The organism is Gilliamella sp. Choc4-2, from assembly GCF_001690355.1.
GTDB lineage: Bacteria > Pseudomonadota > Gammaproteobacteria > Enterobacterales > Orbaceae > Gilliamella > Gilliamella apicola_A.
This window is the reverse complement of the sequence record NZ_LZHG01000060.1, coordinates 115,343-173,013: the sequence shown is the minus strand read 5'-3', so window position 1 is coordinate 173,013 and position 57,671 is coordinate 115,343. Positions and strand designations below refer to the sequence as shown.

Sequence of the window (57,671 nt, the reverse complement as noted above, 5' to 3'; positions counted from 1 at the left end):
GTATTCCTTGTTTGTTAAAAAAGCAAAAGTGATTGCTGACTATTTTGAACAACGCGAATCAGGCAAGGCAATTCGTGAAATTATGGCACTTGCTGACGAAGCTAACCGATATATTGACGAAAAGGCACCTTGGGTGGTTGCTAAACAAGAAGGGCAAGATCAAGTATTGCAAGATATTTGTTCAATGGGAATTCACTTATTCCGCATCTTAATGACTTATTTAAAACCAATTGTGCCTTCATTGGCTGAACGTACAGAGGCATTTTTAAATAGCAAATTAGAATGGAGCGAAATTGATAATGCTTTAACAAGTCATAAAATTAATCAGTTTAAAGCTTTATTTAATCGTATTGATATGGATAAAATTACAACCATGATTGAAGAAACAAAACAACAAACTGCATTAGCACAACCTGTAAACCCTAAAGTTGCTGAACCTATCGCTGAGACGATTAATTTTGATGATTTTGCTAAAGTCGATATGCGCGTTGCTTTAATTAAACATGCTTGTTTTGTTGAAGGATCCGATAAATTACTTCAATTAACGCTTGATATTGGTGACGAAACCCGTAACGTGCTTTCAGGTATCAAGCAGTTTTATCCTGACCCAGAGGTGTTAATTGGGCGTTTAACTATTATGATTGCTAACTTAGCACCTCGTAAAATGCGCTTTGGTGTTTCAGAAGGAATGGTGCTTTGTGCAAGTGGTAAAGATGATGGCGAAGGTGTGTACCTACTATCACCAGATAGTGGCGCTAAACCAGGAATGCGAATTTCGTAATTGATATCTTTATTATAGAAACTGCATCTTAACAAATTAATATGTTTGTTAAGATGTATGGAATCTATATTATATATTTTAATTTATTAGGGTGTTAAGTTTCATTATTCGTTTATTAAAAACATTTAATTGGTTTAGCCAAAATTCTTTTTTTAAAGGGTAACATTTCATAATTATATTTTGCCCTAAACTTTCTTTAATATATTCGCTCCAGTTTAAGATAATCAACATAAAAGATATAGTATTTATTATCTATTTAATCTTTTCCAACTCAAGTTTATGTTGTAGATGGACTTTGCTTTTAATAACGTTTTAGTTTGTATCAATTCTTGTACAAGCTTTTCAATAGACGCTTGGCGTAAAATTTAGTCACTAATACCCTCACAATAATCAGATAATAGTTTGATGTATTAAGTATGATTTTTATTGCGCAGAACTGTTAGCAATTGAGTGTAGCGATTAAATGAAATAGCAATAAAAGTAATATTGCTAAGTTCAATCATTTCTTGTTGGTCGCCAATTTAGCAGCATAAATTAACAATACAAATGGCCGCTAAATATATTACCTTTTAGAAAGGTATATACTTTATATACGGACAGGCATTGCCTATCAAAAATTGCAATGATTATTATAGTTATTGTGGATTTTAAATATTAGATTAGGAAAATTTTATGTAACTTTATAAGGTTGAAGAGTACTAAATTTAGTAAGTGCAAGTCGTAAAAAATGGATAATAACCAGATTTTAAGTTAAAAATAAAGGCGATTTAATCGCCCTTTATTTCTAAATAATTATTTAATTGTTACCAAGGTACCAACTTCATTACCAAGCATGTTATTTAGTGTGACAAGATCATCAGCTGTTAATGTACCAACAGCATATTTCAGTTGTAACAAACTAGTTAAATAGTTATATTTTGCATCTGATAAATTTCTTTTAGAACTATAAAGTTGTGTAGTTGCATTTAATACATCAACGATAGTTCGTGTTCCTACTTGGTATCCTGATGTTGTTGCTTCTAATGAACTTTCAGCTGAAATAACAGCTTGTTGGTAAGCTTTAATAGCACTGATTGATGAAGAAATATTATTGTATGAAGAACGTACTTGGTTGATTACATTTCGATTAGTACTTTCCAGTTTTTCGCTAAAACTAACAAAATTATGTTGTGCTTGATCAACTTTTGACATAGTAGCACCACCAGAAAAAATAGGCATATTTAAGTTAATCCCTACATAATTATTTCCTGAATATGACTTAGTATGCGTGCTATTGCTACCATATCGATCATTTTTGTTTAAATTGGTTGAAGCATTTAAATTAGCAGTAGGTAGATGCCCCGCTTGAGCAAGCTTAATTTGCTCACGCGCAATATCTTGATTTAATTTCATTGTTAATAGATTGAGATTAGATATTTCAGATTGTTTTAACAAAGTGCTAATTTGAGTTGGTGCAACCGCTTGGAACGTTTTAGGATCAACGGTAGCCAATTTAGAATAAAAGCGACCACTTACTTGACGTAAATATTCGAGAGCATTGTTTAAATCATTTAAAGCATTAACTTGTTGCGCAACAGTAAGATCGTAATTTGCTTGGGCATTTTGTACATCAGTAATTGCAACTAAACCAACTTGATGCTGTTGGCGAGTTTGCTCTAATTGGCGCCCAATGGCTTTTTTTTGTGCATCAATAAAACTTAATGCATCAAGTGCTTTTAATACATTAAAGTAAGCGACAGATGTATTTAATATCAATGTTTGACCTTGATATTGGTAAGCGATGTCAGCGATGGAAGCTTGCTTTTTGGTTATGTCTAGAACTTTCCAATTCGAATAATCGAAAATACTTTGTGTTAAGGTCAATTGGTATAAATTGCCGCTTTTAGTTTTAACGCCACTGCTATCTCGACGACCATGCGTAACACCATAAGAAGCATTTAGACCAATTTGTGGAAGTAAACTTGCACGCGATCCTGAAATTGCTGAATATGCCTTATCTTTTTCAGCTAATGAACTGCGCAAATCAGGATTGGTTTCCTTAGCTTGTTCATAAACCTGTACCAAATTTTCGGCAAATACAGATTGGCTTAAGGCTAAGCCGATTAGAAAGGTTAAAGTTTTTTTCATTAATTTTCTCTTTAAAAAACATTAAAATATAGTAGCATTCTCATTTATATAATTTTAACAGATAATTAAGATATAGTAAGCATAGTTTATTCGCTATTCGCACTTTTTATTAAAATTCAACCTAAAATTGAGGGGGCATATGAAAATTAAGAATAATCCAATCCTTTTTGACAACAAAGACGTATTTAATTTAACTAAACGTCTTTTATATAAAGGCTTTTTTTCGTTATTTGAATATCGTTTTAAATACCGTCAATTTGATGGTTCAATTAGTGAAGAAGTCTCAAGAGAAATTTTAGAGCGTGGGCATGCTGTAGTATTGTTAGCGTACGATGCTAAGCGCGATAAAGTAGTAATGATTGAGCAAATTCGTATTGCGGCTATAGAAACGCAACAGAGCCCATGGCTGCTAGAGTTAATTGCAGGAATGATGGATCATAAAAATGAATCCTATGAAGATGTTGCAAGGCGTGAAGCGATGGAAGAAGCTGGTATTTCAATTGGTCGTTGTAAGCCTATAATTAGTTATTTAGCTTCTCCAGGCGGTTTAACAGAAAAATTACATATTATAGTTGGCGAAGTGGATTCATCAACAGCAAGTGGTATTCATGGACTTGCTGAAGAAAATGAAGATATTAAAGTGCATGTTATTAGTAGAGAAAAGGCTTACCAATGGGTTGAAAATGGAATTATCAATAATGCAGCATCAATTATTGCACTTCAATGGTTGCAACTTAACCATATTTTATTAAAAAATGAATGGAAATAGTTTATTATTAATGGTCGCATTTACACTTAATAAATATACTTGGTTTTATAATAAAATATTATAATCGATTATAATGTTACAATTTATCGTGAATATCATTAAGCATTAATATAATTTAACAGAAGGTTGAGGTAAATTTTGGCGTCTTTTTTACAGCTTTCTAACCGAAATAAGAATTACAGTAATATATTACATATTACTGATACTCATCTTTTTTCCAAGGATAATAATGTATTATTAGGAGTTAATTCAAACGCAAGTTTTTCATCGGTTATCACTGAAATTAAGCGTCGAAATAAAATATTTGATTTAATTGTGGCAACAGGTGACTTTGTGCAAGATGGCTCAAAAGAAGCTTATATTCGTTTTGCAACAAATATAAGGAAATTTAATACACCTTGTGTATGGTTGGCTGGAAATCATGATAATTATATTTTTATGCAAGATGTTTTTTCTAATTATCAACTTGCTAGCAATAAAATAGTACTATTGGGTGATAAATGGTTAATTGTTTTATTAAACAGCCAAGTCATGGGGTGTGCTTATGGTTTTTTGTCTAAATCGGAACTTAATTTTTTTAAAAACGCATTACAAAGTTATCCAGATAGAGAAGTACTTGTTTTTTTGCATCATCATCCTATCAAATCTGGCTGCAATTGGTTGGATCAGCATATTTTAAAAAATAGCGATAAATTAGAACAAATTATTCAAAACAATCCTAAAATAAAAGGGCTAGGTTGGGGACATATACATCAAAATAAAAAGTATATATGGCATAACTGTTTAGCATTTTCTACTCCTTCAACATGTGTGCAATTCAAACCAGGAAGTTATGACTTTCAGCTATCAAGCGATGATGCACCTGGATGGCGTGAAATTGTACTTAATATTGATGGTTCGATTCAGACAAATGTTTATCGTATTCATAACAATCATTTTAAACCTGATCTGTCACAAAATGGTTACTAAAAAACTAAAAAACTAAAAAACTAAAAAACTAAAAAACTAAAAAACTAAAAAACTAAAAAACAATGCATATTTGTTTTTAATTTATAAATATCAAAGAAGTGGTGCAAAAAAATAAAAAAGGCGTTCTACTATATGTTGCCAAATGGGGCGTTTTTTCCAGTCATCAAAAGTTATTTCATCCGATTGTGATAAGTATTTTTGTAAGAGTTGAGAGAGTGATTTGGCGAATTCGGCATCATCTATAACTGCAGTAATTTCAAAATTAAGCCATAAACTCCGCATATCTAAATTAACGGTGCCTACAAGGCTTAACTGATTATCAATTAGTACACTTTTGGTATGCAATAAATTATCATTGAATTGGTAAAGTTTTACTCCGCCCTCTAATAATTCAGAAAAAAATGCGCGACTAGCCCATTTCACCATAAGAGAGTCATTCTTTTTAGGAATGATGATAATAACCTCAACACCTCTCTGGGCAGCTGTGCATACAGCATGTAAAATATCGTCACTTGGCACTAAATAAGGTGTGGTAAAAATGATTTGTTCTTGTGCTGAATAGATCGCAGTTAATAATGCTTGGTGGATCATGTTTTCCATGTATCCTGGACCTGAAGCTATCAATTGCATAATGTGTTTTTTATCTTCTGGTGGTTCGGCAAAATCAGTTATTTGAGGTAATGCTAAATAGTTTCCTGTTTCTAACACCCAATCACTTGCGTAGATAGCCCCCATTAAAGTAGTAACCGGTCCACTCATTCTGACCATAATATCAACCCATTCACCTACATGTTTATTTTGTTTAAAGAAACGAGGATCGACAATATTCATACTACCCGTATAAGATATATAGTTATCAATAATCGCAACTTTACGATGTTGACGCAGATCTAAGCGCCTAAACATAAATCGAAGTAAGTTGACTTGCAAGGCTTCGATAATGATAATTCCGGCTTCACGCATTCTTTTACTTGCACTGGTTCTAATAAAATGCCTACTTCCCGCTGAATCAATCATTAAGCGGCAAATTACTCCGCGTTTAGTTGCTTGAATCAGTGCTTGTTCAACATCATTAGCTCGTCCACCTTCATTCCATATATAAAATACCATCTCAATATTCGAAGTCGCTTTATTTATATCTTCAATTAAACGATCAAAAATGCTATCTGTGTCACTGAGTAATTCGATATGATTACCATTAATTCCATCAAGACCAGTTTGATGTTTACAAAGCTGAAAAATTGGTTTACTGACAGCACTAACATTATTAGTAAAAATATTAGGAAAGTCACTTAATCTATTGATAAATTTTACGATAGTTGGACGCATTTTTTGTGAGCGTTTAACTCTTTGTTGTCCTAAATGGGTTTCGCCAAGTGCAAAATAAAGAATCACTCCAACGATAGGTAAAATATAAATTACCAACATCCATGCAATAACATAAGTTGTTGGTCTGCGCTTAAAAACTACACGTAATGTTGTCGCAACAATAATCAACCAATAAACAAGAAATATAAGAGTACTTATTAATGCATGAAATGAGGAAAATTGCATATTTATTAACTATCACTAAGATTTAATTTATTAATTGAATCTTTCGTACAATCATAATTTTGAAAGATCTCTGGTAATGGTTTAGATTTATTATGTTTATCAACTGAAACATAAGTAAATTCAGCATCAGTAATACAAAAGCGTTGTGTCATATTACCAGTATCAACTAATTTTTTTACCCATACTTCTATACCAATTGTTATCGATGTTTTCCCCGTCTTGATGCAACGCGCATAACAACAGACAACATCGCCAACCATAGCTGGTTTATAAAATGTGATGCTGCTAGCATTAATGGTCACAACGCGATTTTTGGCTATTTCTTTTGATAATATCCCACCAGCAAGATCCATTTGTGACATTATCCAACCACCAAAGATATGACCATGAGGATTGGTATCTGCGGGCATAGCAAGTGTTCTTAGTACTAATTGCCCTTTTGGAATGTCTGTGTTTTGTTTCATTTTTTGAAAGCTCCAAATTATGTTATTTTATTTGTTATCTATATCTTTTTTCATATTTTTATAGATATAAATACCTGAAATTAATGATAATAACAATGATATAATTGGTAATATAAATACTTTAAATATCCAAAAAAAATCATCTGTTGTATAGTAGGTTGCAAATAAGCTAACTATGCCGCATAATATAAAAAATGCTATCCATAATGTATTTAACCTGTTCCAAATAAGCATATCAAGCTGTATTTCTTTGCCTAACATTTGTTGAAGTAGATTTTTCTTGAAAATAAACTTGCCAATTAGTAATGCTGAGGCGAATAAAAAGTTAATAATTGTTACTTTCCATTTAATTATATTTGGTTCTCGTGTATAGAGTGTAAATCCGCCAAAAATAATAATCATCAAATAAGATATCAATTCTATTTTATCTAGCTTTCTGTAAATAATAAGTATGATAAGAAAAGAGACAGTTGCTGATATCATCAATGCTTGTACACCAACAAAAACATCATACATTGTCAAAAACACAAAAAAGAAAACAAGAGGAATAAAATTCAAAAGTTGTTTCATGTAATTACTAACCTAAAAGATAAACTAAAGATTTATATTTTAAAGAAGGAAAAAGCCTATTGGAATAGGCTTATTTTTTTGTATGAAGTTCAGGGTGTTCTTTACAGTTGCCTGATTGGCAATGACCATAAAGGTAAAGACTATGGAAAGTTAATTTAACACCATATTGTTCAGCAATTTCTTTTTGTCTCATATTGATAATTTCGTCTCGAAATTCGAATACTTCACCACAATCTAAACAAATTAAATGATCATGATGCTGTTGTGTCGCAAGTTCAAAAACAGCTTTACCACCTTCAAAATTATGGCGAGTAACAATCCCTGCATCATCAAATTGATTTAAAACACGATAAACAGTGGCAAGTCCGATTTCTTCTCCCATATCAAGTAGCTTTTTATAAATATCTTCTACTGTAATATGCTGACATGAAGGATCACGTAATAACTCTAAAATTTTCAATCGTGGTAACGTAACTTTTAAACCCGCACTTTTAAGCGCGGCATTATTATCTTTATCATGATTTGTCATATTACATCCCAATATATATTAATATGCGTTATTATAAAAATAATTAACGGAAAATAAAAGAAATCATTTGGTAGGCTAAATTCCCATTTCGGCTTGAACTTGTTTGATCCAAGTATTTATGCGTTCGTCTGTCAACTCGGGTTGGCGATCTTCATCAATAGCTAAACCAACGAAATGTGTATTATCCACTAAGCTTTTAGAGGCTTCAAAGCTATAACCTTCAGTGGACCAATTTCCGACAATTTTGGCCCCTTTTAGGGTAATAATGTCACGTAAGGTTCCCATTGCATCACAAAAATATTCGGCATAATCTTCTTGATCACCACAGCCAAAAATAGCAACGGTTTTACCGTTAAAATTAATTTGCTCTAGATTAGGGAAAAAGTCATCCCAGTCGGCCTGAGATTCACCATAATACCAAGTTGGAATACCAAAGAAAAGATAATCAAACTGAGCTATGCTTTCTTTTGTTGATTTAGCAATATCAAAAAGTTGGGCTCTATCTTCGCCTAAAATGAGTTGGATTTGTTTAGCTACATTTTCCGTATTGCCAGTGTCACTACCAAAAAAAATACCAACTTGCTTCATATTTATACCTTTACAATAATTACGATCAAAACAATTTTTTGAGTATATCATTGTCGCATGTCATCAGCAATAATTCTCAATTACATTAAACCATATTAAACATAAAACATTCTTTACTACACAATTTATTCATATTGAATTAAAATTATAAAAAGTTTAATGTTCACTTAAATCGCGGAAATTCTTTATGAACCTTCATGAGTATCAATCAAAATATCTTTTTAAGCAATATAATTTACCTGTACCTGAAGGGTATGTTTGCAACTCCATAGATGAAATACAAGATACTTTAGCTGAACTGTCTTCTCAGACTTCTGCAAGTAGCTCTTGGGCTGTAAAATGTCAGGTGCATGCAGGAGGAAGAGCTAAGGCTGGTGGCGTTATTTGTACAAAAAATTTCAGTGAAATAAAACAATTTGCTGAAAAATGGCTAGGACAATATCTTGTTACTTACCAAACAACTGCTAAAGGTCAACCGGTTAATAAAATTTTAATTGAAAAAGCATTTCATATCCAGAAAGAACTCTATTTGGGGGCGGTAATTGACCGTAGTTTGAAACGTGTTGTTATTATGGCATCAACTGAAGGGGGAATAGATATTGAAAGTGTTGCTGATAAATCTCCGCATTTAATTCATAAAATCTCACTAGATCCTTTAACCGGTCCTTGCACTTACCAAGGTTATGAGCTGGCTTTTAAATTAGGTTTAACTGGAAGGTTAATTAACCAATTTGCAAAATTATTTGTCAATTTCGCTAAACTTTTTTTAGAAAATGATGTTGCATTAGCAGAAGTAAATCCTCTAGTTATTACTGATTCGGATGAGCTAATTTGTTTAGATGCTAAAATTGTTCTAGATGATAATGCACTATTTAGGCATCCGAATTTAAATGTTTTAAGAGATACAACACAAGAGGATGAACGCGAATCTATTGCTGCAAAGCAAGGGATTAGCTATGTTTCATTAGAGGGTAATATTGGTTGCATGGTTAATGGTGCTGGTCTTGCAATGGCGACTATGGATATTATTAAACTGCATGGAGGGGAGCCAGCAAATTTTTTAGATGTTGGTGGTGGAACGACAAAAGAACGGGTTACCGAAGCCTTTAAACTAATTCTATCCGATAAAAATGTAAAAGCTATTTTAGTTAATATTTTTGGGGGTATCGTTCGTTGTGATTTAATTGCTGATGGCATTATTAGTGCCATTAAAGAAAATGGCCTTACTGTCCCAGTAGTTGTTCGGCTTGAAGGAAATAATGCTGAACTTGCCAGAAAAATTCTTGCTAAAAGTAAATTGAATGTTATTTCAGCACAAAGCTTAACGGATGCGGCTCAAAAAATAGTTGCAGTAGCATAACAATAGGGTGGAGGAAATAGTTAATATGTCAATTTTAGTTAATGAAGAGACCAGAGTTATTTGCCAAGGATTTACTGGTAGTCAGGGCACCTTTCATTCACAGCAAGCTTTAGCTTATGGTACGAAGTTAGTTGGAGGAGTAACTCCTGGTAAAGGCGGAACTACACATTTAGGATTACCTGTTTTTAATACGGTTAAAGATGCAGTTAAAGCAACGAATGCAACCGCAAGTGTTATTTATGTCCCGGCAGCATTTGGTAAAGATTCAATACTTGAAGCAATTGATGCTGGTATCAAATTGATTGTATGTATTACTGAAGGTATTCCAACTTTAGATATGCTTATTGTTAAAGAAAAGTTAAAACAAAATAATGATGTGATCATGATTGGTCCAAATTGCCCTGGGATTATTATTCCAGATAAATGTAAAATTGGTATTATGCCTGCACATATTCATTTAGCTGGCCGTATAGGTATTGTGTCTCGTTCGGGAACATTAACTTATGAAGCGGTTAAACAAACAACTGATATTGGATTAGGTCAGTCAATTTGTATTGGTATTGGTGGTGATTCCATTCTCGGGAGTAATTTTACTACTATTTTAGCATTGTTAGAAAAAGATGTTGAAACTGAAGCTATCATAATGATAGGTGAAATTGGGGGCAATGCTGAAGAAGAAGCAGCCGAATATATCAAAAAACATGTTACAAAACCAGTAATTGCTTATATCGCAGGGTTATCTGCACCAGTGGGTAAACGGATGGGGCACGCCGGTGCTATTATTTCGGGAAATAGAGGTACTGCAGAAGAAAAAACTAAAGTACTACAGGATGCAGGTGTTTTTGTCGTCAGGAATTTATCTGACATAGGTAAAACAGCAAAAGAAAGATTTAAGTAGCGTTTTTTGATTTACATCAATTTTCTTCTTTAAATATTGGTGTACAATATATTACAATGATGTTAGAAATTTTTGTAGCAATTAAAGGTTAGGGAGCGTTTATGTTAGATATAGTAGAACTATCACGCCTCCAGTTTGCACTTACCGCAATGTATCATTTTATATTTGTTCCATTAACGCTAGGCTTGGCATTTATGCTAGCAATTATGGAAACAGTATACGTTGTTAGTGGAAAGCAAGTCTGGAAAGATATGACAAAATTCTGGGGCAAACTGTTTGGTATTAATTTTGCAGTAGGTGTTGCAACAGGTTTAACCATGGAATTCCAATTTGGTACTAACTGGTCTTATTATTCACATTATGTGGGTGATATTTTTGGTGCGCCGTTAGCAATTGAGGGATTGATGGCTTTTTTCCTAGAATCAACAATGGTTGGTTTGTTCTTTTTTGGTTGGGATAGATTAAGCCGTGGTAAACATTTGATGGTTACTTGGTGTGTTGCTTTTGGTTCTAACCTTTCGGCTCTTTGGATTTTAGTGGCTAATGGTTGGATGCAATTTCCTGTTGGTTCCGATTTCAACCCAATTAACTCTCGTATGGAAATGACTAACTTTTATGAGTTAATTACCAATTCAGTTGCTCAATATAAGTTCGTTCATACTGTTACTGCAGGATATTTAACTGGTGCTATTTTTGTCTTAAGCATAAGCTCTTATTATCTCTTGAAAAAGCGTGATGTTGCATTTGCAAAACGTTCTTTTGCGATTGCCGCAGTCTTTGGTTTTATTATGTCAATTGCTGTTGCTATAATGGGAGATGAAGCTGGTCATGAATTAGCAACTGTTCAACCTACGAAACTTGCTGCGATTGAAGGTGAATGGGAAACTCAACCAGCTCCAGCTTCATTCAATGTTATTGCGTTTCCATCCCAAAAAAATAGAGAAAATTTATTCGCAATTGAGATTCCTTATGTAATGGGTATAATGACAACACGTTCATTTGATACTCAAGTAACAGGACTTAAGGATATTTTAGCGGATAATGAAAAGAGAATTCGTAATGGAATTTTAGCTTTTTCAAACCTACAGAAGATTCAACAAGGTGATCAGGAACCGGCTGTTTTTAAAGCGTTTGAAGATAATAAAGCAGATTTAGGCTATGGTTATCTTGTTAAACGTTTTACAGATCGTGATAACCTCACAATTTCTCAAGCTACAGAAAAACATATTAAAGCAGCTGTTGACGACTCAATTCCTACTGTTTGGCCACTATTTTGGGCATTTAGAGGAATGGTTGGTTTAGGTTTATTAATGATTCTTGGTACTGCGATAGGGGTATGGGCAACTTATAAAAATAGAGTTGGTGAAATAAGTTGGCTACACCGTTTATTAGTTTTATTTTTACCATTCCCATGGCTTGCCTGTGAGTGTGGTTGGTTTGTTGCTGAATATGGTCGTCAACCTTGGGCAATTCAAGATATTTTACCAACAGGTGTTGCAAATTCGTCATTAACTTCAGGTGAAGTATTATTTACTATGATTCTTATTTGTGGTCTTTATACATTGTTCTTAGTTGCTGAAATGTTTTTGATGTTTAAGTTTGCTAGATTAGGACCAAGTTCTTTAGGTACCGGCAGCTATCATTATGAAAAAACACAACCGGTACAGAATAAGGCATAGGGAGTATACACAATGATTGATTACGAAATTGTACGTGTTATCTGGTGGCTACTGATTAGTGTTGTTTTAATCGGTTTTGTTGTCACTGATGGTTTTGATATGGGGGTAGGTATTTTATTACCATTCATTGGTAAGACAGATACAGAGCGTCGTATTATGATAAATACGATTGCGCCTCACTGGGATGGTAACCAAGTTTGGCTAATTACAGCTGGAGCAGGAATATTTGCCGCTTGGCCTATGGTTTATGCTGCTGCATTCTCAGGTTTTTATATTGCAATGATTCTCGTGCTGTGTGCGCTTTTTTTTAGACCAATTGGTTTTGATTATCGAAGTAAACTTGAAAATTCTAAGTGGCGTAATTTATGGGATAGTGGTATTTTTGCAGGAAGCTTTGTACCAGCATTGGTTTTTGGTGTTGCTTTTGGCAATTTATTAGAAGGCGTTCCATTTAGATTTGATAATTCTTACCGCGTTTTTTATGATGGCAATTTCTTCGGTTTACTTAATCCTTTTGCACTATTAACAGGAATTGTGAGTCTAATGTTATTTGTTGCTCATGGTGGCGCATGGCTACAAATGAAAACGTCAGGTGAGCTTTATTTAAGAGCCAGAAAGGCTACACAAATTGCTAGTTTAATAATGCTAATTGCATTTATTTTAGCTGGGATTTGGGTAGCATTTGGCATGCACGGCTATGAGATTACAAGTGCAATTGATCACAATGGGGTGTCTCACCCATTAAGCAAGACTGTATCAACAGATGCTTCATGGTTATCTAACTATATGAATTATCCTATTTTATGGGTTATCCCTACATTGGGTGTTGTACTACCTTTACTAACTATTTTGTGTTCTGGCTTAAATAAAAATGCTTTGGTATTTGTTTTATCAGCGTTAACTATTGCTTGTGTACTATTCACATATGGCATTGCAACTTTTCCATTTATTATGCCTTCTAACATTATGCCTAATGCTAGTTTAACAATATGGGACGCTTCATCAAGCCAATTAACACTTAATATAATGTTTATTGTTGTATTGATATTTTTACCAATTGTTCTTTTGTATACAATTTGGACTTATATAAAAATGTTTGGACGAATTGATAAAAATCATATAGAAAATAATAAGCATTCACTTTATTAAGGAATTATTATGTATTACATTTTATGGTTTATTGGACTTATAGCTGCATGTATGATTTCAGTAGTTTCTGGACTTTGGATTGAACGTATAAGTAGTGAAAAAGAAACTAACAATAAGTAGCGATTTAAGAATCTTATAAGTTGAAAAAGGTGGCTTATAGCCGCCTTTTTCATTTTAAGTAGCTATAATTTAATTCAAATAAGCAGGTTAATTAAAAATAATAATTTTTTATTTAGGTGATTTTATATCATAGTGCAGCTGAATCTATATTCAGATATAATATCTCTTAATTTTATTTGATATGAAATGTAAAGATGAAACAATTTAATTGGAATGCTAGAGTTTATTATGAAGACACAGATGCTGGTGGTGTTGTTTACCATGCTCGGTATCTTGCTTTTTTTGAACGTGCTAGAACAGAAATGCTTAGACACTTAGGTATTAGCCAGTACAAGTTGTTACAAGATAGTATTGCTTTTGTTGTGAAAAAGATGGATATTAATTACAATTTCCCAGCTCGTTTAGATGATATGTTAACTATCAACAGTAAAGTTGAAAAAATTGGTAAAGCATCTATTATTTTTAAGCAAACTATTACCAACCAAAATCAGCAATATATTAGCGAAGCTAATGTTATTATTGCTTGTGTTGATACTATTAAAATGAAGCCATGTGCGCTTCCAAAGTCATTAGTTTTGGAGTTTATATAAATGGAAAACCTGAATATTGTTGATCTGTTTTTGCAAGCAGGTCTATTAGTACAATGTGTCATACTATTACTACTCATGTTCTCAGTGATATCTTGGGCTATCATCTTTCAACGAACTAAAGTTTTAGGGCAAGCTAAAAAGCAAATAAAGCAATTTGATAATAATTTCTGGGCTGCTGATGAATTAAATGTTTTGTTTGATAAAGCAAAATTTAATAAAGAAGAACTTAGTGGTACAGAACATATTTTTTATTCAGGTTTCAAAGAGTTTACTCGGTTGTATCAAATTAACCCTAATATGTCCGAAGCCGCTTTAGATGGCGCATCGCGTTCTATGCGTTTAGCAATGAACCGCGAACTTGATAAGTTAGAATTGAATATTGCTTTTTTAGGTACAGTTGGATCTATTAGTCCATATATAGGTTTATTTGGGACGGTTTGGGGAATTATGCATGCATTTATTTCTCTTGGTGCTGTTAAACAAGCCACCTTGCAAATGGTTGCTCCGGGAATCGCCGAAGCATTGATTGCTACGGCTATTGGATTATTTGCTGCTATTCCCGCTGTTATGGCTTTTAATCGATTATCATTAAAAGTAGGAAGAATTGAGCAAAATTATCTTAACTTTATTGATGAATTTTCAGCTATATTACAACGTCAAGCTGTGGCTATTAGGAAATAATTATGAGCAGGCGTTCTCGTTATTTAACTAAATCTGAAATTAATATAGTACCACTGCTTGATGTGTTATTAGTGTTGGTACTAATTTTTATGGCGACTGCTCCTATTATTAGCCAAAGTGTTGAAGTTGATCTGCCTCAAACTTCTGAATCTAAAACGGTTTCACCATCCGATAATAAAATAATTATTATAGAGGTATCAGACATTGGTGTTTACACATTAGTCATTAATCAAGAGCGCCAAATAAATTTATCTCAAGAGCAAATTATTGCTGAAGTTAAACAGCAATTAGCTTTAAATGAAAAGGCAATTTTTTTAGTTGGTGGTGCTAAAAATGTTCCTTATGAAGAAATAATAAATGCGTTGAATTTATTGCAATCTGCAGGTGTTAAGTCTGTAGGGTTAATGACTCAACCAATTTAAATTTAAGCGATGATAACAATATATTAGAAATGTCAGCAATGTCGAATAATTCAAAATCAAAGTTAAGCCTTGCAATCATCATATCGATTATACTGCATGTAGCGTTAATTATTATTTTAAGCTATAGGCTAACACAAGATGATAGTAATAATTATGGCAGCAATAATGGGCAAACAATTGATGCTATCATGGTTGATCCAACTATAATGTCTGAACAGTACCAAAGGCAAATGCAAAGCCCAATATCTCAACAAAAAGCAGAACAACAAAGGAAGGAGCAAATTGATAGGCAGTTTCAAAATTTTCAAGAAAAACAGCTTGTTCAACAGCAGCAGTTACAAGAATTAGAAAAAGAACGTTTAAAACTTGAAGAAAAACTCAAACAAGAGCAAAAAGCTGCTATAGGAAAGTTAGAAGCAGAAAAGAGATCAGCTGAGCAAAAGGCAGCAGAGGAAAAAGCTATTGCAGAAAAACTAGAAGCAAAAAAGAAAGCTGAAGAGAAAAAAGTTGAGGAAGAGAAAATAGCAAAAGAAAGGCTAGCTATTAAGCAGAAGGCGGCAGCTGCTCAAAATGATAAAAAAGTTAATGATCTTCTTGGTGGAATTATTTCTACATCTAGTTCCTCATTGACTCGTAAAGGTACATCTAATGGTGAATTAGATAAGTATATATTTTTAGTTAAAAGTGCTATAAGTAATAAATTTATTAATCCAAATAAGCTTTATGTTGGTCAAAGCTGTATGTTAGAAATTCGTATCGCACCCGATGGTTTGTTATTGGATGTTAAAGTATTAGGTGGTGATGAAGCTTTATGTCGGGAAGCATTAGCAGCTACAAAATTAGCCGTCATACCAAAACCATCGAATATACTTTATAATGAAGTTAAAAGAATGAAAATTAATTTTGAACCAAAGTGATAATTGTTTGTAGAAGTGCTAACCTAAAATATCTTTCCCGTGAATAAACCTTCAATATCTTTAAATAAAGATATTGAAAATCGACTTATCACCCCAATATATAATCTATTCATTCCAATTTAAGTTATTTATGTAAAAGAAGGAGCAGAATATGACAACAATTGTCAGTGTCCGACGAGAAGGCCAAGTCGTTATTGGTGGGGATGGCCAAGTCACGCTAGGCGAACGAATAATTATGAAGGGAAACGCTCGCAAGGTTCGCCGTTTATATAATAATAAAGTGATTGCAGGTTTTGCTGGTGGTACTGCTGATGCTTTTACGCTTTTTGAATTATTTGAGCGAAAATTAGAAATGCATCAAGGGCATTTAACCAAATCAGCTGTTGAACTAGCGAAAGATTGGCGTACAGATAGAATGCTACGTAAGCTTGAAGCATTACTTGCTGTTGCTGATGAAAGCGCATCACTTATTATTACTGGTACTGGAGATGTTATCCAACCAGAAGATGATTTAATTGCAATTGGTTCTGGTGGGCCTTATGCACAAGCAGCTGCACGTGCTTTACTTGATAATACATCGCTATCAGCGCATGATATTGTGCAAAAATCATTATCAATTGCAGGTGATATTTGTGTGTATACTAATGATTTTCAAACAATCGAAGAACTCAATTATTAATTAAACTGATCTAAGAGAATTTTATTATGTCTGAAATGACTCCTCGCGAAATTGTAAGCGAATTAAACCAATATATAATTGGACAAGATAAGGCAAAACGATCTGTTGCTATAGCTTTACGTAATCGTTGGCGTCGTATGCAATTAGATGAAGCTTTACGCCATGAAGTAACACCCAAAAATATTTTAATGATTGGACCAACAGGTGTTGGTAAAACTGAGATTGCAAGACGTTTAGCTAAATTAGCTAAAGCGCCTTTTATTAAAGTTGAAGCAACAAAATTTACCGAAGTAGGTTATGTTGGTAAAGAAGTTGATTCAATCATTCGAGATTTAACCGATTCTGCAGTTAAAATGATTCGTCAAGAAGCGATTGAACGAAATCGCACTCGAGCAGAGGAATTAGCTGAAGACCGTATTTTAGATGTGCTAGTGCCACGAGCAAAAGATGGTTGGGGACAAGTAGAAAATAATAATGATTCAACCGCAAGGCAAGCATTTAGAAAAAAATTACGTGAAGGTTCACTTGATGATAAAGAGATCGAAATAGAAATAGCAGGTGTCAATATAGGAGTTGAGATTATGGCTCCTCCAGGTATGGAAGAGATGACAAATCAACTACAATCAATGTTTCAAAATTTAGGTGGACAGAAAACTAAACCACGTAAAATGAAAATTAAAGATGCATTTAAACAATTGATTGAAGAAGAAGCCGCTAAGCTTGTAAATCCTGATGATCTTAAACAGGAAGCAATAGAAGCAGTTGAACAAAATGGAATTGTTTTTATTGATGAGATCGATAAAGTTTGTAAACGTGGTAACTCATCTGGTCCAGATGTTTCTCGCGAAGGTGTACAGCGTGATTTATTACCTCTTGTTGAAGGATGTACGGTTTCAACAAAACATGGTTCTGTTAAGACTGACCATATTTTGTTTATTGCATCAGGCGCATTCCAAACAGCAAATCCGTCGGATTTAATACCGGAATTGCAAGGTCGATTACCTATTCGAGTTGAATTGCAAGCATTAACTAGTGAAGATTTTGAGCGTATATTAACTGAGCCTAATGCTTCACTTACGGCTCAATATAAAGCACTAATGGCAACTGAAGGTGTAAATATTGATTTTACAGCTGATGGGATTCGTAAGATTGCTGAATCTGCTTGGCAAGTAAATGAACAAAATGAAAATATTGGTGCTCGTAGATTGCATACTGTATTAGAACGTTTAATGGAAGAGATTTCATTTGAAGCGAGTGAACTCGATGGTCATACGATTACAATTGATGCCAAATATGTAGGTGATCATCTAGATAAACTTGTTGCTAATGAAGATTTAAGTAAATTTATCTTATAGGCAATTTAAATTGTTGACACTAAAAAGGTGAGCTAAGCTCACCTTTTTATTAACTAGTTTAATTTTTACAGGTTATTTTTTAATAGCCCTTCTAATATTTCTGCTGCTTTTTGCTTAGAATTTGATTTCTTGTCATCTTTTAAATTTCGATTTTCTAACTTATTACGAAGTTTATCTAAACCTTGTTGTATTTTATCATTCAATAAATCTTTTAAAACTTGGCTGATATCAATTTGATAATTAAGTTTAGTGAATTGCCCATAAATACGGAACGGAATAGTCAGTTGCTGTAATTTCGCAATTGTCTCACTTTTGCCATTCCAGCCTCCTAGCATTTTTATATTTAAATTAACGTCTAAATCTTTTTGTTCCATGCCAATTCGCCCTGAACCTTCAATAATATCAAGTGTTTCTGAGTTAGCTGTTAAAGAAGTAAGGTTTATATTGCCATTACTCAAATAAGCATTCGCTGAAATTTCGTGAAACTCAGTATATTTTTTTTGATTTTCAACGGTTAAAACATCTTTAGTGTATTTCGCAGTTGCACTTTGGATAATATTTTGAATATTTATATTATCAAGCCTTGCATTGGTTATAACAATACCCAATTTACCTTGTAAATTATTGGATAATTTAGATAGTGTTATAGTGCTTGCTTCTAATTCTCCAGTTGCATTAAAAAGACCTACTAGATCATTACCGGTATCAATTTGGTTAAAAAACGTATTTAAATCAACATCTCTCACTTTTGTATCAAGTTTAATTAAAGTTTCTTTTTGTTTACCATTTGCAAAACCTTTTGCAACAATATGACCTTTCGCAAAATCAAAGCTAACATCGTTAAATGTTGCGATTCCATCTTTGTTAATGACGTCCACATTTACATTATTTAATACTAATTTATTTTTGACTAATTCTTTTATTGTAAATTTAGTTTCTGCATCAAATAAATTAAGAAAAATAAGTTCATTATTCGCTTTTGGTATTGTCGATACAACAGGTGTTGTTTGCTGTGTTGCTAAGTTAACATTATTATTACTATTATTTGATTTTTCATTTATTCCATCTGCAAACGAATCAAGGTTCAGTCGGTCGGCATTAAAATTTAATACTAAATGTGTTTTTTGATCTAAATTAGCATGTATATGACCTGTAAAAATATTATCATTAATTGAGAAGGTTAGACGTTGGGTTTCAAAAATCCGAGGTTTTTGCTGATAATTAAACGCGCCTTTTAAATTACCTTTTAGTTTTCCTGATGGAATACCAATTCCTTTAATAATATAATCAAGATGTTCTAATTCTATTTTTGCATATTCAGGATATTGACCTAAATCAATGTTCGCTTTTGCTGTGTAAAATAGGTATTGCTGGTTTCGATCAATATTTCCTTTCACATCAACAGAAATGTTTTTGGCTGTATTTTGTTCAAGTGTTAAGGTCAGATTTCTAAAATTAATAAGGTTATTTTTTTGTTGCAAAATAACTGTACTATCTGAAATTTCGAATTTATTTAAAGTAAATTCCCAACCTGATTTGTTTTTTTCTTCTTTTTTTTGTTTTTGTAATATTCCATCTGAAGTTGTTGTAGGTTGATGGGGGGGCTCATATTGCATTTTTTTCCCTTTGCTTTCCTCTGTAATATTGATGACTGCTGATTTTACAAATACATTTTTAACATCAAGCCTTTTAGAAAATAAAGGAAATAACTCAACATCAAGCCGCATGTTATCTGCGGTTAAAATAGGTTTTTGAGCACCAATATCAGAAAGTTTTACTGAATCGGTTAATATACTTATTTGTGGCCAAATATGCCAACGTAAATCCCCTTCGATAGTTAACTCATAACCAGTTTTATCCCTTACTTTATCGGAGATAAATCCTCGAAAATTGTTAGGATCAACAAAAACTATTAATGAGACTATTCCGATCGCAATGAGCAGAATTAAGATAAAAAGAGTAACCAATATTTTTCTAATCATATTAATATTCCTTGATTAACGTTATGAATTATTTTAGTCTTTATCAATACGACTAGCAACTGCACCATGTTGGTCTTTATATTTTGCATCTTGACGACGGTTGTATGGTTTTTCAGCAGGTCCTGTTAGTGTTTCAAAGCTAAGCGCACCGATTGTCATGCCTGGTCTAAGTGCGAGTGGAATTTTCCCTGAATTATAAAATTCAAGTACAATTTGTCCTTGCCAACCAGGATCAATTCTATGTGCTGTCACATGAACCATAAGCCCAAGCCTAGCAAGTGATGATCTCCCGTCTAACCATCCGACTAAATCATCTGGAATTGTAACCGATTCTAATGTAACCGCTAGCGCTAATTCCCCAGGATGAAGGTAAAATATACCATCTTTGGGGAGTACTATTTCCTCACTCATTACTTGTTCCAAAACAGCTGAAACTTCTTCTTTTGGTCCGCTTAAATCTATATAGGGTGTAGTATGTTCTCTGAAAGTACGAAACTGATTGCCTAATCTGACGTCGACTGTTGCGCCATTAATACAATTAGCTGCAGGTTGTGGTGTAATCTTTAATTTACCATTTTGTAAATATATTTCGATATCTCGATCGCATAGTCTCATGAATTGTCCTTAATAAAATTTTTATTTTTCATTTTAACAGGTTCTTCCCATGCCGTCGATGTTAGTAATTTAAGGCTTGATGACCCATGCACGCCCAAAGTGGTTATAATAACCAGCCAATTTACCGGCTTTGTCTCCTACACCAAGATAAAGATCAAAATGCTGACCTTTTATCGCACCACCAACGTCAAGTGCGACCATTAAACGAACTTCTCGTCTATCTCTATATATTCCATCGTCATCAAGGAGTGGTACATCGACTAGGACGACAGATCCTATTGGCACAACTACTTTATCTGAAGCTACAGATGCATTTGCAACTAAAGGTATTGCTGCAGCGCCTTTTACTTCGGTATTATGTTGAGGTTTAAAAAAAACAAATGAACGGTTTTGTACTAGTAATTCTTTAAGTCTTTTTTCACTTTTATTTTGGGCCCAATTTTTGATGGCTTGTATTGAAACATTTTCTTTATCGATTTCCCCTTGTTCAACTAATAATCTTCCTATACTAGAATATTCATATCCATTTTTTCCGCTAAAACAAAAGAAAACTAATGGAGAACCATCTTCAAAATCAATATAAGCACTACCTTGAACCTCCATAATAAAATTGTCCATTAATGAATTACTGTAAGCAATTTCTAGCCCTTTTCCTGATAGTGCGCCATTATAGATTTGCTCTCGACTTGGTAATCTGCCTTTTAATCGATTAGGAAATTTATAAATCGGATATTTGAATTCGCTAGTTGGCTTATGCTTTGCTTTTATAACGGGTGTATAATAGCCGGTTAAATGTACATTTCCGTAGCCGTCTTGGCCTTCCATTTCATAACTTTTCAACCCAACCTTATCAAATTCATCAGTTCCTAAAGAACGGTTAATCCAAGAGTCAATGGCATTATAAATATGTTTATTTTTATGATATAAAGATGGTGAATAAGTTTTGATTTTTTCAATTTGTATAACATAATCTGAAATATTTATAGGAATAGCTAATTGAGGGTATGTAATATTGAAAGATGAAGATAGCTTACCTTCAGTATATCTTTGACCTTGTTCAATTTTATTGTTTTGACAGCCAGCTAATAATAGAATAAATAAAATAGGTGCCAAATAAAAATAGTCACAGTAGTTATTCTTTTGCATTCTAATGATTTGTTTAAGTAATAAGCATGGTTTGTTATGCTACACAATTCTTTTATAAGAAACTACTGTTAATTTTATGTCGGCATAAAAAGTTTTCATAATATTTCAGCTTGCGGTTTGCAGGGATAAACTTTATATTTCTATATTCTTTATAAAATCGAAAAAATTTCGAAATAAAAGGTGATAATAGCGATGAGCATTACATCCTCAAACAATGATCTAAAGCGAAACCTATCTAATCGGCATATCCAATTAATTGCAATTAGTGGTGCTATTGGTACCGGGCTATTTATGGGCTCAGGAAAAACGATTAGCCTTGCTGGACCGTCGATTGTATTTGTTTATATAATCATAGGTTTTATGCTTTTTTTTGTCATGAGAGCAATGGGTGAAATTCTGCTTTCTAATTTAAGATATAAATCTTTTAGTGATTTTGCTAATGATCTACTAGGACCTTGCGCTGGTTTTTTTACTGGTTGGACTTATTGGTTTTGTTGGGTTATTACTGGAATTGCTGATGTTGTCGCCATTTCAGGATATGTGCAACATTGGATACCTGAACTACAATCATGGATACCAATGTTATTAACGGTTGTTTTATTATTAACCTTAAATTTATTAACAGTAAAAATGTTTGGTGAAACAGAATTTTGGTTTTCGATGATTAAGATTATTGCGATTTTGGCGTTAATAGCTATTGGTATAGTATTAATTTTAACCTCTTACCATTCTGAACAAACTAATACAATATCTGCATTTTCCAATTTATGGAAATTTGGTGGTTTTTTCCCTCATGGTACTATGGGTTTTTTTGCTGGGTTTCAAATTGCCATTTTTGCTTTTGTGGGAATTGAACTTGTAGGTACAACAGCCGCAGAAACAATCGATCCTAAGAAAAACCTACCACGAGCTATTAATTCTGTGCCTGCTCGTATTATCTTTTTTTATGTTTTTGCGTTAATTATTATTATGAGTGTAACGCCATGGAAGCTAATTTCACCGAATAAAAGCCCATTTGTTGAATTATTTACTTTAATAGGTTTACCTGCTGCCGCAAGTATTATCAATTTTGTTGTATTGACATCAGCTGCATCATCAGCGAACAGTGGAATTTACTCAACAAGCCGAATGTTATTTGGACTTGCTAAAAAACAAGATGCGCCGGAACCTTTTGGTAAGTTGTCTAGTCGTTCTGTGCCAGCTAATGGATTAATCTTTTCGTGCTCTTGTTTATTTGGTGGGGTGGTATTAATTTATTTTGTACCCAATGTTATGCATGCATTTACTATTGTGACTACGATTTCAGCCATTTTATTTATGTATATTTGGTCAATGATTCTAATTTCTTATATAGCTTATCGACGCAAAAAAGCTACTTTACATCAGCAATCACAATTTAAAATGCCAGGTGGTATTTTGATGTGTTATGTCTGTTTAGCTTTTTTTGCCTTTGTGATTGTGCTTCTTACTTTGGAATCTGATACACGACAAGCTTTAATTGCCACACCAATTTGGTTTATCATTTTAGGTATAAGTTATTATTTACGTTCTTTAAAACGTAATAAATTTTGATTTTTAAATGGCAGGAATGCCTGCCAATATCTTCATAACTATTATTTATTTTTTTCTGGCCAGATGAAGCTTGCAATAATTCCCAAAGTTAAAATGCCTAACACGATATAAAGGCTATTAGTTGGGCTAATATTGATGTTATACCCAAATAGGTGGTTGCTAGCATTGAAAGCTAATTTGAAGGCAATAAAAAACAACAAATAGGTTACAGCTTTACTAAGGTGGACTAAATATTGTTGCATAGCTTCTAAAACAAAGTACATTGTTCTCAACCCTAAAATGGCAAAGATCATAGCGCTATAAACAATGAATGGCTCTTGGCTAACGGCGATTATAGCTGGCACAGAATCAAAAGCAAACATTACGTCGCTAAGTTCAATTACAACAATGCATAAAAACAGCGGGGTAGTATATAAAATATTTTTGGAGAATTTACTAACAAATTCAGCATCTCCTGATTTTGCCAGTTCAGCATTGAGCTGTTTTTGTGTTAATAAAAAATGGTGGCCAACAATTTTGGGATAAGATGGTAAAATGCGTTTTGCGATGCGATAAGCAAAATGTTCTGAATAATCCTTTATTTCATGATTCTTTCCTTGATTTTTTAACATCATTATCCCAGTGAAAGCAACTATAGCAGAGAATAATAATTCCATCCATGGCCCTAATGATAATAAACTGGAACCAATTATCACAAAAATAGCGCGGAATATAATAGCACCAATTACTCCCCAATAGAGTAAGCGATGACGATAATTATCAGGAATGCCAAACCATGAAAAAATAGCCATAATGACAAAAAGATTATCCACTGAGAGTGCCTTTTCCAATATATAACCAGTAATAAATAGGCTTGCAATAGAGCTTCCGTGATGAAGGTATAAATAGAGTGAAAAAGCCAAAGCAATAGCAATCCAAAATAGTGACCAAACAATAGCATTATTTAAGCTTATCGGTTTATCATTATGATGAGCAAACAAATCAATAACGATTGCAGTTAAAGCCAATATAATGAAAACTAGTACTGTTTCAATTGGAAAACCTAATAAATGTTGAATCATGTTATTATCACCTAAAGTTAAATTTTGTATTGAAATAATTTCAATAGCTATTTTTATTATTTTAATGGAATATATTAATAAAACGGATTGAGTATATATTGATAGGCATAACAAAAAAAGCTATATTTGTAGTTAACTTCTTTATTAAAAACCATTTTGAGCCGATTTCAATGAAAAAATTCAAAGCAATTTGTGTTTTTGTTCTTTCTTTTTTATCTAGTTTAGTGCAAGCGTTATCAGTTGAACCTTATATTTCTACTTTACCTAAAGGAAGCGATATATCCATTCTGGTTCAATCTGTTGGAAGGCAGCCTACAACTTTGGCCCAATACAAGAGTGATCAATTTAAACAACCGGCTAGTATTCAAAAAATCATAACTGCTCTTGCAGCAGAGCTTGAGTTAGGTAGTGATTTTCGATTTGAAACACAAATGTTAACTAATGGTTTAATTAGTCATAAACAGTTAAATGGTGATTTAATAATTAAATTAAGTGGTGATCCAACCTTTAGTCGAAATCGGCTGCAAACTATGCTTTCTGCATTACGCCAAAAAGGGATTGAAAAGATATCGGGAAAAATTATTTTAGATACTTCAATTTTTACAAGTCACGATAAAGCTGAAGGATGGTCATGGAATAATTTAACTGCTTGTTATAATGCTCCTCCATCCGCTGCAATTATTGATAATAACTGCTTTTTTGCATCAGTTACGCCAAGTAAAATCGGTGGAAAAGCGTCTATTTCGATTCCAATTGGTATTCCTGTTACAGTAATGGGGGATGTAAGAACTATTGCAAAATCTAGTAAAGATTTGAATGATAAATATTGTGAATTAGATGTTAGCTACTCTGCCAAAAATAATTATTACCTATCAGGTTGTATTGCTACTAGTTCAAAAAAAATACCACTTAAATTTGCTATATTAGATGGAGTTCATTATTTTTCTGCAATTTTAAAAAATGAACTTAAGAAACAAAAAATGACTTTTACTGGGATTATTACACAGAGCAATCAAAAAATAACTTCCAAACTTATATTATTAGCTACAAACCAGTCAGCTCCTCTTTCAGAACTGTTAACTATTATGCTTAAAAAATCGAATAATTTATATGCTGATGCCATTTTCAGAACATTGGGGGCTCACTATTATAATATACAAGGCACATGGCGAAATAGCGGCGATGCTGTTAAGCAAATTTTACGAAAAAAAGCCGGTATTGATCTTGAAAATCTGGTCATTGTAGATGGCTCTGGTTTATCAAGATTGAATTTAGTTAGTGCTAATAAAATGATGGAAATTTTACAGTATATTTCGGCTCATAATGCTGAATTGGGTATTATTGAGAAACTTCCCATTGCGGGAACTGATGGTACATTGCAATATCGTAAAAGTTTTATTGAATCACCTCTTAAAGAAGCTGTACGCGCTAAAACAGGATATATACAAGGTAGTTATAACTTAGCTGGTTTTATTCAAAAATCAGATGGCAAATATATTGCATTCGTTCAATTACTATCGGGATATCATGCTGATAACCCTATTGAACCTAAAAATAGCGCGATTATGAGGTTTGAATCAGATTTTTATAAAAACTTTATCAATTAATGTAACCTGATAGCGCATATATAGTGATATATGCGTTTATATTTTAGTTGATTTTATTTATAAATTTTCTGGCAAAAAACCGCCGCTTTGGTGTTTCCAAAGATTTGTATAGAGTCCATTTTTTTCAAGTAGCTCTTGATGTGTGCCTTGTTCAATGATTTTTCCCTGATCAAGAACAATTATTCTATCCATTGCTGCGATAGTGGATAAACGATGAGCAATAGCAATAACGGTTTTACCTTCCATTAATGTATACAAACTTTCTTGTATCGCTTGTTCTATTTCAGAATCTAGTGCGCTTGTGGCTTCGTCTAATAATAAAATAGGGGCATTTTTAAGAATCACTCTAGCAATTGCAATACGTTGTCTTTGCCCTCCTGATAATTTTATACCTCGCTCACCAACAAAAGCATCATAGCCAGTTCTACCATTAGCATCAACTAAGGTTTGGATAAAACTATCGACATGGGCTTTTTTGGCTGCTTTGATCATTTCATCTTCCGTCGCTTCATTATTTCCGTAAAGTAAGTTTTCTCGTACTGATCGATGTAATAGTGATGTATCTTGGGTCACCATACCAATTTGAGCGCGCAAACTTTCTTGGTTTACTGTTGTAATATTTTGATCGTCGATAATGATTTCGCCACTTTTTAAAGTGTAAAAGCGAAGTAGTAAATTAATAAGCGTTGATTTTCCTGCACCTGAACGACCTACTAAACCAATTTTTTCTCCAGGGTTGATAGTTAAATTTAAATCTTCAATAATAGATTTATCTCTTTTTTCATCATAGTTAAAGTAGATATGTTTAAATTCAATTCTTCCCTGAGTAATATTAAGGTTAGCTGTACCGGGTTTATCAACCTCCGTTTTTGCGTCAGAAAATGTATTAATTCCATCTTTAACCACACCAATATTTTCAAATAAAGCAGCCATTTCCCACATAATCCAATGTGAGAAACCATTTAATCGTAGGGTAACAGCTGTTGTTGTTGCAATAGCTCCAATGCCAACTAATTGATTTGTCCATAACCATAGGGCAACCCCTGTCGTGCTTAGTATTAGTGAAACAGAAAGTAAATGGTTAACAATTTCAAAACTACTCACTAACCGCATTTGCTTATTGACAGTAGCCAAAAATTCATCCATTGATTCTCTAGCGTATTTAGCTTCATTACCTGAGTGTGAAAACAGCTTTACTGTCATAATATTCGTGTAAGCATCTGTGACTCTTCCTGTCATAGTCGAACGCGCATCAGCTTGTATACTGGCAATTTTACTTAGGCGTGGAATAAAGTAGTACATTGCTATTCCATAGAGCAAGCTCCAGCCTAAAAATGGTAATAATAACCGAGGTTCTAATTGACCAATAATTGCTGCCATAGTAATAAACGAAATAAAAACGTATATGAAAATATCAGATACTAAAAAGCAGGTATCTCTAACAGCAAGTGCTGTTTGCATCACTTTTGATGATATTCGACCAGCAAAATCATCTTGGAAAAAATGCATATTTTGGTTCAATATTAATCTATGTAAAACCCAACGCATTCTCATCGGAAAGTTACCGGCAAGACATTGGTGCTTTATTATAGTTTGCAAACCAATTATTAATGTACTTGCTAAAATTATCAAGGCTAATGATATTAATGTTATCTTTTCTTGTTGCCAAAATTTACTTGATTCGACTTCTGATAGAGAATCAACAACTTTACCGAGAGCGGCAAATAAAAAAGCTTCAAATGCACCACCTAATCCACTGAGGATAATTAGCAGTAACATAAATAAGCGAGTACCTTTGGTTGAGTGCCATATAAAACTAAAAAAGTTTTTAGATATTGGTTTAGGTTCATCTATAGGATAAGGTGATACTAATTTTTCAAAAAATCTATACATATAAGACCTAATTAGTAATAACGTTCATTCATTGATAGGTTATCAATGATATTAAAATATTGGGATAGTGTAGGTAGATGTAAATCATTATCGCACTAATTTTTTGTTTGAAACTTTAAATAAATATCATTTAATTGACTTTCTGTTTTTGTGAAAGTAATAAATGTTGGATAATTAGTGAGGAAATAATTTGCTTGTTATTTCCTCTGTCCAGATTATATCTTGAAAGTTAGTATATAGCTATTAAAAGTGATTAAAAAATATCTTTAATGATCTGTACAATACGACCAACAATGTGATATTTATGAAAGTTTGTTTTTGGTACTTCAATTGTTGGATACTCACTATTATTACAAATTAACAGCCACCCATCGAGAGTTAAGCGTACTTTTCTTAGAAAGGTAATATCTTCATATTCAATCAGATAAATTGCACCATCAACAATATCACCTATTTCCGTATTAATAATAAGACCATTGTTATTGTTTATTTCGGGCGACATTAGATCGCCCTTTGCCCAATATATGAGTAACTTTTTGATGTCTAACCCTCGATGGGAGGCCCAACCTTCTACAATAGGGTAATTCATGACAGGTGGAGTTTCACGAACATAACGTTGCATTTGAGCTTCTTCTTTAGTAGGCAACTGTTTTCTATAAACAGGAACACGGTAGATATTTTCATTGTAAACATTTTCATCATCTTTTGAGCCTAAAACTTCTAATTTGTAACCAGTAGCAAGCCAGTTAAAAGAAACATTACATTTTTCTGCAATAACTTCTAAGCGTGTTAGTGATGGGTATGTTTTCCCTGATAAATAGTCTCGAATGACTGTTTCAGACATATCACATTTTTTAGCAAAGGCTGAAACAGATAAACCTTGCATTGAGCTATGTAATCTATCTTTAAATGTTTTAACATTTTTATTTTTAATCATATTCATTTCTAACTCATTTTTGTTATTTCATCCGTTTTCCAATTATAGTGTATATTTTACAAGTTTTACATATTTCGTCTAATGAAAAAATCATATAAAAATGTGATTTTATTAATATTTGTAAGTGATTTTCGTTTTATATTTTGATGATTTCATTATTTCAATTATTAAAATACGTTGTCTGCAATTTTTTAAAAAAATAATGTTTCTATGTTTTTCTTTTGGATTATCGATGTTTTTTATTGGTAAATTTTGTTTTTTAATTGTTTTAATTTGATTTTTATAATTTATTTGATATATGTCAAATACTTGTTTTTTAGAATTAAATCTTGATTTATTTATTAGCAGCTGGTTTTTGCTAGATTTTATTTGATATTGCTTCTGTTTTGAACGATTTTTAAATAAATAAAAAAACAAATAAAAACGTTGACTAAAACGAAAAAAAATGGATAATAAGCAGGGTAAGGATTTTTCATTGTTTTCTTTCCTTATATTCCTTATATTTCATGTTGACCTGTATAGTTTTATACAGGTCTTTTTTTTTATTTTTGAACTATCCATGAAATCCCTTCACAAAAAGAGTATAATCAGTCTTCTATATAATATTTTTTAAAGCTTACCCTAACAGAGCGAGAGCGTTATATTTATTGAGAGGATTTGATTATGTCTTTTAGTATTCCACATCTTTTAGTGTTTCTTGCCGTGGTGATTTTATTATTTGGTACTAAAAAGTTACGTAATTTAGGTTCGGATCTTGGTTTAGCGTTGAAAGGCTTTAAAAAAGCGATGAATGATGACGAAGTTGAATCAAAAAGTGATAATAAGTTAGATAATCAAAAATAGTTGCATTTATTGAGTATGAATTTACAATTTGATGTAGTAATTGTTGGTGGTGGATTAGTTGGTTTAGCCACTGCTTGTGCACTTAACCAATGTGATTTAAACATTGCGATTATAGATACTAAAATTCATCAGCATGAATTCTTGCCACATGCTGAAATGAGTATTAGAGCTTCTGCTATTAATGGCGCTAGCCAGCGTTACTTTTCAAAAATAGGTATATGGGATGATTTATGCAATAGCAACCGCGTACAGGAATTTACCGAGATAGGTGTATGGGAAAAAAATGGTCTAGCCCATTTGTCTGTTCGAGCCAAAGATTACGGTTATTCTAATCTTGGATACATAATTGAAAATAATGTCATTTCTCATTCCCTTTACCAGTTTGTCTTAAAATGTCCGAATATTAATATTTATAGTTATGAAGCAATTGATTGTACATTTAATGATGATTTTGCCTTTTTGACACTTGCAAATAAAACTGTTTTACAAGCTAAATTAATGATAGGCGCTGATGGTGCTCATTCTTGGGTGCGTAGGAGTGAAAATATTTCTGTTCTTGAGCGTGATTATCTTCATCATGCTGTCATTACAACTGTTCAAACTGAATATCCTCATCAATCCTGTGCTAGACAAGTGTTTTATCCCAATGGAATTATTGCTTTTCTTCCTCTTTGGAATGCAAATAAAAGTTGCTTAGTTTGGTCGACAAAACCAGATAATGCATCTACTTTAACTTCACTTTCCGAATCAGAATTTTCGAACGAATTATTTCGGTTAACTGGTGATAAAGTCGGTAAATGTCAGTTAATTAACCCTAGAATGGTATTTCCATTAAAAGCGCGGTTTGCTAAACAATTTATTAAGCATCGATTAGTACTTATTGGCGATGCAGCTCATACTATTCACCCTTTAGCAGGACAAGGGGTAAATTTAGGTTTTCAAGATTCTGCTTTGTTAGTTTCAACCATTAAACAATTAATTGAAACTAATAAAGATATTGGGCTTGTAAAAAATTTAAAATCATTTGAATTTAATCGTCGCAAAGATGCGTTAGTTATGCTCACGGCCATGCAAACTATTCAAGATATGTTTAATGGTGATAATTTGTTGAAAAAGACGTTAAGAACAATTGGTATGAATGTTATTGATAATAGTCAGCTATTAAAAAAGCAACTGATTAAATATGCTATGCATATTTAATTTAAACTTATATCTAGTTATTATTGTGTCTGTCAAAAACTTTCAGGTAAGTATGTGTTTCAGTATATAAATCAATTATGATACTTAATAGATTAAGAATCTATTCCAGAAATAACAATCCAACCATAAAATAAGTAAACTGAACTAAAGATTGCATGATCTAATGCGCTTAGCAAATTATAGTTAAACAAGAATAATAATGATGCACTAAAAAGTGCACCAATATTGATAATAAATCGTGATTAAACTGTTTGTTTTAATAAGTTATAAACAGGGGTAGCAAGACCTATTTTTGCGTTGTTAGATTTTAGGTTATACCAATAGCCAACAGATTCATTGAAACATTTTGTATACTTGGTAATGACACAATGAATAGGAAAAATATCTAAGTGGAAATGACTAAATGTGTGGCGAAATGCAACAAGTTGCTTTAGTGCTGTTGTTTCGATACCTTGTTTTTTTAACCAGTCAGCTATTGCTTGTTTACTGGAAAATTGAGGGAAACAATACAACCCTCCCCAAATACCAGATGGAGGCCTTTTTTCAAGCCAAATTGCATGATTATATTCCAGCATTAAAAAATAGGCTATCTTTTCGGGAATGGTATTTTTAGTTTTTTTTGTGGGATAGAGTCGCCAGCTTTCGTTTTTATATGCTAGACAATGATTTTGCAATGGGCATAAGGCGCATTTAGGCTTAGTGCGTGTACAAACCATAGCACCAATATCCATCATAGCTTGATTAAATTTTTCTACTTTGTGTTTTGGTGTGACTTGCTCACTTAATTGCCAGAGTCTATTTTCGACAGTTTTAATACCCGGCCAACCTTCAACAGTAAAGTATCGGGCTAAAACACGTTTTACATTTCCATCTAAAATTGGGTAATGTTGATTTTGTGCAAGAGATAAAATTGCACCGGCTGTGGAGCGCCCTATACCTGGAAGCCCGATAACATCATCGAACTTTGTAGGGAAAATACCATTAAATTTATCAACAATTAATTGTGCTGCTTTATGTAAATTACGCGCTCTTGCGTAATAACCAAATCCAGTCCAAAGATGCAATACATCATCAATTGGCGCTTTTGCTAAATCTGTTATTTGTGGGAAGCGCTCAATAAAACGATTAAAGTAAGGAATGACTGTAGCAACTTGGGTTTGCTGTAGCATCACTTCAGACAACCAAACATGATAAGAGCTTTTTTTGACCTGCCATGGTAACGTTTTTCTGCCATATTGTTCATACCACGTAAGGACCGCTTGCGAAAAGTGTCGTATTGTCATAGCCATTACATTGCAGCAACAATAGAATCACTAGGATAGCACCCTAGTACCTTAGTATATAAAGTCATTGATGCCAATTCTTTGAGTGCTGTTTGCATTTCATAAGAATGAATGTTACCTTGCAAATCGATATAAAACATCTCTTCCCAAGGTGTACCATGAATTGGGCGTGATTCGAGTTTAGTCATAACAATGTTATGGTTACGTAATACTGATAGCGCATCAACTAAAGCACCTGCTTGCTGACCTGTTTTCATTAGAATTGTGGTTTTAGCCGGGATTTGATCAGATACCTCTATCGGCTGACGAGCTAACACAATAAAACGAGTAATGTTTTCTTTTTGATTAGCAAAATTATGTTCAAGGACTTGTAGACCATATAATTCACCACCATCTTTATTACCCATAGCTGCAATATTAGGTTGATTCAATTTAGCTATAGTTTCCATTGCTGATGAAGTACTATCGCAGTATATGATTTTCCAATGAGGGTAGTTCTCTAAGAAGTTACTACATTGCTGGAATGGTTGTGGATGGCTATAAATAGTATCGATTTGCTCTAGCTGTGAATTTTGTATAGCAAGAACACAATGATCAATAGGCAAAGAGATCTCACCAATAATATGCAGATTAGTTTTTTGCAATAAATCATAAACTTCATTAATTGAGCCAGAACTTGAGTTTTCTATTGGTAAAATTCCATAATTTACGGCACCATTTTCGACTTGTTCAAAAATCTCTTTAAAGGTTGAACAGCTTAATTCAATCATTTCATCTAAGTGAGTGCTAGCATAGCGGCGAGCAGCAGAATGCGAATAAGATCCTTTGGGTCCTAAAAAGGCAACTTTGGCAGTGGTGATTGTACTTAGATTTATCTTTTCTTGTAAGATTTTTTGTTGTAATAGTACAGAGTCTTCAATAATTAATTGATATAAGCGTTTAATGAAAATATCATCAAGATGATAGTTTTTTCCTTCATTGATTAAGGTTTTGATAAGTGAACGCTCACGATCAATATCACGGACAGGAATGTTTGCTTCAATTTTAGTATGAATTACCTGTGTTGAAAGTTGACGCCGCTCGGCAATAAGCTCTAGTAATGTTTTATCAAGTTTATTAATTTTATCTCGTAATGGTAACAAAGGATTTGCAGTCATTTTTATTAGATATTTAAAAAAAGTGATTTGTATTATAACAAGCAAAAAAATAAAGACACCATCAAAGTGCTTTTTTATTCAATCAAGAAAATTGATAAATTAAATTCCTTCTTGTAATAGTGTGTTTTTTATGCTGTTATTCGCGCAGCTAGATTCGTTTTTGCGTTGTAGTTTATTAAGTTGTTTTTCAAGTTTATCAATAAGGCCATTAATTGCAGTATACATATCAATATGTTTGGCAGAAGCAACAAATGAGGTTCCTTTGGTGGCAATTGTCGCACTAACAATAAATTCATCTGATTCTTTAAATAAAATGAGGGTTGATTAGCAGTGCTCTTCATTTATCTAACTTCGAAAACTTATCTTCTAGATAGCTACAAATAGCAGAGGTAACATCCATTTGTTGACTAGTGATACTTAAACTCATAATTGATTTCCTTTTTTATTAACAAATTTAATTTAAATGTTGTTACTACATAGGCAAATTATTTTAGTTTCGTCAATAAGATATTTGTTTTTATCTAATTTTTATTAATTTAATTTTAAAATGGATTCCATTGTCTGAATATTGCATAGCATGTGACGGACTGAAACTGATTTTACCATGATTTTGATATATACTGTTTTAATAATTATTTAGTTTATCCTGTGTTATAGGTAATTATTCAATAATGAGGACAATGTGAGTTATTTAGATAATGTGAAGATTGTTTTGGTTGAAACATCTCATACAGGTAATATGGGCTCCGTTGCGAGAGCAATGAAAACCATGGGATTAACTAACCTTTGTTTAGTTAATCCGATCATAAAGCCTGATTCTCAATCGATTTCGTTAGCTGCTGGTGCCAGTGATATTATAAAAAATGCACAAATCTTTTCTTCACTTGAACAAGCTATTGCTGATTGTACTTTAGTGGTTGGTACTAGTGCTCGCTCTCGTAGTTTACAGTGGCCATATTTAACCCCCAAAAAATGTGGCGATAAGATTATTCAAGAAGCCTCAAATCTCCATACTCAAGTCGCTTTGGTATTTGGTCGTGAGCGTGTTGGTTTAACTAATGAAGAATTGCAAAAGTGCCATTATCATGTTGGAATTCCAGCTAACCCTAGTTATAGTTCTTTAAATCTTGCTATGTCGGTACAGGTTTTGTGTTATGAAATTCGCATGTCAATGCTCAATCTTGAAGATCAGCAATCTGAAAAGGAAAATGAGAAAATGGTTGAAACTGAGTTTCCTATAGATGCTGATATAGAGCGCTTTTACCAGCATTTAGAACAAACCTTGTTACAGACAGGCTTTATTAATGCCAATCATCCAGGGCAAATTATGGGACGTTTGCGGCGATTATTTACACGTGCTCGTATTGAACAACAGGAACTAAATATTTTGCGTGGCATTTTAACTTCGATTAATAAAATTTTACATTGATGACAAATAGAAACACCCACAGATTTGTGGGTGCTATTTTAAGGTTGATACTGTTTAATGTAGTATCTTATCTATTAATCAAAATATCAATTCTAAGTATGTTAGCTTTTAGCTTTTTTGCGCCATGTTGTGCCGTTTGCACTGTCTTCAAGAACAATATTCATTGCATTTAGTTTGTCACGAGCTTCATCAGCCTGTGCCCAATTTTTGCTGGCTCTTGCTTCATTACGTTGTTTTATTAATGTTTCAACTAATGCAACATCAACATCATCTTGCTTATCACCTTGTAAAAATTTAATAGGATCTTGCTCTAATAATCCAAGAACTGCTGATAGATAACGTAATTCAGCTGCTAATTCATTAGCGAGTTGCATATTATTATCGGCTTTGGCTTTGTTTATTTCACGAGCCAGATCAAAAAGCGTTGAATAAGCTTCTGGCGTATTAAAGTCGTCATCCATGGCGTTACAAAACTGGCGATAATAATTACTATCAGGTGTTGTATGTGGATGATTCGCATCAGTATCTCGCAAGGCTGTATATAGTCGCTCAAGTGCCATTCTTGCTTGTTTTAAATTATCTTCACTATAATTTAACTGACTACGATAATGACCAGATAGTAAAAAATAACGTACTGTTTCAGCATCATAATGCTTTAATACATCGCGAATAGTGAAAAAATTATTGAGTGATTTTGACATTTTTTCTTGGTCGACCATCACCATACCTGAGTGCATCCAGTAATTTACATATTGACCGTTATGCGCACAAGTTGATTGGGCAATTTCGTTTTCATGATGTGGAAACATTAAATCTGAACCGCCACCGTGAATATCAAAGTGATTACCTAATTGATAGCTGTTCATTGCTGAACATTCAATGTGCCAACCAGGGCGTCCTTTACCCCATGGTGAATCCCAACTTGGTTCGTTAGGTTTTGACATTTTCCATAATACAAAATCCATTGGGTTTTGTTTAACATCAACAACTTCAACTCGAGCACCAGCTTGTAATTGTTCTAAATTTTGGCGAGATAAAATACCGTAATTCGGATCGCTGTCTACCGAAAACATGACATCACCATTATTGGCAATATATGCATGTTTTTTTTCGAGAAGCTCTTCAACTAATTTGATAATTTGTGGTATATGATGAGTTGCACGAGGCTCTATATCAGGTCGACGAATATTTAGTGCATCAAAATCGGCATACATCTCTTGTAGCATTCTATCTGTTAGTTGATCACAGGTTTCACCATTTTCGAACGCACGTCTAATTATTTTGTCATCAACATCAGTAATATTACGAACATAAGTTAAATCGTAACCTAAAAAACGTAAATAACGTGCGACAACATCGAAAGCTACGAAAGTACGTCCGTGACCAATATGACAAAGATCGTAAATCGTCACTCCACAAACATAGAGTCCAACTCTATTAGGGGTAATTGGTTGAAATATTTCTTTTTTGCGTGTTAATGTATTGAATATTTTTAACATTATAGTTTACTATTTGTTGGTAATTGATTCTAGCGATTAATATAACAAAAATCTAGATATAACGAAATTACTTATTATAATTGTTTTCAACGAAAATAAATGGACATGGATACTTTGTCATTAGATATTTGAAGGGAGGCATTTCATCGTATGGCATTAGCAAGTAAAATTGCGCTCTAAAAACTTATAACAAACTTAAAAGAATACTATTTTATCCTATATTGATTATTGCAACCATCGTTTTTGTTGTTATCAATGTGTTAAAAATGTTGGTCTATCATTTTCTATATCAATACTTTGCGGTTCTTTTGCTTACGGATAATAAAAAATTCTTTAAATAAAGGATAAGATAAAAAGACAATTGAGCAAGAAATTGGCGGTAATTCCCCGCCAATTTTGATTGCATATAAAATATTATTTGAATAGGCGATAAATATAAATTAGTAGAACCGCACCTAGTACTGAAATGAACAAGCTAGGGAAATTAAAGCCAGTTACAGTTCCCCAACCTAAAAAAGTACTTATATAACCGCCAACTAATGCTCCAGCAATACCAAGTAGAATTGTTTTTACCACACCAACACTTCCTAGAGGCATAAAAAATTTGGCAATCCAACCGGCAATTAATCCTAGAATAATCCAACTTAAAATACCCATGATAATTTTCCTTTATTTGATTAAGTTTAATATTATCTTGCTGATTAGCTTTAATAAGTAAAAATTAACACAACTTTTGAAACGTATAAATTGCTGTTAGTGAAACTATATAAAAAAGACAAATAATTGAAAATTAAGTATAGTTATATGAACGTAACGAACAAATTGTAATTCATATAATGATTACTATTTTATAATTTTTTTTGGTAAATGTTTAGATATTTTATGGTGCTTTACAATTTATTTTTTAATCGATTTAAAATGTAGATTAGTTAAGAAAATAGAGGAAGATTTAACTCCCTCTAAAGGCAATTATTCAAATATTGTTCTATGCAGAATTTTAATAATTTCTTCAGCATCATGACTTTTTGATAATAAACAGAGATTATGAGTGCTTGCACCATAGCAACAAAGCCTGATAACAAAATCATCTAGTGCGCCAAAAACTTCTTTAACTATGCCTTTAGTTGAAGTTAAATTATTACCAATAATTGCAATTAATGCTAAATCCTCTTCAACATCAACATGGCAAACGGTAGATAGTTCATCAAATAGTGCTTTGGTTAATAAGCTGGTACCATTGGTGTAGGTGCCGGTGGTATCAATAGTAAGTGCTATGCTGACTTCTGATGTTGTCACTAAATCAACTGAAATGTTATGTTTAGCAAGTATTGTAAATACATTAGCTAAAAAGCCTTGTGCATGCAGCATATTTAAACTAGTAATTGTTAATAATGTTTGTTTACGGCGTAAGGCTAACGCTCTAAATGATGGTAATTCAGCTTTTATACTATGAGTATTATAGACAATTGTGCCACCAACTTGTGGTTCTTTGCTTGAACCAACAAACACTGGAATATTACTCCGTACAGCAGGAACAAGGGTTGCAGGATGCAACACTTTTGCTCCAAAAGTAGCCATTTCAGCAGCTTCAGCAAAGGAAATTTCATCAATTCGTTTTGCTGCAGGAGTAATGCGAGGATCAGTAGTATAAATACCTGCAACATCAGTCCAAATATCAATTTGTGTAGCATTTAATGCTTCGCCTAATAAAGCTGCGGTATAATCACTGCCGCCACGACCCAAAGTGGTGGTTTTGCCTGAGCTTTCACAACCAATAAAACCTTGAGTGACAATAATAGAATTATTATTTAATGATTTTAAATGTGCGCAACAAAGTTGTTTGATTTCTTCTATTTTGGGAGTCGCTTTACCAAATTTATCATCTGTACGCATCACTTTGCGGACATCAAACCATAATATATTTTTTTGCTTTTCTTTTAATATCTCAACAAAAAGTTTTGAAGACATAATTTCACCGTAGCTGACTAACTCATCGGTCAGTGCTAATGATGTAGCCAAACTGGCAGCCTCGGATAAAGAGGCAATATTTAGGATAATCTGGTCTATTTCTGCACGCAGATTTGGGTTTTCAGGTAGTTGTTCTAAAATTCCGTATTGGATAGCTTGAATTTTAGCAATATGTTGTGCTCTTACCTCTGCATCCCGACCTTCAGCTAATGCAATGAGTAAATTGGTAATACCAGCCGATGCAGATAATACAACGACTTTAATTTTGGGATTTGTGATGACGATATTAGCACTATTTACCATTGCTTGGTAATTAGCAACACTAGTACCTCCAAATTTAGCAATTACAAATGATGTTTCCATGGATTCCTCATATTAAAAATTTTTTATTTTTAAAAGAGATAGAGCGAGGTAATGTCCTATTTACAATTAAAGCAAAGAAGTACAAACCATGAAGCGCTCCACCTGGTATGGTGACAACCCAAGGGATTCAGCCCTTGCAGTTGATTTGATTGATTTCTGGATTATCAAACAAACCTCGGCATTACATCCCCTCAATTATTTTCAACGGTTCCAGTCCCTAAAATAATTCGCCTGAGTAATGCGCCTCTTCGTTCTTGTAACTTAAGTTACAAAATCATTGCTATATAGAATTAACGATTTTGTAAATTGTGTCAATATGTTAAATATGAAAAAATTACTTATTCACTAAAATTTAAGTTAAGTGGGATTACAATTCTTGTTCAAATAATTCTAGAATAATTTGATACAATTTTTTAACTGTACAGCCTTTAGTGGGTGTACTAAAAATTGTATCATCACCAGCAATTGAACCTAAAATTCCTTCGGCTTTACCAATCGAGTCAAGTAATCTCGCAATAAGTTGAGCTGCTCCTGGGCTAGTATGAATAACAACCATTGAACTGTTATAATCAATATCAAGAACTAAGTTTTTTAATGGGCTACTTGTGGTCGGTACACTCATTTCAGCTGGCAAACAATAGACCATTTCAGACTTTGCATTACGAGTTCTAACTGCCCCAAATTTAGTTAACATTCTCGATATTTTAGATTGATTTATATTATCAAATCCCTGTTCTTGCAGTGCTTGCACTATTTCGACTTGTGAGCTGAACTTTTCTTGGCTAAGCATCTCTTTAAATGTTTTAGTGAGAGCATCTTGTTTCATAATGTTCCTTCAGATTGAGTTTATTTCTATTTAGATGAAAATATTTTTATATTATGTTTGGCATTTATTAATCATAATTTCGATTGATACCAATTATAAATATTTTTTAACTAGTTAATTGTCATTTTTAATGGGACAATCTAAAATTATTAATATTAGTTAAATAATTATCCATTAAATTTGCATAATATTAAGTATTTGATTTAAATGCATCTTTAGGACGAAAAGATTTGACTATTAATTCATGGGTTTCAATATAAGGTCCTTCTAAAAGCTGTATACAATAAGGAATACTAGCAAAAATACCATTTACAATCACATTGCCTTGGGAGTCTTTAACACCTTCTAAGGTTTCTTGAATGGATTTGGGTCTACCTGGTAAATTTAAAATTAAACATTTTTTGCGAATCACACCCACTTGTCGAGACAAGATGGCAGTTGGTACAAAATGCAAACTAATCTGACGCATTTGCTCACCAATGCCTGGCATAATCCGATCCGCTATTGCAAGTGTTGCATCTGGCGTGACATCTCTGAGAGCTGGACCTGTCCCCCCCGTTGTTAAAATTAAATTACAATTTAACTTATCAACTAATTCACATAAGGTTTGTTTAATAATTGATTGTTCATCAGGAATCACGCGATCGATAGTTTCAAAAGGTGTTTTTATTGATTTTTTTAGCCATGAAGCTAAAGTGGGAATGCCTTCGTCTTTATAGATGCCACTTGAAGCTCTATCCGATACAGAAATTAACCCAATTTTAAACATAATATCTATTCCTTAATGAAGGGAGTATTCAAATCAATTTAAAATAAAATTACTGGTGAACCTAATTATAATAAAACTTTTGCAAAGTTTAATCGTTGTTTAAATAATTATAATTTAGGCATTGAATCATGTTTTATCTTAATATCAACATTAAATAATACTAAAAATACCTTTACAATAATTGATTATATTGTCAATATTAAATTTCATCAAATATGATCTTATATCTCTTTAATCATAATTTATTCACTTAGGATTTATTCATGTCATCTATTCCTGCACTTGAGCTAACTGGGCTCAAAAAAATTTATAAAAATGGTGTAGAAGCTTTAAAAGGTATTAATTTAACAGTGCAAGCAGGGGATTTTTATGCATTGCTTGGGCCTAATGGGGCCGGTAAATCAACAACTATTGGTATTATTAGTTCGTTAGTCACCAAAACATCAGGAACAGTTAAAATTTTTGGATACGATTTAGATAGCGACGTAGTGAATGCTAAAAGGCAGATTGGTTTGGTTCCACAAGATTTTAATTTTAACCAATTTGAAGGAGTGCTTCAAATCGTTGCTAATCAAGGTGGTTATTATGGATTACCACGGAAGTTGGCATTAGAGCGAGCTGAAAAATATTTACGTATTTTAGATTTATGGAATAAGCGCTATAGCCGAGCAGGTATGTTATCAGGTGGTATGAAAAGAAGGTTAATGATAGCAAGGGCACTTGTCCATGAGCCTAAATTATTAATTTTAGATGAACCTACCGCAGGTGTTGATATTGAATTACGTCGTTCTATGCATAATTTTCTTCATGAAATAAACCGTCAAGGAATTACCATTATTTTAACTACACATTATTTAGAAGAAGCCGAGATTTTATGTAGGCATATCGGTATTATTCAACGTGGTGAGCTTATTGCTAATTCATCAATGCGTGATTTACTAGCTAATAGTCAATCTGAAACAATTATTATTGATTATTTACCAACATCTACACCTATTGCATTAAAAGGATATTCATTTTTAGATATCGAGCCGGGAATGTTAGAGGTTAAATTTGATAAACAATATGGTTTAAACCAGTTATTTGAACAGCTTAATCAACAGCAAATCAAAGTGATAAGTATGCGAAATAAAGCTAATAGGCTGGAAGAATTATTTGTTGAATTACTGCGTAATGATACACAAAAGCAAGGAGTGAATAATGAATAATTTATATTGGATAGCCTTAAAAAGTATTTGGCGTAAAGAGGTAGTTCGATTTTTAAGAATTTGGATCCAAACAATGATTCCACCTGTGATTACGATGTCTCTTTATTTTATTATTTTTGGGAATTTAATTGGTTCACGTGTAGGTAATATGGGGGGCTATAGTTATATGGCTTTTATTGTACCGGGATTAATCATGATGTCGGTAATTACTAACTCCTACACAAATGTTTGTTCATCCTTTTTCAGTGCCAAATTTCAGCGGAATATAGAAGAGTTATTAGTAGCTCCTGTGCCTACACACATCATAATTTGTGGGTTTGTTGGGGGAGGGGTGATACGCGGTATTTTAACGGGAATATTAGTCACAATTGTATCGCTATTTTTTGTTAATTATCAAGTCTACTCATGGTTTTTCGTCGGTTACACATTGTTATTAACTTCAATTCTGTTTTCATTAGCAGGTTTATTAAATGCGGTATATGCTAAAACTTTCGATGATATTAGTATTATTCCCACATTCGTATTAACGCCATTAACTTATTTGGGAGGTGTGTTTTATTCAATCACTATGCTACCAACTTTTTGGCAATGGGTATCCAAATTTAATCCCATTGTTTATATGATTAATGGATTTCGTTATGGTTTTTTAGGCATAACTGATGTTTCACTTTGGATCACTTTTTCAATGCTTATTTTGTTTGTAATAGCGTTGTATGTCATGGTGTGGCGATTAATTGAAAGAGGAAAAGGATTACGAAATTAACAACCAGAAATAACGCCGCCGATTATAGTCGGCGGGAATGACTGGTTGTGTGTTATCAATATAATAATTGTTGTAATAAAAATTAAAATAATATAATAGTTTATAAATAGAACTCAAGAACTATATTATTAATAAATACCTAATTTTTTTTCTAAATAGTGGATATTTGTGCCACCTTTTTGGAAGCTTTTATCATTCATAATTTCGATATGAAGGTCGATATTGGTTTTGATACCGTCAATAACTAATTCTGCTAATGCATTTTTCATCCGTGCTATAGCTACTTCTCGCGTTTCCCCATAAGCTATTAGTTTACCTATCATTGAATCATAATATGGCGGTACTGTATAACCGGCATAAATATGTGATTCCCAACGAATACCGAACCCACCTGGTGCATGAAAACGGGTAATCTTTCCAGGTGATGGCATAAATGTTTTAGGATCTTCGGCATTAATCCTGCATTCAATTGCATGACCTTTAATTTCAATGTCTTTTTGTTTAATAGAAAGTGGTTTTCCTGCTGCAATTAGAATTTGCTCTCTAATTAAATCTACACCTGTAATCATTTCGGTAACAGGATGTTCTACCTGAATACGGGTGTTCATTTCAATGAAATAAAATTCGCCGTTTTCAAATAAAAATTCAAATGTACCTGCACCACGATAACCTATTTCAATACAGGCATTTACACAGCGCTCACCAATAAATTTGCGCATTTTAGGTGTAATGCCAACAGCTGGCGCTTCTTCAACTACTTTTTGATGACGCCGCTGCATTGAGCAATCACGTTCGGCTAAATAAACTGCATGACCTTGACCATCGGAAAGGACTTGAATTTCGATATGCCGTGGGTTTTCAAGGAATTTTTCCATGTAAACCATGTCATTATTAAATGCTGTCTTAGCTTCAAGTTTGGTCATTTTTATTGATTGTTCAAGATCCTTTTCTTCTCGAACAATGCGCATACCACGGCCACCACCGCCACCAGAAGCTTTAATAATAACAGGATAGCCAATTTGCTTCGCTATCTGTTTGTTCGTCTCTATATTACTACTTAATGGACCATCTGAGCCAGGCACACAAGGGACACCTGCTTTTTTCATAGCATGAATTGCTGATACTTTATCTCCCATTAAACGGATAGTATCAGGTTTTGGACCAACAAAAATAAAACCAGAACGCTCAACTTGTTCTGCAAAATCTGCATTTTCAGACAAGAAACCGTATCCAGGGTGAATAGCAGCAGCTCCAGTTACTTCGGCAGCGGATATTAATGCTGGGATATTCAAGTAACTTTTGGCAGAGGCTGCTGGACCAATACAGACTGTTTCATCTGCAAGTAACACATGTTTCAAATCTTTATCTGCCGAAGAATGAACAGCGACAGTTTTAATTCCAAGTTCTTTACATGCTCGTAAGATACGTAGCGCAATTTCACCACGGTTAGCAATAAGAATTTTATCCAGCATATTCGATCTCTTAATTTTATAAATTAATGAATGAATTCATATTATTCGATTATGAATAATGGTTGATCGAATTCTACTGGTTGACCATTTTCAACTAAAATGGCTTTGATAATACCTGCTTTTTCAGATTCAATTTGATTCATCATTTTCATAGCTTCAACAATGCAAAGTACATCGCCAATATTTACTGTTTGACCAACTTCTACAAAAGCTTTTGATTCAGGACTAGGAGTACGATAAAACGTTCCAACCATTGGTGATTTTATTGTTGTACCTGAAATATTAACTGATGCAGCCTCATTATCTACTTCTTCAATTGAAGTGGTTGGTGTTACAACAACTGGAGCAGCTTGAGGAATATGAAAGTTTTGTACTGGCGCTGAATGATTTGTAGCAGGTACAGAACGATTAATTCTAACTGATTCTTCACCTTCAGAGATTTCAAGTTCTGAAATACCTGACTCTTCAACTAATTCAATTAATTTTTTAATTTTGCGTATATCCATGAATTACACCATTTTATTTAATATAAGTAACAATTATTTAATGTAACCTTAATATTTTAAAAGTAACCTTTTAAAAAGAAAATAAGGCTGTAACTTAACATTAACGCGGAAGGATACACTGTAAAACACAATTTGTCATTATATATCTATTTTACGATCTGTTTTTATACTATTTTCTAGGTATTATTTTATAATTGCGATACAATAGAATAGTAAATCTCAATTATTATTGGGGCAGCTATGGAGTAAACACAATAAGCAAGTATGTTATTTTCTCAATTTAAAATATAAATATATATTTATATCATAGTTAACTTCATCATATTTAAATATACTTAAGTTAAGATTAATTCTAGGAAAAGTTTTTATTATGTTCAAAAAAGTTCGCGGCTTGTTTTCAAATGATTTATCGATCGATTTAGGTACAGCCAATACTCTTATTTACGTAAAAGGGCAAGGTATTGTACTAAATGAACCTTCTGTTGTGGCCATTCGCCAAGATCGTTCAGGGACACCTAAAAGTGTTGCTGCTGTTGGTCATGCTGCGAAACAAATGCTTGGGCGAACTCCCGGTAATATAGCTGCAATAAGACCGATGAAAGATGGTGTTATTGCTGATTTTTCTGTTACTGAAAAAATGTTACAGCATTTTATTCGCCAAGTTCATAGTCACAGTTTTTTAAGACCAAGTCCCCGTGTACTTGTATGTGTGCCAGTTGGCGCTACACAAGTGGAGCGTAGAGCTATTCGTGAATCAGCATTAGGCGCTGGGGCACGTGAAGTATATTTAATTGAAGAGCCTATGGCCGCTGCGATTGGTGCTGATTTGCCAGTGTCTTCACCAACAGGTTCAATGGTCGTTGATATTGGTGGTGGGACCACTGAAGTTGCTGTTATTTCTTTAAATGGCGTTGTTTATTCTGCCTCTGCGCGTATTGGCGGTGATCGATTTGATGAAGCAATTATCAATTATGTTCGCCGCAATTATGGTGCTTTAATTGGTGAGGCAACGGCAGAGAAAATTAAACACTTTATTGGTAGTGCTTATCCAGGTGACGAAGTTCTTGAAATTGAAGTTAGAGGTCGCAATTTGGCTGAAGGTGTTCCGCGTAGTTTTACTCTAAACTCGAATGAAATCTTAGAAGCATTGCAAGAACCACTTAGTGGTATTGTTAGTGCGGTCAAAGTTGCGTTAGAACAATGTCCACCGGAGCTTGCTTCCGATATTTCAGAACATGGTATGGTTTTAACAGGCGGTGGCGCATTATTACGTAATATTGATAAACTATTATCTGCAGAAACAGGTATTCATGTGGTTGTTGCTGAAGATCCATTGACATGCGTTGCTAGAGGCGGAGGTAAAGCTCTGGATATGGTTGATATGCATGGTGGTGATCTGTTTAGTGAAGAGTAAAAACTATATGTATTAATGTATTATCATTTTGCTTTCAATTAAATAATAAAATGCTTAATAGCTAAGCATCTTAATTATCTTTTCCGCCGCAGTAGCCGGCGGACTCATATCATTATATATAAAACTTGAATATATAGCAGGTAAAGTATTGAGCAATGAAATTACTTTTTTCTAAACGATCCCCTCTTAGCGTGCAATTATTAGCTTCTTTGACTCTTGCTTCCGTTTTAATTGTTTTAGACGTAAGCTACCAACCTTTCAAAGAAGTTCGTTATTATTTAGATACTATTGTTTCGCCACTTTACAATATTTCAAATGCGCCTCGAGCATCGTTTGATTCGCTTTACGAAATGTCAAAAACTAGAGAAGCATTAGCAAATGAAAATGAGAAGCTGCATGAAGAATTATTGAATAAAAAAGTTGATCTTTTATTATTGGAACATTTAAGGCATGAAAATAATAGACTCAGAGAATTGCTTGGTTCTCCGATACACATAAAAGAGCCTAAAAGAGTTGCACAAGTTTTATTAACAGATACAGATCCTTACATTTATCAAATTGTCATTAATAAAGGAAAACATGATGGCGTTTATGTCGGTCAACCCGTGATTGATGAAAAGGGTATTGTTGGACAAATTTATGAAACAGCACAAAATACAAGTAGAGCAATCCTAATTTGTGATTATCAACATGCAATACCTGTACAAGTGCAAAGAAATGATATCTCAATGGTTGCTGTTGGTAATGGTTGTAATAACGATTTAACGCTCGATTTTTTGCCAAATAATGTTGATGTCAAAGTTGGTGATGTTCTTGTTACTTCTGGACTGGATGGACGGTTTCCTGAGGGGTATCCTGTTGCGATAGTTAGTTCGGTAAAAATTGATATTAGTGATTCTTCGCCACTTATTTCAGCAACACCTACAGCAGACTTAAAACGACTACGTTATTTATTATTGTTAGGAATAGATCAAGGAGTACAACATGAGAGACCGTAGAGGTGTCTTCATTATTTGGGTAACATTATTATTAGGATTATTTGCTCAAATTATACCATGGTCACCAACTTACAATATGGTTAAACCACATTTTTTTATGTTGATCTTAGCTTATTGGTTAATTGCCCTTCCTCACCGTGTGGGAATAGGTACAGCTTTTATATTTGGAACTATAATTGATTTATGTTCAGGAACAATATTGGGTATACATGCTTTTATTTTTTCGGTTATTGCCTTTTTACTAATTTTCAAATTTCAATTGATACGCAATTTAGCTTTATGGCAGCAGTCGTTCATTATATTTGGCGTATTGTTGTGTTATAACTTATTGGTTTTTTTATTTCAAGCAATTATATATCATACCATTACCATATCTCCTTTAATTCTACTATCAAGCTGTGTTGATGGTATATTATGGATAGTATTTTATCTATTATTGCGACTAATAAGACGGAGCTTTGTGATTAATTAAAGGAAAGTTTATGACTGTTGAATTATTAATGAATGTAACACCTTCTGAAACGCGAGTTGCTTATGTTGAAGATGGTGTATTACAAGAGATCCATGTTGATCGTGAGTCACGCAGAGGGATTGTAGGTAATATATATAAAGGAAAAGTTATCCGTATTTTACCAGGTATGCAGGCTGCATTTGTTGATATTGGTTTGGAAAAAGCTGCTTTTCTACATGCATCAGATATTATGCCACATACAGAATGTGTATCGGATAGTGAACAAGAGCAATTTCAAGTTAAAGATATTTCTGAACTTGTCCGTCAAGGTCAAGACTTAATGGTACAAGTCGTTAAAGATCCATTAGGAACAAAAGGGGCAAGATTAACTACGGATATTACTTTGCCATCACGTTATCTTGTATTTATGCCTGGCCCTAACTCAGCTCATGTTGCGACATCACAACGTATTGAAAGTGAAGAAGAACGCGAAAGACTTAAAAGAACTGTCGAGCAATATGTGACAGAAGAAGGTGGGTTTATTGTTAGAACCGCAGCGGAAGGTGCAAGTGCGTATGAGTTAGAACAGGATGCTAATTTTTTAAAACGCCTTTGGGCTAAGATACAGCAGCGTATGGCACGCCCAACTAGCAAAAACTTGGTTTATGGTGAGTTGCAATTATCTCAAAGAGTATTGCGTGATTTTGTTGGTGATCCAATAGAACGAATTTTGGTTGACTCAAAACTTACTTATGATCTCTTATTGGAATTTACGAAAGAATTCATGCCTGAAGTGACTAGTAAATTATCGCATTATTGTGGTAGCGCTCCGATATTTGATCTTTATGATACAGAAAACGAAATTCAACGAGCACTTGATCGTAAAGTAAAATTAAAATCAGGTGGCTATTTAATTATCGACCAAACTGAAGCTATGACAACAATTGATATTAATACAGGGGCATTTGTTGGTCATCGAAATTTAGAAGAGACGATTTTTAATACCAATATTGAAGCAACGATAGCTATTGCGCGGCAGCTACGTTTACGTAATTTGGGCGGAATTATTATTATTGATTTTATTGATATGCAAGAAGATTTGCACCGCGAACGTGTATTGCAATCACTACAGGATTTTTTATCAAAAGATAGAGTTAGAACCACCATTAACTCATTTTCAACCCTAGGACTGGTTGAAATGACACGTAAACGAACAAGGGAAAGTATTGGACATATTTTGTGTGAGGAATGTCCAGCATGTAAAGGCCGCGGGATGGTTAAATCGGTTGAAACAATTTGTAACGAAATTTTACGTGAAATAGTCCGTGTTCATAAAGCTCATCGTTCCGAATACTTTTTGGTTTATGCTTCTGCTGCTGTTGTAAATGCCTTAACCAGTGATGAATCACATGCTTTAGCAGAGGTTGAAGTATTTGTTGGTAAACATGTTGAAGTAAAAGTAGAGCCACTTTATATTCAAGAACAATATGATGTTGTATTAATTTAATAAGATAAATTTTTGTATGTTTTTAAGTTATAAATTAATTATATTAAAACTGATGACTGCTAATAAATAAAACAAAGATTATTGTTTATTTTAAGTAATGTATTAATAATTATAACTATTTGGTTAGTCTAAAAATTTAAATTGAAGGAATTTATGATAGTAACTAAAGTTAGTGAACGACTACTTAATCCGAATAATCTAAGCCAACAAGATATATTTCGTTTATTGGATATACTGAGTTCGAGGCAAATTGATTATGGTGATTTATATTTTTTATCAGGATACTATGAAAGTTGGTCGCTTGAAGATGGCATTATTAAAAATGCTACTTTTCATCGTGATCAAGGGGTAGGTGCGAGAGCTATTATTGGGGAAAAAACAGGTTTCGCTTATACTGATCAGCTTTCTTTAAAACGTTTGGAACAAAGTGTACTGGCAGCTAATTCTATTACTAAACTAAAAACGCCAATGGCTATTACGCCATTAAAAACAATAGATGTAACGCCAATATATCAATCATTAAACCCGATTAATTCATTTTCTCAAGAACAGAAAATTGCGTTATTAAGGCAAATAGATCAATTAGCCCGTTCAATCGATTCACGAGTTATTGAGGTTTCAGCTAGTTTGACTGGTAGCTATGAAGATATATTAATAGCAGGGACTGATGGAACATTGTGTGCAGATATTAGACCATTAGTGCGTTTATCTATTTCTGTTATTGTTGAACAAGATGGTATACGTGAACGAGGTAATAGTGGCGGCGGGGGACGTTTTAGCTACGATTACTTTTTAATGAAAAATCCTAAAACGGCAGAAAGTTATGCTGATAGCTATACTCGTGATGCTGTAAAACAAGCACTGATTTCATTATCAGCTATACCAGCACCTGCAGGTTCAATGCCAGTTATTTTAGGCGCGGGTTGGCCTGGTGTATTATTACATGAAGCGGTAGGGCATGGTTTAGAAGGCGATTTTAATCGCAAAAATAGTTCTGTTTTTTCAGGGAAAATAGGAGAAAAAGTTACTTCAGAACTTTGCACTATTGTAGATGATGGTACGATTAGTAATCTTCGTGGCTCTCTCACTATTGATGATGAAGGCACACAAAGTCAAAAAACAGTGCTCATTGAAAATGGCATTCTTAAGGGGTATATGTTTGATAAACTGAATGCTAAATTGATGAATACACATTCAACTGGCAATGGGCGTCGTGAAGGGTATGCATGTTTACCTATGCCCAGAATGACAAATACCTATATGTTGCATGGAAATTCAAGTTTTGATGATATTATTAGCAGTGTTGAGTATGGACTTTATGCACCTAATTTTGCCGGTGGGCAAGTGGATATCACATCTGGCAAATTTGTCTTCTCTGCATCCGAAGCCTATTTAATTGAAAAAGGCAAAGTAACTAAACCAGTTAAAGGCGCAACATTGATTGGTTCAGGTATTGAAACTATGCAACAAATATCAATGGTGGGCAATGATCTTGAATTAGATCCAGGCATAGGTGTTTGTGGTAAAGCAGGGCAAAGTATACCAGTAGGAGTTGGGCAACCTACTTTAAAAGTGGATAATTTGACGGTTGGTGGTATTATTAACTAATAATAAAAATACATAGTGGGATATCAAAATAAATGGAAACAATCATTACACTTTATCAAGCGTTTGTTAATATGGACATAGCAACACTCTCAAACCCTAATGTTTTATGGTCATTATATGGCATGTTATTTGTGATCATTTTGTTAGAAAATGGTCTTTTGCCAGCAGCTTTCTTACCAGGTGATAGTTTACTGTTTTTAACAGGAGTGTTAATTAGTCTAGATGTCTTCCATTTCGGTCTAATTAATGTGATTTTAATTGCTGGTGCTGCTCTGGGAACTTGGTTAGGGTATGCTCAAGGGTTGTGGCTTGGTAATACGAAAATAGTAAAAGGTTGGATGGCGAATTTACCCGAAAAATATCATCATAAAACAGAACTATTATTCCATAAATATGGGTTACAAGCACTATTTATTGGGAGATTTATTGCTTTTGTCCGTACATTAATGCCAATGATGGCTGGCTTATCAGGGCTACACAGTCGAAAATTTCATATTTATAATTGGGTGAGTGCGACATTATGGATCTTTTTAATTGTCACTTTAGGTTACCTATTTGGCTTATCGCCAATTTTCAAGACTTATGAAAAACAAATTATGTCATTATTGATGATAATTCCTGTGTTTTTATTAGTTTTAGGATTACTTTTTTCAATTTGGCTTGCTGTCAAACGTTCATTAGCTAATAAAAAACAATCTAAAGTCACATCAATTAATAATAGAAAAAAAATAGAAAAGTGAAATTAACCGATAAGCCGGGTTCTGTCGTGGACAATCATTCCTCTAGGCTAATGCTCACGCATTAGCTCAAGCAGTCTACCCGGATTCAACGCGGGCCGCGTTAATGAATCCCTATTTGACCTTGCTCCGAGTGGAGTTTACCGTGCCGCAACTGTTACCAGTTACGCGGTGCGCTCTTACCACACCCTTTCACCCTTACCTGATCTTATAAATAAGCCATCGGCGGTATACTTTCTGTTGCACTAGTCGTAAATTTTCGCTATCGCAAAAACTTCCCAGGCGTTACCTGGCACTCTGCCCTATGGAGCCCGGACTTTCCTCCCCTTTGTTTATTTCACTATTTTCACAAGGACAACAACAAAGCAGCGATTGTCTGGTTAATTTCATTAATAAGTATAACGAAATGAATTATTTTGTCCAGAATTGTATTTTAATTTAAAGGGTATGTGTAATCTACGAACGATAAAATATACAGTAAGTCTAAAAACTATTTTTTGCATTATCAGTAAAACTTAATAGACCACAGCAATAAGAATTAATCAAAATATTTCTTATGAAAATTAAAAGATCTAGTCTACCTTTGATGATGCCGCATTATATTTCTATTAGAATAAATTGAGCGGCTAAAATTTTCCTATTATTCATGGATTTATTGCACTTCATATATCAATTATCTTCTTGATAATTTGTTTTGTTACTGTATTGATATAATCACTTAGTCAAATTTTTGAAGTATCTAAATCAAAGTATAATGAAATAAAAAATTCTTTTTTCGTATATAGTTCAACAAACGCAGTTTCTAAAAGCTACCGAATCAGAACCTTATTATTGGGAGCAGTTAAAACTATGCCGTTTCTTCGTCAATTTATTAATTATTTTATATATGATAAGCTTCAAAATTACTAAATTAACCAATTTTAGTATTAAAATTGGTTAATTACAATAATTGGTCACTTAATGAGTGTATTGACATTTCCTTAATTTCTCAAAAATTTTTTATTGTTTGAAAAGTGGAGCAATTAAAATGAGAAGATGATTATAGTACAAAGAACTGTCAACTATTTAGGGATAATTACGATAATATGCAGTATCGATTGAAAACAAGAACTGAAAATTGAACATTTTGCAAATGTACTAGCGATGAAGCTAAAACTTCTGAATATTATATTGGTAGTTTGCTTTTTATAGTAAAAATTATTATTTATTAAATAAGAAATAATAAGTTATGTTATATCGGCTATTGAGCAATTAATAATTACTTAATTGTTAATGCAAAACAGTGTTAATGATTTTATTACTTTTATAAACAAAAAATAAAAGATAATTAGTGTTATTGTGAAAGCTACGCTATACTTTAGCGCTATAAAATTTTAGCCACGACGGAAAAACGAATGGAAAACCAGTTTCAATTAACAAATAGTAAAGAAATTATTGCTTATTTAGCTCAACAATTTCCTAATTGTTTCGCTATTGAAGGGGAAGTTAAACCATTAAAGATTGGTATTTTTCAAGATATTCTTTCTCGTTTAAACGGGAAAGCAGAATTAAGTAAAACAAAACTTCGAGTTGCATTACGTACTTATACAATGAGTTGGCGTTATTTATATAGTATAAAAGTTGGTTTGCATCGTGTTGATTTAGATGGGAATGAGGGAGAGTTAATTACCCAAGAGCAAATGGAATATGCTCAACAGCAGCTTAAAGAAAGTAAAGAGAAGGTTAAAGAGCGTTTAAAAGAGCAAGCAAAAGAGAAACGCAAAACAGCTCGCTCACCATTAAGAAAAGCTAAAAATAACGCTAAAATCCTACAAATTGGTGATTTTGTTAAAGTAATTTTAGGTAGAAAACTACTAACAGTCCAGATTCTAAAAATAGAAAAAGAGCATATAAAGGTAAAAGTCGGCTCTGGAATGGAATTAACAGTTAAACCTGAGCATATTATTAATAAATAGAGAATACAAATGAATAAATTATTAAAAGGAATAATTAAATTAAGTTTTGTATTGTTTATTGTTAGCCAAGGTGCTCAGGCCAAAACGCCTTCAATAGAACAATTACCAATATTAAAACAAGATCAGATTCATCAAATTGTTACCAATCGCGTAACAAACTATTTTACGCAATCACATTATCGTAATTTCCAATTAGATGGTGCATTTTCAGCTAAAATCTTTGATCGTTACTTTAAATTATTAGATGGAAGCAAGACTTACTTTATACAAAGTGATATTGATAGTTTTCGAGGTAAGCAAGAGTATTTAGGGGAAGAATTGTTAAACGGCAATTTAACCACCGCTTACGATATTTATAATCTTTCAATTCAAAAAAGATACAATCGATATAAATTCGCGCTTGAAGTTTTACAAAAACCTATGGATTTTTCGGTGAAAGAAAGTATCAATTTTAAACGAGATGATATTTCATGGGCAACAACTGAAAAAGAGCTCGATACTTATTGGAATAAACGCGTGAAATATGATGAGTTAAATTTGTCACTGTCTGGAAAAAGCGAAAAAGAAATTCGAGACATTTTGACTAAACGTTATACTCGAGTATTAAAAACATTAATTCAATCAAAAAATGAAGATGCATTTCAAATATTTATGAATGCCTTTGCTAGAGAAATTGATCCACATACAAGCTATTTAGCACCACGTAAAAAACGTGATTTTGATTCAGAAATGAGTTTATCAATGGAAGGTATTGGTGCCACACTAAGCCAACAGGAAGATTACACAGAAATTATGTCTTTTGTAACAGGTGGTCCTGCCGAAAAGAGTAAACTATTAGCTGTAGGGGATAAAATTATTGGCGTGGGACAAAGTAATACGCCTATTGAAGATGTTATTGGTTGGCGTTTAGATGATATTGTTGACAAAATTCGTGGACCAAAAGGCACGGTAGTTAAATTGGAAATTTTACCAGCTGGTAACAATAGTAAACCTAAAGTTGTAGAAATTACTCGTGATAAAATTCATTTTGAAGATCGTGAAGCAAAATTAACTATTATTGATAATATTAGAGGAAAAGTTGGGGTTATTGAAATTCCTAGCTTTTACATAGGACTAACAGAAAAAGTTAATTCATTATTGACGCAAGCTAATAAAGATAATTTAAAAGGTCTTGTTATCGATTTACGAGATAATGGTGGGGGTTCATTGGCTGAAGTAATTACTTTAACTGGATTATTTATTGACTCAGGACCTGTTGTTCAAGTTCGTGATAATCTACAAAAAGTGACTATTTATGATGACAAAAAGAAAGGAATAAAATATTTTGGTCCAATTGTTGTCTTGATTAATCATTACAGCGCATCGGCTTCTGAAATATTTTCGGCTGCTATGCAAGATTATGGTCGAGCATTAATCGTTGGCGAAACCACTTATGGTAAAGGTACAGTACAAACATCTCGGAATATTGCTTATCCAGTAGATGCGAGATTACATCCTAATTGGCCAGAGCTAGGTGGTGTTCAATATACGGTTCAAAAGTTTTATCGCATTAATGGCGGTAGTACTCAACTTAAAGGCGTAGAGCCAGATATTGAAATGATCAACACCAAATATATAGATGAAACTGGTGAAAGGTTTTTAGATAACGCAATGCCATGGGATAAAATACAGCCAGCAAAATATTCTATTATTGCAAATATAAAGCCATTTTTATCAGAGCTAAAATCTCAGCATTTGGTACGAATTGCAAAAAATCCTGAGTTTACCTATATTGGAGAAGATATCAAACAATTTAATGATAAAACAGAAGCCCAATATAGTGTGTCTTTAAATAAAATAGAGCGCGAAGCAGAGCAAAAAAGCAATGAAGATCGTGATTTGAAAAGAATCAATGAGCGCTTAAGTAGAGCAGGTCTTCCTATAATTGCTAAAATGGATGATCTTCCTAAAAACTATAAGCGACCAGATGCCTATTTAGATGAAGCAGTTGAAATGTTACTTGATTTTGCACCTAAATATTTGGGTATGAAAAATCAATAAATAGATAATGCTATAACTTCATTTAATGCGTCAGTTAAATAGGTTACTTAAGCTAAACCAGTAAAATGAGTGGAGATACAGATATGAATATAGATCTAAAATATGCATTAATTTCAGTAGTGGTTATATTAGGTATTATTGCGGCTTTTGGTATTATTGTTTGTACCAATTAAAATACTTGATTAATTATCTTATGATCATTATAGTATGCAGTCTTCTATTAAAGAATAGGTGAGGTGTCCGAGTGGCTGAAGGAGCACGCCTGGAAAGTGTGTATACGGCAACGTATCAAGGGTTCGAATCCCTTCCTCACCGCCATTAAAATTAAGTCATTGAAGGATGATAGGATCATCTTGTTCACTGTGAATATCAGATATAGCTTTTAATATTATTTTGGCAATATACATCTTGTATATGTAAGCTACCTGAAATGACAAGTTATTCCTTTCTCCTCGATTATTGGGAGCACTAATGGAAAATTTATGTACTGTTCAGGATTTTATACGCTGGACAACTTCACAATTTAGTCAATCGGAAATTTATCTTGGGCATGGTACCGATAATCCTATTGATGAGTCAAAACAGCTTATTTTAGGTAGCCTTGGTCTATCGTTATTTATTCCACCAGAATTTTATAATGCAAACTTAACTAATAACGAAAAGCAGCAGCTATTCGATATTATTCAAAAACGAATTAAAGATCGGGTGCCAACTCCATATTTAATTAATCAAGCTTGGTTTTGTGGGCATTGTTTTTATGTTGATGAACGAGTTTTAATACCCCGTTCTCCAATTGGAGAATTAATTAACAATCAATTTCGCACACTATTATCTAGTGATCCTGTAAATATTTTAGATTTATGTACAGGTAGTGGATGTATTGGCATTGCTTGCGCTTTCGCTTTTCCCAAAGCTCAAGTTGATATAACAGATATCTCATTAGAAGCATTAGATGTTGCTCAGACAAATATCGAATTACATGAAATGGATTTTCAAGTAATACCAATCCAGTCCGATCTATTTAATGATATTCCACCAAAAAAATACGACCTTATTGTTTCAAATCCTCCTTATGTTGATGATGAAGACATGAGTGATCTACCTGTAGAATTTTTGTATGAGCCAAAATTAGCTCTAGAAGCTGGATTTGATGGATTGGATTTAGTTAAACGAATTTTAAACGATGCAGTAAATTATTTAGCTCCAAATGGAGTATTAGTTTGTGAGGTGGGTAATAGTTGGATAAGTTTGCAAAAACAATACCCTAACGTTCCTTTTAATTGGATTGATTTTGAACATGGTGGGCATGGTGTTTTTTCAATTACACTTGAAAATCTCATCCAATATCATGACTATTTTAAATAAGCTGTTTTCAATAATTGGAATAAAATTATTATGGCTGGAAACTCAATTGGAAAGTTATTTAAAGTGACTACTTTTGGTGAGTCACACGGGATTGCTTTAGGATGTATTGTTGATGGTGTACCTCCTGGACTAAGTTTGACGGAATCCGATATGCAAAGGGATCTCGATCGTCGTCGACCTGGCTCATCACGTTATACCACCCAACGCCGCGAAGCAGACCAAGTGAAAATTTTATCGGGTGTTTTTGATGGAATAACAACAGGTACGAGTATTGGTTTAATAATTGAAAACATGGATCAGCGTTCACAAGACTATAGCCAAATTAAAGATATTTTTAGACCAAGTCATGCTGATTTTACTTATCAAAAAAAATATGGAATACGTGATTATCGAGGTGGTGGAAGATCTTCTGCTCGTGAAACGGCGATGCGTGTTGCTGCTGGCGCAATAGCTAAAAAATATTTGCGTGAAAAGCTTGGTATCGAAATTCGAGGTTATTTAGCTCAAATGGGTGATATTGAATGTGAGTTAAGCGATTGGCAACAGGTTGAGCATAATCCATTTTTTTGTGCAGATGAAAGTAAATTAGAATTACTTGAAGAGTTACTCAGAAATTTAAAGAAAGAAGGCGACTCGATTGGGGCTAAAGTTTGTATTGTTGCTGAAAATGTTCCTATTGGATTAGGTGAACCAGTATTTGACAAACTTGATGCAGATCTTGCACATGCGTTAATGAGCATAAATGCAGTAAAAGGTGTTGAAATTGGAGATGGTTTTGCTGTTGTTAATAAGCGTGGTAGCGAAAATCGTGATGAGATTACGCCACAAGGCTTTCTTTCTAATCATGCCGGTGGCATTTTGGGGGGAATTAGTACGGGCCAAACTATTTTGGCTAATATCGCTTTAAAACCGACACCAAGTATTGGTCTAGTAGGTCAATCAATCAATATTTATAATGAATCAGTGGAAGTTAGTACTCGTGGTCGACATGATCCTTGTGTAGGAATTCGAGCTGTACCAATAGCCGAAGCTATGGTAGCTATTGTACTTATGGACCATTATCTTCGCTATCGTGCACAATGTAATGATGTAAATTCGTTATGAATTATGAATTGTTTATTTTACTGTTCATAATTGCAACTTTAGCTGGTTTCATTGATTCAATTGCGGGGGGAGGTGGCTTATTAACCGTGCCGGCTTTACTTGCAGTTGGTCTGCCGCCCACAAGTGCATTGGCCACAAATAAATTACAAAGTTGTGGTGGATCATTTTCTGCTAGCTTATATTTTATTCATC

54 protein-coding genes, 1 tRNA gene, 1 other RNA gene, 1 pseudogene and 1 riboswitch (2 of these 58 running past the window's edge) are annotated in these 57,671 nt (G+C 33.3%); of the genes and pseudogenes, 34 read left to right on the top strand and 23 right to left on the bottom strand.

Features of this window, described 5'->3' with window-relative positions; translation table 11 throughout:
* On the top strand, positions 1-781 hold the final stretch of the coding sequence (metG, locus tag A9G34_RS08450; protein WP_065569442.1) for a methionine--tRNA ligase. The gene continues 1,247 nt to the left of window position 1, outside the view; the window shows 781 of its 2,028 coding nt (coding positions 1,248-2,028); the start codon falls outside the window, past its left edge; the stop codon is at positions 779-781.
* Positions 782-1,573: 792 nt separating this feature from the next.
* Here metG and tolC read toward each other — a convergent pair.
* Complete coding sequence (gene tolC, locus A9G34_RS08445; RefSeq protein ID WP_051825042.1) at positions 1,574-2,908, bottom strand: outer membrane channel protein TolC; 1,335 nt, start codon at positions 2,906-2,908, stop codon at positions 1,574-1,576.
* A gap of 139 nt (positions 2,909-3,047) precedes the next feature.
* Here tolC and nudF point away from each other — a divergent pair, with 139 nt between their 5' ends.
* On the top strand, positions 3,048-3,677 hold the full coding sequence (gene nudF / locus A9G34_RS08440) for an ADP-ribose diphosphatase (protein ID WP_034943989.1): 630 nt from the start codon (positions 3,048-3,050) through the stop codon (positions 3,675-3,677).
* A gap of 138 nt (positions 3,678-3,815) precedes the next feature.
* Positions 3,816-4,646 carry a 3',5'-cyclic-AMP phosphodiesterase gene (gene cpdA / locus A9G34_RS08435; protein ID WP_065569441.1) on the top strand — a complete coding sequence of 277 codons (831 nt, stop codon included), beginning with the start codon at positions 3,816-3,818 and terminating at the stop codon, positions 4,644-4,646.
* Positions 4,647-4,736: 90 nt separating this feature from the next.
* Here the strand turns inward: cpdA and cls are convergent, their stop codons facing one another.
* From cls to fldA, 5 genes are all read right to left on the bottom strand, one after another.
* Positions 4,737-6,200: a cardiolipin synthase gene (cls, locus tag A9G34_RS08430; RefSeq protein ID WP_065569440.1), complete on the bottom strand. Its 1,464-nt coding sequence runs from the start codon at positions 6,198-6,200 to the stop codon at positions 4,737-4,739.
* A gap of 5 nt (positions 6,201-6,205) precedes the next feature.
* A complete protein-coding gene (gene yciA / locus A9G34_RS08425) occupies positions 6,206-6,664 on the bottom strand; it encodes an acyl-CoA thioester hydrolase YciA (protein WP_065569439.1) in 459 nt (152 codons plus the stop codon).
* 27 nt (positions 6,665-6,691) lie between these two features.
* The gene (locus A9G34_RS08420; protein ID WP_065569438.1) at positions 6,692-7,234 is read right to left on the bottom strand and encodes an inner membrane-spanning protein YciB; all 543 of its coding nucleotides are present in this window, start codon (positions 7,232-7,234) and stop codon (positions 6,692-6,694) included.
* Between the two features lie 70 nt (positions 7,235-7,304).
* Entirely contained in the window at positions 7,305-7,763 is a 459-nt protein-coding gene (gene fur / locus A9G34_RS08415) for a ferric iron uptake transcriptional regulator (RefSeq protein WP_034943973.1), read from the bottom strand.
* 75 nt (positions 7,764-7,838) lie between these two features.
* Positions 7,839-8,351 (bottom strand): flavodoxin FldA, encoded by a 513-nt coding sequence (fldA, locus tag A9G34_RS08410; RefSeq protein WP_065569437.1) that lies wholly within the window; start codon positions 8,349-8,351, stop codon positions 7,839-7,841.
* A gap of 187 nt (positions 8,352-8,538) precedes the next feature.
* Between fldA and sucC the strand changes: the two genes are divergently transcribed.
* The 11 genes from sucC (at position 8,539) to hslU (ending at position 18,201) form a co-directional block, all read left to right on the top strand.
* Positions 8,539-9,711 carry an ADP-forming succinate--CoA ligase subunit beta gene (gene sucC / locus A9G34_RS08405; protein ID WP_034943967.1) on the top strand — a complete coding sequence of 391 codons (1,173 nt, stop codon included), beginning with the start codon at positions 8,539-8,541 and terminating at the stop codon, positions 9,709-9,711.
* 25 nt (positions 9,712-9,736) lie between these two features.
* A complete protein-coding gene (gene sucD, locus A9G34_RS08400; RefSeq protein ID WP_065569436.1) occupies positions 9,737-10,609 on the top strand; it encodes a succinate--CoA ligase subunit alpha in 873 nt (290 codons plus the stop codon).
* Between the two features lie 101 nt (positions 10,610-10,710).
* Positions 10,711-12,288, top strand: coding sequence for a cytochrome ubiquinol oxidase subunit I (locus A9G34_RS08395; protein ID WP_034943961.1), 1,578 nt, complete (start codon positions 10,711-10,713; stop codon positions 12,286-12,288).
* 12 nt (positions 12,289-12,300) lie between these two features.
* Positions 12,301-13,437, top strand: coding sequence for a cytochrome d ubiquinol oxidase subunit II (cydB, locus tag A9G34_RS08390; RefSeq protein WP_065569435.1), 1,137 nt, complete (start codon positions 12,301-12,303; stop codon positions 13,435-13,437).
* A 9-nt stretch (positions 13,438-13,446) separates the two neighbouring features.
* Positions 13,447-13,557, top strand: a complete 111-nt coding sequence (locus tag A9G34_RS11155; protein WP_141670384.1) for a cytochrome bd oxidase small subunit, CydX/CbdX family — start codon at positions 13,447-13,449, stop codon at positions 13,555-13,557.
* Between the two features lie 194 nt (positions 13,558-13,751).
* The gene (gene ybgC, locus A9G34_RS08385; RefSeq protein ID WP_065569434.1) at positions 13,752-14,147 is read left to right on the top strand and encodes a tol-pal system-associated acyl-CoA thioesterase; all 396 of its coding nucleotides are present in this window, start codon (positions 13,752-13,754) and stop codon (positions 14,145-14,147) included.
* Positions 14,148-14,828, top strand: a complete 681-nt coding sequence (gene tolQ / locus A9G34_RS08380; protein ID WP_065569433.1) for a protein TolQ — start codon at positions 14,148-14,150, stop codon at positions 14,826-14,828.
* A gap of 2 nt (positions 14,829-14,830) precedes the next feature.
* Entirely contained in the window at positions 14,831-15,250 is a 420-nt protein-coding gene (tolR, locus tag A9G34_RS08375; RefSeq protein WP_034943948.1) for a colicin uptake protein TolR, read from the top strand.
* Between the two features lie 38 nt (positions 15,251-15,288).
* Entirely contained in the window at positions 15,289-16,167 is an 879-nt protein-coding gene (tolA, locus tag A9G34_RS08370) for a cell envelope integrity protein TolA (RefSeq protein WP_065585640.1), read from the top strand.
* Positions 16,168-16,318: 151 nt separating this feature from the next.
* Positions 16,319-16,846 carry an ATP-dependent protease subunit HslV gene (hslV, locus tag A9G34_RS08365; protein ID WP_034943942.1) on the top strand — a complete coding sequence of 176 codons (528 nt, stop codon included), beginning with the start codon at positions 16,319-16,321 and terminating at the stop codon, positions 16,844-16,846.
* A gap of 26 nt (positions 16,847-16,872) precedes the next feature.
* Positions 16,873-18,201 carry an HslU--HslV peptidase ATPase subunit gene (gene hslU / locus A9G34_RS08360; protein ID WP_065569431.1) on the top strand — a complete coding sequence of 443 codons (1,329 nt, stop codon included), beginning with the start codon at positions 16,873-16,875 and terminating at the stop codon, positions 18,199-18,201.
* A 65-nt stretch (positions 18,202-18,266) separates the two neighbouring features.
* Here the strand turns inward: hslU and asmA are convergent, their stop codons facing one another.
* The 3 genes from asmA to mltA all read right to left on the bottom strand — a co-directional run bounded on the left by asmA (position 18,267) and on the right by mltA (position 21,944).
* Entirely contained in the window at positions 18,267-20,183 is a 1,917-nt protein-coding gene (gene asmA / locus A9G34_RS08355; protein ID WP_065569430.1) for an outer membrane assembly protein AsmA, read from the bottom strand.
* A 33-nt stretch (positions 20,184-20,216) separates the two neighbouring features.
* A complete protein-coding gene (gene dcd, locus A9G34_RS08350; protein WP_034943933.1) occupies positions 20,217-20,798 on the bottom strand; it encodes a dCTP deaminase in 582 nt (193 codons plus the stop codon).
* A 69-nt stretch (positions 20,799-20,867) separates the two neighbouring features.
* Positions 20,868-21,944: a murein transglycosylase A gene (gene mltA, locus A9G34_RS08345; RefSeq protein ID WP_065569429.1), complete on the bottom strand. Its 1,077-nt coding sequence runs from the start codon at positions 21,942-21,944 to the stop codon at positions 20,868-20,870.
* Positions 21,945-22,136: 192 nt separating this feature from the next.
* Here mltA and cycA point away from each other — a divergent pair, with 192 nt between their 5' ends.
* On the top strand, positions 22,137-23,516 hold the full coding sequence (gene cycA / locus A9G34_RS08340; protein WP_034943930.1) for a D-serine/D-alanine/glycine transporter: 1,380 nt from the start codon (positions 22,137-22,139) through the stop codon (positions 23,514-23,516).
* 41 nt (positions 23,517-23,557) lie between these two features.
* Here the strand turns inward: cycA and A9G34_RS08335 are convergent, their stop codons facing one another.
* Entirely contained in the window at positions 23,558-24,577 is a 1,020-nt protein-coding gene (locus A9G34_RS08335; RefSeq protein ID WP_065569428.1) for a TerC/Alx family metal homeostasis membrane protein, read from the bottom strand.
* Between the two features lie 170 nt (positions 24,578-24,747).
* On the opposite strand from A9G34_RS08335, the gene dacB reads away from it, so the two are divergent.
* Positions 24,748-26,184, top strand: coding sequence for a serine-type D-Ala-D-Ala carboxypeptidase (gene dacB / locus A9G34_RS08330; protein ID WP_065569427.1), 1,437 nt, complete (start codon positions 24,748-24,750; stop codon positions 26,182-26,184).
* 57 nt (positions 26,185-26,241) lie between these two features.
* Here the strand turns inward: dacB and A9G34_RS08325 are convergent, their stop codons facing one another.
* The gene (locus tag A9G34_RS08325; protein WP_065569426.1) at positions 26,242-28,077 is read right to left on the bottom strand and encodes an ABC transporter ATP-binding protein; all 1,836 of its coding nucleotides are present in this window, start codon (positions 28,075-28,077) and stop codon (positions 26,242-26,244) included.
* Positions 28,078-28,330: 253 nt separating this feature from the next.
* Positions 28,331-29,020 carry a LexA family transcriptional regulator gene (locus tag A9G34_RS08320; RefSeq protein ID WP_065569425.1) on the bottom strand — a complete coding sequence of 230 codons (690 nt, stop codon included), beginning with the start codon at positions 29,018-29,020 and terminating at the stop codon, positions 28,331-28,333.
* A 654-nt stretch (positions 29,021-29,674) separates the two neighbouring features.
* Here A9G34_RS08320 and tatA point away from each other — a divergent pair.
* Positions 29,675-29,857 (top strand): Sec-independent protein translocase subunit TatA, encoded by a 183-nt coding sequence (gene tatA / locus A9G34_RS08310; RefSeq protein ID WP_176701036.1) that lies wholly within the window; start codon positions 29,675-29,677, stop codon positions 29,855-29,857.
* A 15-nt stretch (positions 29,858-29,872) separates the two neighbouring features.
* Entirely contained in the window at positions 29,873-31,057 is a 1,185-nt protein-coding gene (locus A9G34_RS08305; RefSeq protein ID WP_065569422.1) for an FAD-dependent monooxygenase, read from the top strand.
* 242 nt (positions 31,058-31,299) lie between these two features.
* Here A9G34_RS08305 and mutY read toward each other — a convergent pair whose 3' ends face one another.
* The 3 genes and pseudogenes from mutY to hpf form a co-directional block, all read right to left on the bottom strand.
* Positions 31,300-32,340, bottom strand: a complete 1,041-nt coding sequence (gene mutY, locus A9G34_RS08300; RefSeq protein WP_065569472.1) for an A/G-specific adenine glycosylase — start codon at positions 32,338-32,340, stop codon at positions 31,300-31,302.
* A 5-nt stretch (positions 32,341-32,345) separates the two neighbouring features.
* Positions 32,346-33,497 (bottom strand): bifunctional chorismate mutase/prephenate dehydratase, encoded by a 1,152-nt coding sequence (gene pheA / locus A9G34_RS08295; RefSeq protein ID WP_065569421.1) that lies wholly within the window; start codon positions 33,495-33,497, stop codon positions 32,346-32,348.
* A 99-nt stretch (positions 33,498-33,596) separates the two neighbouring features.
* Positions 33,597-33,924: pseudogene (gene hpf / locus A9G34_RS08290) on the bottom strand (ribosome hibernation-promoting factor, HPF/YfiA family).
* A gap of 312 nt (positions 33,925-34,236) precedes the next feature.
* Here hpf and trmJ point away from each other — a divergent pair.
* Positions 34,237-34,926, top strand: coding sequence for a tRNA (cytosine(32)/uridine(32)-2'-O)-methyltransferase TrmJ (gene trmJ / locus A9G34_RS08285; protein WP_065569471.1), 690 nt, complete (start codon positions 34,237-34,239; stop codon positions 34,924-34,926).
* 101 nt (positions 34,927-35,027) lie between these two features.
* Here the strand turns inward: trmJ and cysS are convergent, their stop codons facing one another.
* The 5 genes from cysS to mog form a co-directional block, all read right to left on the bottom strand.
* Complete coding sequence (gene cysS / locus A9G34_RS08280) at positions 35,028-36,425, bottom strand: cysteine--tRNA ligase (RefSeq protein ID WP_065569420.1); 1,398 nt, start codon at positions 36,423-36,425, stop codon at positions 35,028-35,030.
* A gap of 414 nt (positions 36,426-36,839) precedes the next feature.
* Positions 36,840-37,082, bottom strand: coding sequence for a GlsB/YeaQ/YmgE family stress response membrane protein (locus A9G34_RS08275; RefSeq protein WP_034943904.1), 243 nt, complete (start codon positions 37,080-37,082; stop codon positions 36,840-36,842).
* Positions 37,083-37,394: 312 nt separating this feature from the next.
* Positions 37,395-38,756, bottom strand: coding sequence for a lysine-sensitive aspartokinase 3 (lysC, locus tag A9G34_RS08270; RefSeq protein ID WP_065569419.1), 1,362 nt, complete (start codon positions 38,754-38,756; stop codon positions 37,395-37,397).
* 83 nt (positions 38,757-38,839) lie between these two features.
* A riboswitch (Lysine riboswitch) is annotated at positions 38,840-39,013 on the bottom strand.
* A 110-nt stretch (positions 39,014-39,123) separates the two neighbouring features.
* Positions 39,124-39,582 carry a transcriptional regulator ArgR gene (gene argR, locus A9G34_RS08265; protein ID WP_034943898.1) on the bottom strand — a complete coding sequence of 153 codons (459 nt, stop codon included), beginning with the start codon at positions 39,580-39,582 and terminating at the stop codon, positions 39,124-39,126.
* Between the two features lie 190 nt (positions 39,583-39,772).
* A complete protein-coding gene (mog, locus tag A9G34_RS08260) occupies positions 39,773-40,351 on the bottom strand; it encodes a molybdopterin adenylyltransferase (protein WP_065569418.1) in 579 nt (192 codons plus the stop codon).
* A gap of 263 nt (positions 40,352-40,614) precedes the next feature.
* On the opposite strand from mog, the gene A9G34_RS08255 reads away from it, so the two are divergent.
* On the top strand, positions 40,615-41,559 hold the full coding sequence (locus A9G34_RS08255) for an ABC transporter ATP-binding protein (RefSeq protein ID WP_065569417.1): 945 nt from the start codon (positions 40,615-40,617) through the stop codon (positions 41,557-41,559).
* Positions 41,552-42,322: an ABC transporter permease gene (locus A9G34_RS08250; RefSeq protein ID WP_034943889.1), complete on the top strand. Its 771-nt coding sequence runs from the start codon at positions 41,552-41,554 to the stop codon at positions 42,320-42,322. The genes A9G34_RS08255 and A9G34_RS08250 overlap by 8 nt, the downstream gene beginning before the upstream one ends.
* Positions 42,323-42,450: 128 nt before the next feature.
* Here A9G34_RS08250 and accC read toward each other — a convergent pair whose 3' ends face one another.
* Both accC and accB read right to left on the bottom strand, forming a co-directional pair.
* The gene (accC, locus tag A9G34_RS08245; protein WP_034943886.1) at positions 42,451-43,794 is read right to left on the bottom strand and encodes an acetyl-CoA carboxylase biotin carboxylase subunit; all 1,344 of its coding nucleotides are present in this window, start codon (positions 43,792-43,794) and stop codon (positions 42,451-42,453) included.
* A 41-nt stretch (positions 43,795-43,835) separates the two neighbouring features.
* Positions 43,836-44,300: an acetyl-CoA carboxylase biotin carboxyl carrier protein gene (accB, locus tag A9G34_RS08240; RefSeq protein ID WP_034943883.1), complete on the bottom strand. Its 465-nt coding sequence runs from the start codon at positions 44,298-44,300 to the stop codon at positions 43,836-43,838.
* A 370-nt stretch (positions 44,301-44,670) separates the two neighbouring features.
* On the opposite strand from accB, the gene A9G34_RS08235 reads away from it, so the two are divergent.
* From A9G34_RS08235 to A9G34_RS08210, 6 genes are all read left to right on the top strand, one after another.
* Positions 44,671-45,714, top strand: a complete 1,044-nt coding sequence (locus A9G34_RS08235) for a rod shape-determining protein (protein WP_034943880.1) — start codon at positions 44,671-44,673, stop codon at positions 45,712-45,714.
* A gap of 155 nt (positions 45,715-45,869) precedes the next feature.
* Positions 45,870-46,712 (top strand): rod shape-determining protein MreC, encoded by an 843-nt coding sequence (gene mreC / locus A9G34_RS08230; protein WP_051825039.1) that lies wholly within the window; start codon positions 45,870-45,872, stop codon positions 46,710-46,712.
* A complete protein-coding gene (gene mreD, locus A9G34_RS08225) occupies positions 46,699-47,184 on the top strand; it encodes a rod shape-determining protein MreD (protein WP_034943877.1) in 486 nt (161 codons plus the stop codon). The genes mreC and mreD overlap by 14 nt, the downstream gene beginning before the upstream one ends.
* A gap of 10 nt (positions 47,185-47,194) precedes the next feature.
* Positions 47,195-48,670 carry a ribonuclease G gene (gene rng, locus A9G34_RS08220; protein ID WP_065569416.1) on the top strand — a complete coding sequence of 492 codons (1,476 nt, stop codon included), beginning with the start codon at positions 47,195-47,197 and terminating at the stop codon, positions 48,668-48,670.
* Positions 48,671-48,823: 153 nt separating this feature from the next.
* Positions 48,824-50,278, top strand: coding sequence for a metalloprotease TldD (tldD, locus tag A9G34_RS08215; RefSeq protein WP_065569415.1), 1,455 nt, complete (start codon positions 48,824-48,826; stop codon positions 50,276-50,278).
* Between the two features lie 32 nt (positions 50,279-50,310).
* The gene (locus A9G34_RS08210) at positions 50,311-51,018 is read left to right on the top strand and encodes a DedA family protein (RefSeq protein WP_034943867.1); all 708 of its coding nucleotides are present in this window, start codon (positions 50,311-50,313) and stop codon (positions 51,016-51,018) included.
* Here A9G34_RS08210 and rnpB read toward each other — a convergent pair.
* Positions 51,013-51,403, bottom strand: an RNA gene (gene rnpB / locus A9G34_RS08205) — RNase P RNA component class A. The genes A9G34_RS08210 and rnpB overlap by 6 nt on opposite strands.
* A gap of 1,006 nt (positions 51,404-52,409) precedes the next feature.
* Between rnpB and proQ the strand changes: the two genes are divergently transcribed.
* The 7 genes from proQ to A9G34_RS08175 form a co-directional block, all read left to right on the top strand.
* On the top strand, positions 52,410-52,970 hold the full coding sequence (proQ, locus tag A9G34_RS08200) for an RNA chaperone ProQ (protein ID WP_065569414.1): 561 nt from the start codon (positions 52,410-52,412) through the stop codon (positions 52,968-52,970).
* A 9-nt stretch (positions 52,971-52,979) separates the two neighbouring features.
* Entirely contained in the window at positions 52,980-55,010 is a 2,031-nt protein-coding gene (gene prc, locus A9G34_RS08195; protein ID WP_034943861.1) for a carboxy terminal-processing peptidase, read from the top strand.
* An 83-nt stretch (positions 55,011-55,093) separates the two neighbouring features.
* Positions 55,094-55,183 carry a cytochrome bd-I oxidase subunit CydH gene (cydH, locus tag A9G34_RS10615; protein ID WP_162174515.1) on the top strand — a complete coding sequence of 30 codons (90 nt, stop codon included), beginning with the start codon at positions 55,094-55,096 and terminating at the stop codon, positions 55,181-55,183.
* 57 nt (positions 55,184-55,240) lie between these two features.
* Positions 55,241-55,328 (top strand) — tRNA-Ser (locus A9G34_RS08190).
* Between the two features lie 153 nt (positions 55,329-55,481).
* A complete protein-coding gene (gene prmB, locus A9G34_RS08185; RefSeq protein WP_051825038.1) occupies positions 55,482-56,375 on the top strand; it encodes a 50S ribosomal protein L3 N(5)-glutamine methyltransferase in 894 nt (297 codons plus the stop codon).
* A 30-nt stretch (positions 56,376-56,405) separates the two neighbouring features.
* Positions 56,406-57,479, top strand: coding sequence for a chorismate synthase (gene aroC / locus A9G34_RS08180; protein WP_034943855.1), 1,074 nt, complete (start codon positions 56,406-56,408; stop codon positions 57,477-57,479).
* Positions 57,476-57,671, top strand: partial view of a TSUP family transporter gene (locus A9G34_RS08175; protein ID WP_065569413.1) — the start only. Its footprint extends 557 nt past the window's final position; only the first 196 of its 753 coding nucleotides appear in the window; its start codon is at positions 57,476-57,478; the stop codon falls past the right edge of the window. The genes aroC and A9G34_RS08175 overlap by 4 nt, the downstream gene beginning before the upstream one ends.

Coding starts and splice junctions, on each gene's coding strand:
- tolR (WP_034943948.1), top strand. CDS start 14,831: ATGAGCAGGCGTTCTCGTTATTTAACTAAATCTGAAATTAATATAGTA.
- yciA (WP_065569439.1), bottom strand. CDS start 6,664: ATGAAACAAAACACAGACATTCCAAAAGGGCAATTAGTACTAAGAACA.
- dacB (WP_065569427.1), top strand. CDS start 24,748: ATGAAAAAATTCAAAGCAATTTGTGTTTTTGTTCTTTCTTTTTTATCT.
- mreD (WP_034943877.1), top strand. CDS start 46,699: ATGAGAGACCGTAGAGGTGTCTTCATTATTTGGGTAACATTATTATTA.
- tldD (WP_065569415.1), top strand. CDS start 48,824: ATGATAGTAACTAAAGTTAGTGAACGACTACTTAATCCGAATAATCTA.
- mutY (WP_065569472.1), bottom strand. CDS start 32,340: ATGACAATACGACACTTTTCGCAAGCGGTCCTTACGTGGTATGAACAA.
- accB (WP_034943883.1), bottom strand. CDS start 44,300: ATGGATATACGCAAAATTAAAAAATTAATTGAATTAGTTGAAGAGTCA.
- rng (WP_065569416.1), top strand. CDS start 47,195: ATGACTGTTGAATTATTAATGAATGTAACACCTTCTGAAACGCGAGTT.
- A9G34_RS08335 (WP_065569428.1), bottom strand. CDS start 24,577: ATGATTCAACATTTATTAGGTTTTCCAATTGAAACAGTACTAGTTTTC.
- asmA (WP_065569430.1), bottom strand. CDS start 20,183: ATGATTAGAAAAATATTGGTTACTCTTTTTATCTTAATTCTGCTCATT.
- tolA (WP_065585640.1), top strand. CDS start 15,289: ATGTCGAATAATTCAAAATCAAAGTTAAGCCTTGCAATCATCATATCG.
- pheA (WP_065569421.1), bottom strand. CDS start 33,497: ATGACTGCAAATCCTTTGTTACCATTACGAGATAAAATTAATAAACTT.
- cydB (WP_065569435.1), top strand. CDS start 12,301: ATGATTGATTACGAAATTGTACGTGTTATCTGGTGGCTACTGATTAGT.
- cydH (WP_162174515.1), top strand. CDS start 55,094: ATGAATATAGATCTAAAATATGCATTAATTTCAGTAGTGGTTATATTA.
- hslV (WP_034943942.1), top strand. CDS start 16,319: ATGACAACAATTGTCAGTGTCCGACGAGAAGGCCAAGTCGTTATTGGT.
- A9G34_RS08255 (WP_065569417.1), top strand. CDS start 40,615: ATGTCATCTATTCCTGCACTTGAGCTAACTGGGCTCAAAAAAATTTAT.
- proQ (WP_065569414.1), top strand. CDS start 52,410: ATGGAAAACCAGTTTCAATTAACAAATAGTAAAGAAATTATTGCTTAT.
- A9G34_RS08210 (WP_034943867.1), top strand. CDS start 50,311: ATGGAAACAATCATTACACTTTATCAAGCGTTTGTTAATATGGACATA.
- mltA (WP_065569429.1), bottom strand. CDS start 21,944: ATGCAAAAGAATAACTACTGTGACTATTTTTATTTGGCACCTATTTTA.
- A9G34_RS08235 (WP_034943880.1), top strand. CDS start 44,671: ATGTTCAAAAAAGTTCGCGGCTTGTTTTCAAATGATTTATCGATCGAT.
- tolC (WP_051825042.1), bottom strand. CDS start 2,908: ATGAAAAAAACTTTAACCTTTCTAATCGGCTTAGCCTTAAGCCAATCT.
- A9G34_RS08325 (WP_065569426.1), bottom strand. CDS start 28,077: ATGTATAGATTTTTTGAAAAATTAGTATCACCTTATCCTATAGATGAA.
- A9G34_RS08420 (WP_065569438.1), bottom strand. CDS start 7,234: ATGAAACAACTTTTGAATTTTATTCCTCTTGTTTTCTTTTTTGTGTTT.
- prmB (WP_051825038.1), top strand. CDS start 55,482: ATGGAAAATTTATGTACTGTTCAGGATTTTATACGCTGGACAACTTCA.
- mreC (WP_051825039.1), top strand. CDS start 45,870: ATGAAATTACTTTTTTCTAAACGATCCCCTCTTAGCGTGCAATTATTA.
- dcd (WP_034943933.1), bottom strand. CDS start 20,798: ATGAGACTATGCGATCGAGATATCGAAATATATTTACAAAATGGTAAA.
- sucC (WP_034943967.1), top strand. CDS start 8,539: ATGAACCTTCATGAGTATCAATCAAAATATCTTTTTAAGCAATATAAT.
- lysC (WP_065569419.1), bottom strand. CDS start 38,756: ATGGAAACATCATTTGTAATTGCTAAATTTGGAGGTACTAGTGTTGCT.
- nudF (WP_034943989.1), top strand. CDS start 3,048: ATGAAAATTAAGAATAATCCAATCCTTTTTGACAACAAAGACGTATTT.
- accC (WP_034943886.1), bottom strand. CDS start 43,794: ATGCTGGATAAAATTCTTATTGCTAACCGTGGTGAAATTGCGCTACGT.
- A9G34_RS08275 (WP_034943904.1), bottom strand. CDS start 37,082: ATGGGTATTTTAAGTTGGATTATTCTAGGATTAATTGCCGGTTGGATT.
- A9G34_RS08320 (WP_065569425.1), bottom strand. CDS start 29,020: ATGAATATGATTAAAAATAAAAATGTTAAAACATTTAAAGATAGATTA.
- cls (WP_065569440.1), bottom strand. CDS start 6,200: ATGCAATTTTCCTCATTTCATGCATTAATAAGTACTCTTATATTTCTT.
- ybgC (WP_065569434.1), top strand. CDS start 13,752: ATGAAACAATTTAATTGGAATGCTAGAGTTTATTATGAAGACACAGAT.
- trmJ (WP_065569471.1), top strand. CDS start 34,237: ATGGGCTCCGTTGCGAGAGCAATGAAAACCATGGGATTAACTAACCTT.
- mog (WP_065569418.1), bottom strand. CDS start 40,351: ATGTTTAAAATTGGGTTAATTTCTGTATCGGATAGAGCTTCAAGTGGC.
- cysS (WP_065569420.1), bottom strand. CDS start 36,425: ATGTTAAAAATATTCAATACATTAACACGCAAAAAAGAAATATTTCAA.
- A9G34_RS08305 (WP_065569422.1), top strand. CDS start 29,873: ATGAATTTACAATTTGATGTAGTAATTGTTGGTGGTGGATTAGTTGGT.
- argR (WP_034943898.1), bottom strand. CDS start 39,582: ATGAAACAAGATGCTCTCACTAAAACATTTAAAGAGATGCTTAGCCAA.
- A9G34_RS08395 (WP_034943961.1), top strand. CDS start 10,711: ATGTTAGATATAGTAGAACTATCACGCCTCCAGTTTGCACTTACCGCA.
- A9G34_RS11155 (WP_141670384.1), top strand. CDS start 13,447: ATGTATTACATTTTATGGTTTATTGGACTTATAGCTGCATGTATGATT.
- aroC (WP_034943855.1), top strand. CDS start 56,406: ATGGCTGGAAACTCAATTGGAAAGTTATTTAAAGTGACTACTTTTGGT.
- sucD (WP_065569436.1), top strand. CDS start 9,737: ATGTCAATTTTAGTTAATGAAGAGACCAGAGTTATTTGCCAAGGATTT.
- A9G34_RS08250 (WP_034943889.1), top strand. CDS start 41,552: ATGAATAATTTATATTGGATAGCCTTAAAAAGTATTTGGCGTAAAGAG.
- prc (WP_034943861.1), top strand. CDS start 52,980: ATGAATAAATTATTAAAAGGAATAATTAAATTAAGTTTTGTATTGTTT.
- hslU (WP_065569431.1), top strand. CDS start 16,873: ATGTCTGAAATGACTCCTCGCGAAATTGTAAGCGAATTAAACCAATAT.
- fur (WP_034943973.1), bottom strand. CDS start 7,763: ATGACAAATCATGATAAAGATAATAATGCCGCGCTTAAAAGTGCGGGT.
- cycA (WP_034943930.1), top strand. CDS start 22,137: ATGAGCATTACATCCTCAAACAATGATCTAAAGCGAAACCTATCTAAT.
- tolQ (WP_065569433.1), top strand. CDS start 14,148: ATGGAAAACCTGAATATTGTTGATCTGTTTTTGCAAGCAGGTCTATTA.
- fldA (WP_065569437.1), bottom strand. CDS start 8,351: ATGAAGCAAGTTGGTATTTTTTTTGGTAGTGACACTGGCAATACGGAA.